The 56,204-nt window shown below is 63.1% G+C and carries 55 protein-coding genes and 1 pseudogene (1 of these 56 running past the window's edge); 16 read left to right on the forward strand and 40 right to left on the reverse strand.

Annotation, left to right across the window (positions count from 1 at the left end):
* Positions 1-334, forward strand: a pseudogene (locus GGQ66_RS16750) (transposase); the annotation flags it as partial.
* Positions 335-348: 14 nt separating this feature from the next.
* Here GGQ66_RS16750 and GGQ66_RS16755 read toward each other — a convergent pair.
* Complete coding sequence (locus GGQ66_RS16755) at positions 349-1,566, reverse strand: NAD(P)/FAD-dependent oxidoreductase (RefSeq protein ID WP_183793889.1); 1,218 nt, start codon at positions 1,564-1,566, stop codon at positions 349-351.
* A gap of 124 nt (positions 1,567-1,690) precedes the next feature.
* On the opposite strand from GGQ66_RS16755, the gene GGQ66_RS16760 reads away from it, so the two are divergent.
* Entirely contained in the window at positions 1,691-2,188 is a 498-nt protein-coding gene (locus GGQ66_RS16760; RefSeq protein WP_183793890.1) for an SRPBCC domain-containing protein, read from the forward strand.
* Between the two features lie 61 nt (positions 2,189-2,249).
* Here the strand turns inward: GGQ66_RS16760 and GGQ66_RS16765 are convergent, their stop codons facing one another.
* Complete coding sequence (locus tag GGQ66_RS16765; RefSeq protein ID WP_183793891.1) at positions 2,250-2,693, reverse strand: glyoxalase superfamily protein; 444 nt, start codon at positions 2,691-2,693, stop codon at positions 2,250-2,252.
* Between the two features lie 326 nt (positions 2,694-3,019).
* Between GGQ66_RS16765 and GGQ66_RS16770 the strand changes: the two genes are divergently transcribed.
* Positions 3,020-3,367, forward strand: a complete 348-nt coding sequence (locus GGQ66_RS16770; RefSeq protein WP_183793892.1) for a hypothetical protein — start codon at positions 3,020-3,022, stop codon at positions 3,365-3,367.
* A gap of 151 nt (positions 3,368-3,518) precedes the next feature.
* Entirely contained in the window at positions 3,519-4,628 is a 1,110-nt protein-coding gene (locus tag GGQ66_RS16775; protein ID WP_183793893.1) for a pyridoxal phosphate-dependent aminotransferase, read from the forward strand.
* Between the two features lie 193 nt (positions 4,629-4,821).
* Here the strand turns inward: GGQ66_RS16775 and GGQ66_RS16780 are convergent, their stop codons facing one another.
* Positions 4,822-5,088: an SEL1-like repeat protein gene (locus tag GGQ66_RS16780; RefSeq protein ID WP_183793894.1), complete on the reverse strand. Its 267-nt coding sequence runs from the start codon at positions 5,086-5,088 to the stop codon at positions 4,822-4,824.
* 530 nt (positions 5,089-5,618) lie between these two features.
* Between GGQ66_RS16780 and GGQ66_RS16785 the strand changes: the two genes are divergently transcribed.
* From GGQ66_RS16785 to GGQ66_RS16800, 4 genes are all read left to right on the forward strand, one after another.
* Positions 5,619-5,954: a DUF2147 domain-containing protein gene (locus tag GGQ66_RS16785; RefSeq protein WP_183793895.1), complete on the forward strand. Its 336-nt coding sequence runs from the start codon at positions 5,619-5,621 to the stop codon at positions 5,952-5,954.
* Positions 5,955-6,065: 111 nt separating this feature from the next.
* Positions 6,066-6,236 (forward strand): hypothetical protein, encoded by a 171-nt coding sequence (locus tag GGQ66_RS16790; RefSeq protein ID WP_183793896.1) that lies wholly within the window; start codon positions 6,066-6,068, stop codon positions 6,234-6,236.
* 86 nt (positions 6,237-6,322) lie between these two features.
* Positions 6,323-7,825 (forward strand): AMP nucleosidase, encoded by a 1,503-nt coding sequence (locus tag GGQ66_RS16795; protein WP_183793897.1) that lies wholly within the window; start codon positions 6,323-6,325, stop codon positions 7,823-7,825.
* A 55-nt stretch (positions 7,826-7,880) separates the two neighbouring features.
* Positions 7,881-8,339 carry a hypothetical protein gene (locus tag GGQ66_RS16800; protein WP_183793898.1) on the forward strand — a complete coding sequence of 153 codons (459 nt, stop codon included), beginning with the start codon at positions 7,881-7,883 and terminating at the stop codon, positions 8,337-8,339.
* On the opposite strand, the gene GGQ66_RS16805 is transcribed toward GGQ66_RS16800, so the two are convergent.
* Positions 8,330-8,803, reverse strand: a complete 474-nt coding sequence (locus GGQ66_RS16805; RefSeq protein WP_183793899.1) for an OsmC family protein — start codon at positions 8,801-8,803, stop codon at positions 8,330-8,332. The genes GGQ66_RS16800 and GGQ66_RS16805 overlap by 10 nt on opposite strands.
* Positions 8,796-10,157, reverse strand: a complete 1,362-nt coding sequence (locus GGQ66_RS16810; RefSeq protein WP_237358963.1) for an aspartate aminotransferase family protein — start codon at positions 10,155-10,157, stop codon at positions 8,796-8,798. Before GGQ66_RS16810 ends, GGQ66_RS16805 begins: the two co-directional genes overlap by 8 nt.
* A 133-nt stretch (positions 10,158-10,290) precedes the next feature.
* Here GGQ66_RS16810 and GGQ66_RS16815 point away from each other — a divergent pair, with 133 nt between their 5' ends.
* Positions 10,291-11,652 carry a glutamine synthetase family protein gene (locus GGQ66_RS16815; RefSeq protein WP_183793901.1) on the forward strand — a complete coding sequence of 454 codons (1,362 nt, stop codon included), beginning with the start codon at positions 10,291-10,293 and terminating at the stop codon, positions 11,650-11,652.
* A gap of 77 nt (positions 11,653-11,729) precedes the next feature.
* On the opposite strand, the gene GGQ66_RS16820 is transcribed toward GGQ66_RS16815, so the two are convergent.
* From GGQ66_RS16820 to GGQ66_RS16830, 3 genes are all read right to left on the reverse strand, one after another.
* Entirely contained in the window at positions 11,730-12,839 is a 1,110-nt protein-coding gene (locus GGQ66_RS16820) for a calcium-binding protein (protein ID WP_183793902.1), read from the reverse strand.
* A 119-nt stretch (positions 12,840-12,958) separates the two neighbouring features.
* Positions 12,959-13,867, reverse strand: coding sequence for a diacylglycerol kinase family protein (locus tag GGQ66_RS16825; protein WP_183793903.1), 909 nt, complete (start codon positions 13,865-13,867; stop codon positions 12,959-12,961).
* A gap of 70 nt (positions 13,868-13,937) precedes the next feature.
* The gene (locus GGQ66_RS16830) at positions 13,938-14,471 is read right to left on the reverse strand and encodes a GNAT family N-acetyltransferase (RefSeq protein WP_183793904.1); all 534 of its coding nucleotides are present in this window, start codon (positions 14,469-14,471) and stop codon (positions 13,938-13,940) included.
* Positions 14,472-14,570: 99 nt separating this feature from the next.
* Between GGQ66_RS16830 and GGQ66_RS16835 the strand changes: the two genes are divergently transcribed.
* Together GGQ66_RS16835 and GGQ66_RS16840 are read left to right on the forward strand one after the other, a co-directional pair.
* Positions 14,571-15,449, forward strand: coding sequence for a LysR family transcriptional regulator (locus GGQ66_RS16835; RefSeq protein WP_370686379.1), 879 nt, complete (start codon positions 14,571-14,573; stop codon positions 15,447-15,449).
* Positions 15,450-15,693: 244 nt separating this feature from the next.
* Complete coding sequence (locus GGQ66_RS16840; RefSeq protein ID WP_210287310.1) at positions 15,694-16,902, forward strand: MFS transporter; 1,209 nt, start codon at positions 15,694-15,696, stop codon at positions 16,900-16,902.
* Between the two features lie 70 nt (positions 16,903-16,972).
* Here the strand turns inward: GGQ66_RS16840 and GGQ66_RS16845 are convergent, their stop codons facing one another.
* A complete protein-coding gene (locus GGQ66_RS16845; protein WP_183793906.1) occupies positions 16,973-17,401 on the reverse strand; it encodes a VOC family protein in 429 nt (142 codons plus the stop codon).
* Between the two features lie 100 nt (positions 17,402-17,501).
* The gene (locus GGQ66_RS16850) at positions 17,502-19,172 is read right to left on the reverse strand and encodes an electron transfer flavoprotein-ubiquinone oxidoreductase (protein ID WP_370686371.1); all 1,671 of its coding nucleotides are present in this window, start codon (positions 19,170-19,172) and stop codon (positions 17,502-17,504) included.
* 222 nt (positions 19,173-19,394) lie between these two features.
* Here GGQ66_RS16850 and GGQ66_RS16855 point away from each other — a divergent pair, with 222 nt between their 5' ends.
* The 3 genes from GGQ66_RS16855 (at position 19,395) to GGQ66_RS16865 (ending at position 22,547) form a co-directional block, all read left to right on the forward strand.
* Positions 19,395-20,183: an SDR family oxidoreductase gene (locus GGQ66_RS16855; RefSeq protein WP_183793907.1), complete on the forward strand. Its 789-nt coding sequence runs from the start codon at positions 19,395-19,397 to the stop codon at positions 20,181-20,183.
* 165 nt (positions 20,184-20,348) lie between these two features.
* On the forward strand, positions 20,349-21,650 hold the full coding sequence (locus tag GGQ66_RS16860; RefSeq protein ID WP_183793908.1) for an Hsp70 family protein: 1,302 nt from the start codon (positions 20,349-20,351) through the stop codon (positions 21,648-21,650).
* A gap of 45 nt (positions 21,651-21,695) precedes the next feature.
* Positions 21,696-22,547, forward strand: coding sequence for a uracil-DNA glycosylase (locus tag GGQ66_RS16865; RefSeq protein ID WP_183793909.1), 852 nt, complete (start codon positions 21,696-21,698; stop codon positions 22,545-22,547).
* A 12-nt stretch (positions 22,548-22,559) separates the two neighbouring features.
* Here the strand turns inward: GGQ66_RS16865 and GGQ66_RS16870 are convergent, their stop codons facing one another.
* On the reverse strand, positions 22,560-23,501 hold the full coding sequence (locus GGQ66_RS16870) for a DMT family transporter (RefSeq protein ID WP_183793910.1): 942 nt from the start codon (positions 23,499-23,501) through the stop codon (positions 22,560-22,562).
* Between the two features lie 284 nt (positions 23,502-23,785).
* On the opposite strand from GGQ66_RS16870, the gene pepN reads away from it, so the two are divergent.
* Positions 23,786-26,434: an aminopeptidase N gene (gene pepN, locus GGQ66_RS16875; protein ID WP_183793911.1), complete on the forward strand. Its 2,649-nt coding sequence runs from the start codon at positions 23,786-23,788 to the stop codon at positions 26,432-26,434.
* Positions 26,435-26,489: 55 nt separating this feature from the next.
* Here pepN and GGQ66_RS16880 read toward each other — a convergent pair whose 3' ends face one another.
* Positions 26,490-27,368 (reverse strand): DUF4344 domain-containing metallopeptidase, encoded by an 879-nt coding sequence (locus tag GGQ66_RS16880; protein ID WP_183793912.1) that lies wholly within the window; start codon positions 27,366-27,368, stop codon positions 26,490-26,492.
* 230 nt (positions 27,369-27,598) lie between these two features.
* Here GGQ66_RS16880 and GGQ66_RS16885 point away from each other — a divergent pair, with 230 nt between their 5' ends.
* Positions 27,599-29,926 carry a PAS domain-containing sensor histidine kinase gene (locus GGQ66_RS16885; protein WP_183793913.1) on the forward strand — a complete coding sequence of 776 codons (2,328 nt, stop codon included), beginning with the start codon at positions 27,599-27,601 and terminating at the stop codon, positions 29,924-29,926.
* A gap of 18 nt (positions 29,927-29,944) precedes the next feature.
* Here GGQ66_RS16885 and GGQ66_RS16890 read toward each other — a convergent pair whose 3' ends face one another.
* The 28 genes from GGQ66_RS16890 to GGQ66_RS17025 form a co-directional block, all read right to left on the reverse strand.
* Complete coding sequence (locus GGQ66_RS16890) at positions 29,945-32,884, reverse strand: bifunctional [glutamine synthetase] adenylyltransferase/[glutamine synthetase]-adenylyl-L-tyrosine phosphorylase (protein WP_370686380.1); 2,940 nt, start codon at positions 32,882-32,884, stop codon at positions 29,945-29,947.
* Between the two features lie 90 nt (positions 32,885-32,974).
* The gene (locus GGQ66_RS16895) at positions 32,975-34,372 is read right to left on the reverse strand and encodes a sensor histidine kinase (RefSeq protein WP_370686372.1); all 1,398 of its coding nucleotides are present in this window, start codon (positions 34,370-34,372) and stop codon (positions 32,975-32,977) included.
* 26 nt (positions 34,373-34,398) lie between these two features.
* Entirely contained in the window at positions 34,399-35,154 is a 756-nt protein-coding gene (locus tag GGQ66_RS16900; protein ID WP_183793914.1) for a response regulator transcription factor, read from the reverse strand.
* Between the two features lie 59 nt (positions 35,155-35,213).
* Entirely contained in the window at positions 35,214-36,782 is a 1,569-nt protein-coding gene (locus GGQ66_RS16905) for a Do family serine endopeptidase (protein WP_183794016.1), read from the reverse strand.
* Between the two features lie 129 nt (positions 36,783-36,911).
* A complete protein-coding gene (locus tag GGQ66_RS16910; protein ID WP_183793915.1) occupies positions 36,912-37,385 on the reverse strand; it encodes a cytochrome c-type biogenesis protein in 474 nt (157 codons plus the stop codon).
* Positions 37,382-39,373 carry a heme lyase CcmF/NrfE family subunit gene (locus tag GGQ66_RS16915; protein ID WP_183793916.1) on the reverse strand — a complete coding sequence of 664 codons (1,992 nt, stop codon included), beginning with the start codon at positions 39,371-39,373 and terminating at the stop codon, positions 37,382-37,384. The genes GGQ66_RS16910 and GGQ66_RS16915 overlap by 4 nt, the downstream gene beginning before the upstream one ends.
* Positions 39,370-39,822: a cytochrome c maturation protein CcmE gene (gene ccmE / locus GGQ66_RS16920; RefSeq protein WP_183793917.1), complete on the reverse strand. Its 453-nt coding sequence runs from the start codon at positions 39,820-39,822 to the stop codon at positions 39,370-39,372. Before ccmE ends, GGQ66_RS16915 begins: the two co-directional genes overlap by 4 nt.
* A complete protein-coding gene (gene ccmI / locus GGQ66_RS16925) occupies positions 39,819-40,958 on the reverse strand; it encodes a c-type cytochrome biogenesis protein CcmI (RefSeq protein WP_183793918.1) in 1,140 nt (379 codons plus the stop codon). The genes ccmE and ccmI overlap by 4 nt, the downstream gene beginning before the upstream one ends.
* Before the next feature lie 161 nt (positions 40,959-41,119).
* On the reverse strand, positions 41,120-41,548 hold the full coding sequence (locus tag GGQ66_RS16930; protein WP_183793919.1) for an RT0821/Lpp0805 family surface protein: 429 nt from the start codon (positions 41,546-41,548) through the stop codon (positions 41,120-41,122).
* A 91-nt stretch (positions 41,549-41,639) separates the two neighbouring features.
* The gene (locus GGQ66_RS16935; RefSeq protein ID WP_183793920.1) at positions 41,640-43,055 is read right to left on the reverse strand and encodes an ATP-binding protein; all 1,416 of its coding nucleotides are present in this window, start codon (positions 43,053-43,055) and stop codon (positions 41,640-41,642) included.
* Positions 43,056-43,098: 43 nt separating this feature from the next.
* Complete coding sequence (locus GGQ66_RS16940) at positions 43,099-43,758, reverse strand: response regulator transcription factor (protein ID WP_183793921.1); 660 nt, start codon at positions 43,756-43,758, stop codon at positions 43,099-43,101.
* 116 nt (positions 43,759-43,874) lie between these two features.
* Positions 43,875-44,132: a hypothetical protein gene (locus GGQ66_RS16945; protein WP_183793922.1), complete on the reverse strand. Its 258-nt coding sequence runs from the start codon at positions 44,130-44,132 to the stop codon at positions 43,875-43,877.
* 104 nt (positions 44,133-44,236) lie between these two features.
* The gene (locus GGQ66_RS16950; RefSeq protein WP_210287308.1) at positions 44,237-44,440 is read right to left on the reverse strand and encodes a hypothetical protein; all 204 of its coding nucleotides are present in this window, start codon (positions 44,438-44,440) and stop codon (positions 44,237-44,239) included.
* 22 nt (positions 44,441-44,462) lie between these two features.
* Positions 44,463-48,287, reverse strand: a complete 3,825-nt coding sequence (locus GGQ66_RS16955; protein WP_183793924.1) for a baseplate multidomain protein megatron — start codon at positions 48,285-48,287, stop codon at positions 44,463-44,465.
* A 4-nt stretch (positions 48,288-48,291) separates the two neighbouring features.
* Positions 48,292-48,723 (reverse strand): NlpC/P60 family protein, encoded by a 432-nt coding sequence (locus GGQ66_RS16960; RefSeq protein WP_183793925.1) that lies wholly within the window; start codon positions 48,721-48,723, stop codon positions 48,292-48,294.
* On the reverse strand, positions 48,720-49,598 hold the full coding sequence (locus GGQ66_RS16965; protein WP_183793926.1) for a phage/gene transfer agent baseplate hub protein: 879 nt from the start codon (positions 49,596-49,598) through the stop codon (positions 48,720-48,722). Before GGQ66_RS16965 ends, GGQ66_RS16960 begins: the two co-directional genes overlap by 4 nt.
* Positions 49,595-50,236 carry a DUF2460 domain-containing protein gene (locus GGQ66_RS16970; RefSeq protein ID WP_183793927.1) on the reverse strand — a complete coding sequence of 214 codons (642 nt, stop codon included), beginning with the start codon at positions 50,234-50,236 and terminating at the stop codon, positions 49,595-49,597. Before GGQ66_RS16970 ends, GGQ66_RS16965 begins: the two co-directional genes overlap by 4 nt.
* A gap of 33 nt (positions 50,237-50,269) precedes the next feature.
* Positions 50,270-50,842 carry a phage tail tape measure protein gene (locus tag GGQ66_RS16975; RefSeq protein ID WP_183793928.1) on the reverse strand — a complete coding sequence of 191 codons (573 nt, stop codon included), beginning with the start codon at positions 50,840-50,842 and terminating at the stop codon, positions 50,270-50,272.
* Between the two features lie 2 nt (positions 50,843-50,844).
* The gene (locus tag GGQ66_RS16980) at positions 50,845-51,057 is read right to left on the reverse strand and encodes a rcc01693 family protein (protein ID WP_183793929.1); all 213 of its coding nucleotides are present in this window, start codon (positions 51,055-51,057) and stop codon (positions 50,845-50,847) included.
* The gene (locus GGQ66_RS16985) at positions 51,054-51,398 is read right to left on the reverse strand and encodes a gene transfer agent family protein (RefSeq protein WP_183793930.1); all 345 of its coding nucleotides are present in this window, start codon (positions 51,396-51,398) and stop codon (positions 51,054-51,056) included. The genes GGQ66_RS16980 and GGQ66_RS16985 overlap by 4 nt, the downstream gene beginning before the upstream one ends.
* Positions 51,398-51,805: a phage major tail protein, TP901-1 family gene (locus tag GGQ66_RS16990; RefSeq protein ID WP_183793931.1), complete on the reverse strand. Its 408-nt coding sequence runs from the start codon at positions 51,803-51,805 to the stop codon at positions 51,398-51,400. The genes GGQ66_RS16985 and GGQ66_RS16990 overlap by 1 nt, the downstream gene beginning before the upstream one ends.
* A 38-nt stretch (positions 51,806-51,843) precedes the next feature.
* On the reverse strand, positions 51,844-52,242 hold the full coding sequence (locus tag GGQ66_RS16995) for a DUF3168 domain-containing protein (protein WP_183793932.1): 399 nt from the start codon (positions 52,240-52,242) through the stop codon (positions 51,844-51,846).
* Complete coding sequence (locus tag GGQ66_RS17000) at positions 52,239-52,574, reverse strand: phage head closure protein (protein ID WP_183793933.1); 336 nt, start codon at positions 52,572-52,574, stop codon at positions 52,239-52,241. Before GGQ66_RS17000 ends, GGQ66_RS16995 begins: the two co-directional genes overlap by 4 nt.
* On the reverse strand, positions 52,574-53,143 hold the full coding sequence (locus GGQ66_RS17005; RefSeq protein WP_183793934.1) for a head-tail connector protein: 570 nt from the start codon (positions 53,141-53,143) through the stop codon (positions 52,574-52,576). The genes GGQ66_RS17000 and GGQ66_RS17005 overlap by 1 nt, the downstream gene beginning before the upstream one ends.
* Positions 53,144-53,251: 108 nt before the next feature.
* Positions 53,252-54,499 (reverse strand): phage major capsid protein, encoded by a 1,248-nt coding sequence (locus GGQ66_RS17010; protein WP_237358964.1) that lies wholly within the window; start codon positions 54,497-54,499, stop codon positions 53,252-53,254.
* A 5-nt stretch (positions 54,500-54,504) separates the two neighbouring features.
* Entirely contained in the window at positions 54,505-55,077 is a 573-nt protein-coding gene (locus GGQ66_RS17015; RefSeq protein ID WP_183793936.1) for an HK97 family phage prohead protease, read from the reverse strand.
* Between the two features lie 25 nt (positions 55,078-55,102).
* Positions 55,103-55,423 (reverse strand): DUF6107 family protein, encoded by a 321-nt coding sequence (locus GGQ66_RS17020; RefSeq protein ID WP_183793937.1) that lies wholly within the window; start codon positions 55,421-55,423, stop codon positions 55,103-55,105.
* A 228-nt stretch (positions 55,424-55,651) separates the two neighbouring features.
* Positions 55,652-56,204 carry the final stretch of a phage portal protein gene (locus tag GGQ66_RS17025; RefSeq protein WP_183793938.1) on the reverse strand. 617 nt of this gene lie beyond the right edge of the window, so 553 of the gene's 1,170 nt are visible here — the last part of the coding sequence; the start codon falls outside the window, past its right edge — the gene reads right to left on this strand; it ends in the stop codon at positions 55,652-55,654.

The raw sequence follows: 56,204 nt of genomic DNA on the forward strand, positions 1-56,204 counted from the left end.
GGCTTCTACGCTTCTCATCGAGATGCCGGAGCTCGGCGAACTTGATGAGAAAGCGGCAGCCGCACTGTGCGGGCTTGCGCCTATGAGCCGCCAGTAAGGGCGATGGACCGGACGCGCCTTCATCGCCGGCGGAAGGGCCGTCGTCCGCCAGGCACTCTACATGCCGGCTCTCGTTGCCTGTCGCTTCAACCCGGACCTCAAGGCAAACTACGACCGGCTCAAAGCCGCGGGAAAACCACCAAAGGTCGCCATCACTGCCATCATGCGAAAACTCATCGTTCTCGCTAACGCACTGCTGAAAAACAATCGCAAATGGACCCCAAAACCAGCTTGATCAAAACGGATACTCTAGGCGAGAAGCTGCTTCAGGTCGAAATTCGAATCGGCCAGCGATTCCTTTGGCGGGTTGATGCCGTTTTCCAGCATCTTCTTACCCGAGACATAAGCCTTGGCATCGTTGATGGCGTCGACGGCGATGAGATCGCCGGCGCGGAAATACCAGATGGAGAGCGCACCAGGGCGGCTGCCGGGGCGCACCAGCGTTTCGCTGTAGCCGGCATTGTAACCGGCGATCTGGAGCTTGACGTCGTACTGATCGGACCAGAACCACGGCTGCGGCACATAGGGCCTGGGTTCGCCAGCCAGCACGGCGGCAATCGCTTCCGCCTGATCGACGGCGTTCTGAACCGATTCGAGACGAATCGGCTGCCCGCGGTAAGGGAAAACCGCGCAATCGCCAGCTGCAAAGATCGAATCATCGCTCGTGCGGCCAAGTTCATCGACGATGATACCGCCGGCTACGTCGAGACCCGCATCCTTTGCCAGCGAATCATTGGCAGTCACACCGATGCCCACCACGACGAAATCCGCCCTGACACGCGAACCGTCGGTGAGATCGGCGGCGACAACGTGGCCATTTTCGCCGATGAGGTTCACAAGACCGGTCTTTTCGCGGATGGATACACCGTGCTCTTCGTGAATGGCGCGCATGGCATCGGCGGTTTCTGCGGCGGCGACGCGGCGGAGAATGCGTTCGGCGGCTTCGATGAGCACGACCTCAAGCCCGAGCTTGCGGGCGACGGCCGCCGCTTCAAGGCCGATATAACCGCCACCGACCACCAGCAGATGGCGACCCGGGCGCATTTCCCCGGCCAGACGATCGGCATCGGCCTTGTTGCGCACTTCGAAAACACCCTCAAGCGTGCCGCCGATTTCCACCGGCAGTTTGCGTGGCGTGGCGCCCGTTGCCAGAACCAGCACGTCGTAATCCAGCGTCGAGCCGTCGCTCAGCGTCACTGTCTTTACCGCGCGATCAATCTTGACGACGCGTGTCGACAGGCGGAGATCCATACCGTTTTCGTTGAACCAGGCATCGGGGCGGTAGGTCAGGCGCTCGAAGCTCATTTCGCCGAGCAGGTATTTCTTGGAAAGCGGCGGGCGCTGGTAAGGCGGCACGGGCTCATCGCCAATCATGGTGATCGGGCGCTCATCCTTCAGCGCTCTCAGCTTCGCGGCCAATGCAAATGCCGCCTGCCCCGCACCAACAATGACCAGCCTCTCCGTCATCTTCTTCTCCGCTTTTCCGCTGAATTTCAAGCGAGGCAGGCGTAAACCCGGTATGGGCAAGCGTCAACTGGACAGGTACCGGCAAAATGCGCAATCTTCTGCCCGAACGGGACTACGGGAATCGATGAGCGGCACCGGGCGCGAAACCATCCACGAAACCTTGAGTTTCGAGCATCACTACAGTGTTCACCCGTCACGGGTCTTTGCCGCCTGGGCAAACGATGAAAGTCGGGCGCGCTGGTGCGGACTTTCGCAGGACGGCCCGGCCCGGATGGATCGGATGGCCTTCCTTCCCGGAGGTTGCGATGTGATCGGCGGCGACACACAAAGCGACGCCCACATCAGCATAGAACGCCGCTTCATCGATATTCAGGAAAACCAGCGAATCGTCTTCATCGAGACCGTGATGGACAGGGACAAGCCGCTCGGCGCGACGCTCGTAACCGTCAGCCTGCGTGGCAGCGGCGGTTTCTGCATCGTGGCGCTGACCCTGCAGATCACGTCCTTTTGTGGCCCGGCCTTCATTGAAGCCTGCCGCGAGCAACACCGCTCGGCACTGCACCGCCTCGGTCTCGAATGCAAGCGGCCAGACCTCAAGATCGTGGCCGAGGGGCCGCGCTGAGAATCATACGCCTGTATAAGGCGTGATCCAGCCGGCCCCGGCGGGGCGGCTGGATCGGGTTTCAGGCCACAGGCTGAACGGTCATCTGCGGCCGCCCGTTCGAAGTGCGGCGGGGCGATACGCCCGTGGCATCAACCACCGCATTCACCCGGCTGCGGAAAGCGGAAAAGCTTTCGAAGGTGACGACATCGACCGGACGGTCGAACTGCACGGCGATACGATAAAGGCCGGCCGTCGGCAGCCTGGTCAGCGATACGATCCGGCCCTCATAGGGCTGGCCGAGATAGCTGCCGCGCACCTTCTGGTCGACGGCGAGCGAAAGCGCGTTTGTATCGTCGCGCCGGGCAAGGGCCGAAAGCGTGTTCCAGTCGCGTTCGCCGTGGCTCTTGGCTACGAGTTCAAGCGCGGTGGAATGAGCGATTTCAGCGCCCTGATCGGCCATGGCGCGGCGCAATCGCTTTGCCTGGGCCTTGAAATCGTCAATCGTCGTCAGGGCCATGGTCATGGCAATACTCCTCAACGTGAAGCATGACATTCGATGGGGGGCTCGCATTGCCTCCGTCCGCATGCGCTGATGGAGTTTGAAAGTGCAAAAGGAGGACTTCACCAAAGCTTGTCGCTCGCGAGCGGCCGGCGCCTCAACCACAGCGATAAATAATGAAAGATGAAGACCGTTTCAAGGCTCCAGTCCGGCACAAGCCTGCGCGACCACCTTTCCACCGACTGCGACCTATTTGCACATTTGGCTCGCATTTTAACGCACCGATTCACCTCTGTAGAAGGAAGCTGCGCTATTCTGGAACCATTCAAGACAAGGCACGGGAGGGTGCCATGCCGATACAGATAAGAGTGCAAGATAACGGCAAGGCGCCGCCAGAGGAACTTTACGAAAAGTTTACGATCGACCGACCCGGCAAGATTGTATTCGTTGGTCATCGCCTGAGCATTTCCAACTCGGTGCGCTGCGTGATCCGCCGGATCTCGCAGTATGGCGCGCAGCTTGAAGTGAGCCCGAAGGTGGAGCTGCCCTCGCATTTCTTCCTCGAGATTCTCGGCATTCGCGACGAAATCGGCTGCACGATGAGCAAACGCGAGGGTGAGATCGTCACCGTCGGCTTCAACATGCTGATCGACCCGGAATTCCTCCACCATGTGCGCAGGCTCAGCTTCGAAAGCTGAGCCTTTTCGCGAGCATGTCCTGCCCCATGGCAATCTTTCTGCGGAATATGTTTTCCGAAAGCCCGGCAACAGGTCGGGCGGGCCTTGCCACGGCAACACCTTTGCCTATTGTGGCGACCTTTCCGCCCCCCTTGCATTCCGGACACCAGATATGCCCGCCTTTTCCCGCTTCACACCGCTGATTGCCTCCCTTCCCTCGACCGTTCCCTTCGTCGGCCCCGAGGCCATCGAGCGGCAGACCGGTTCGCCCGTTCGTGCCCGCATCGGCGCCAATGAAAGCGGCTTCGGCCCTGCTCCTTCCGTCATCGAGGCCATCGGCAAGGCCGCGCTCGAAACGTGGAAATATGCCGACCCCGAAAACTTCGAGTTGAAGCAGGCCCTTGCCGCGCATCTCGGCTGCAAGCCTGAGAATATTGCCGTGGGCGAAGGCGTCGACGCCATTCTCGGCCTCATCGTGCGGATGGTGATCGAACCCGGCGCGCCGGTCGTCAATTCCTTCGGCGGCTATCCGACCTTCAATTACCATGTCGCCGGCTTCGGCGGGCGGCTGGTAACCGTTCCTTATGAAAGCGACCGGGAAAACCCGGCGGCGCTGCTGGAAGCGACAAAGCGCGAAAATGCGCCGCTCGTCTATTTCGCCAATCCCGACAATCCCATGGGAAGCTGGCGGAGTGCTGCGGAAGTCGAGGCTTTCGCAAAGGCCGTGCCGGAGGATTCGCTGCTCGTGCTGGACGAGGCCTATATAGAGTGTGCGCCGGAAGGCACGGCGCCTTCCATCGCCAGCCTCATCGACCGTCCGAATGTCATCCGCACCCGCACCTTCTCCAAGGCCTATGGTCTGGCGGGCGCGCGCGTCGGCTATGCCATCGGCGCACCGGAAACGATCAAGGCCTTCGACAAGATCCGCAACCATTTCGGCATGGCGCGCATTTCCGTCGCCGCTGCGCTCGCCGCATTGAAGGATCAGGCCTATCTCGCGTCTGTTCTTGGCAAGATCGAGGCTTCGCGCCAGCGAATCGGCACCATTGCGCGGGCGAATGGTTTCGAGCCGCGGCCTTCGGCCACCAACTTCGTGGCGGTCGATTGCGGGCGCGATGGCGATTACGCCCGCGCCATCGTTACCGGTCTCGGCGAAAAGGGTGTGTTCATCCGCATGCCGGGCGTGGCGCCTCTCAACCGCTGCATCCGCGTTTCCACCGGCACGGAAGCCGATATGGCTCTGCTGGAAGAAACCCTGCCGGACGTGCTGAAGGCACTCTGAAACGCGAAAGAACCGTGCCGGCCTTGTCTCTGCCGATCACGGTTCTTTTCAAGCGGGTGGCGTCTTCGCCGCCCGATCCCCTCGCAGGCCTTTACTCCCGATGAGTGGTGCTACGGCCCCGCCCTTCCTCTCAGCCCTTGCCGGGCCTTTCTTGAAGGCGGGACCGCGCACGCTCCCCTCACAAACTCATAAATCAGTGCATCGTCATCCATTCGCGGGCAGCGCGAAGTGCGGCAGCCAGATCGGCCTTGGTCATCGTGCGGGCCAGTTCAGCGCGCAGTTCGGCGGCGTGATCGGAACCCTTGATCGCGGCGATGTTGAGCCACTTGTGGGCAGCGACCAGATCGACCTCGCAGCCGCGGCCCGTCGCGTACATCAGGCCCATTTCGCAGAAGACATCGGCGAGTGCTTCGCCACCCATGGTGGCCATTCCAGCATTCTGAATATCAAAGCGTGCCATTGGTTTGATCCCTTAAACCCTGTTTCTATTCTCTTCGTCGGCCTGCCCCTTAGCGGGCTCATCCAGGCTGCCTTGCCGGTTTTCCGGTCTGTCCGGCGCCTTGGAAGCGGCAGGTTGTTTCCTGTCCGTTTGTTGAGTTCACTTTCTCAAAGACGATTCAAAATTGCGCTAAAATGCTTGATTAATGACGGGCAAACGAAATCCAAATGCTTGGTTAAATTGGGTTTTCATTAAGTATCGGAATGCCGTAACGCCAAGGAATTAGCCTCGAATTTTACGAAAGCTTCACGCTCGCGCCGCAACTCTTTTTTCACCATAGGAAAGCGACGCGCGTTTTTTCTTCCTCTGCTCACTCCCGTTTTTGATGCGCTCCGACCGTTTTTCGCTGCATATAAAAATTGACTTTTACGTGCACGGAATTTTTGGCAGGATGCGCATGCAGCCTGAAAAACGGCGGCACAGGGAATCAACGAGGGACGTCTTGCCGGGAGGAGCCGCCAGACGCCCTTCTTTCGGGAGGATAAGGACACATGAGACATATTCTGGCAGCGGCCCTTCTCATCGGCTTCGCCATGCCCGCCTTTGCCGGCGAGCCCATCGAGGGCAACTGGAAAACGGCGAGCGGCGAGACTGCGGCGATTGCCCCATGCAGCGGCGGCTTCTGCATCACGCTCAAGACCGGTGCCCATGCCGGCAAGCAGATCGGCAAGCTGGCCGGTTCCGGCACGGATTACAGCGGCTCGATCACCGACCCCAAGGAAGACAAGACCTATAGCGGCTCCGGCAGCGTTTCCGGAAATACGCTGAAGATGAAGGGTTGCGTTCTTTCCGTGTTCTGCAAATCGCAGAACTGGACACGGCTCTGACACCTTTCGGCCGTTAACCCTTGTGAATACCGGCTGAACCGTGGCGTCAGACATGGTTCAGCCGGGGCGTGTCAAAACAATGTCCGACAACAGACGAAAAGAGGGCACGCCATGACACAATCCGCACGCCGCCTGACGATCTTCACCCTGACCATGGCGATCTTCGCCCTTCTGTTTGCCGAGCTTGTCGCCCGCAACGGCATCGATAACCGCCGCGTGCATCTCGGCACGGACATTACCTGCCTGCACAAAGCCAGCCCGAGCTGCACCTACGCGCTGTAAACAGCACCTGTCTTCGGCATCGAAAAATTGAACACTGGCAGAAATGGCCCCGCTTGCCTGTCATCGTCTTCAATTTATAATGCCTCATGAACAAACGAATCCAGACTCATTCGCCACTCTCCTTCATCAGCCCCGAACCCGCGAAGCCGCAGGTTTTCGATGATCCGGTCAAGGCCGTCGATGCCTTGACGGAACTCTACGACCGCAACACGGCCTTTCTGAAAGCCGGCTTCGGCGAACTCGCCAAGGGCGGGACGGTGCACGGTCGCTTCCGCGCCTTCTACCCGCAGGTTGCCATTGAAACCACGAGCTTCGGCCTGGCCGATTCGCGTCTGTCCTACGGCCATGTCACCTCGCCGGGCATCTACACCACGACAATCACCCGCCCGAAGCTGTTTCGCCACTATCTCAAGACCCAGCTCGGGCTATTGATGAAGAATCACGGCGTGCCGGTCACCGTATCCGAATCGACCACGCCCATTCCGCTGCATTTTGCGTTCGGGGAAGGCGCCCATGTCGAGGCCTCCGCCTCAACGGCGCTTGCCGACGTGCCCCTGCGCGACCTGTTCGACACGCCGGACCTCAACACCACGGACGACCTCATCGCCAATGGCGAATACGATCAGGTGCCTGGCGAACCGGCGCCGCTCGCCCCGTTTACCGCGCAGCGCATCGACTATTCGCTGGCCCGGCTTTCACACTACACGGCGACGGCGGCGGAGCATTTCCAGAACTTCGTGCTCTTCACCAACTACCAGTTCTATATGGACGAATTCTGCGCCTGGGCTCGCCAGCAGATGGCCGAGGGCGGCAATGGCTACACCGCCTTCGTGGAGCCGGGCAATATCGTGACCGAAGCAGGCCAGACCGCCCCGACTGCTGCCCAACCGGTGCGAATGCCGCAGATGCCGGCCTATCACATCAAGAAAAAGGGTCACGGCGGCATCACCATGGTCAATATCGGCGTCGGCCCGTCCAACGCCAAGACGATTACCGACCACATCGCCGTTCTGCGCCCGCATGCCTGGCTGATGCTCGGCCATTGCGCCGGCCTGCGCAACAGCCAGCGGCTTGGCGATTACGTGCTTGCCCACGCCTATGTGCGCGAGGACCATGTTCTCGATGACGACCTGCCGGTATGGATCCCGATCCCCGCGCTTTCGGAAGTCCAGCTCGCGCTGGAAGGAGCCGTCGCGGAAGTGACCGGGCTTTCCGGCTTCGAGCTGAAGCGCATCATGCGTACCGGCACCGTCGCCACCATCGACAACCGCAACTGGGAACTGCGCGACCAGCGCGGTCCGGTGAAACGGCTCTCCCAGTCCCGCGCCATCGCGCTCGACATGGAATCGGCCACCATCGCCGCCAACGGCTTCCGCTTCCGCGTACCCTACGGCACGCTGCTGTGCGTCTCCGACAAGCCGCTGCACGGTGAACTGAAACTGCCGGGCATGGCGACCGCCTTCTATCGCACGCAGGTCAGCCAGCACCTGCAAATCGGCATCCGCGCCATCCAGATGATGGCCGACATGCCGATCGAAGCGCTGCATTCCCGCAAGCTGAGAAGCTTCTACGAAACGGCGTTCCAGTAATCCCCGGGGTGGGCCGGCGCCAGATCAAGGCACCGGCCTTTCAGGATGCAAGACGATGTATGTGCTGAAACCCGGAATCAAAAAAGACCCTGCAAGGCGTTGGGCACTCCCGGACAGGATCTTCTTCGGTTTTGGCGCCTGCCACATTCTGGCCGGTACATTCCTGAGGAACCCGCCGCTGGAGGGTGTCTTTGCCGAACGGATCCTGCCGGCCGACGGTTACTCCGGCAACCACATCTATGTAACGAACGGAACGATCGCGTTCGACTGTCACGGCTTTTGCTGCCGTGACAAACTTCTGGCCCACCACAAGAAGGGATGGTCCTCACGACAACCCGGCTGGAACGCGACAATCGAGTCAGTCGACTTTGACCTGCTCGACACCTCCGCGCTCAACCATCGCAAGATGCTCGGCCCGGACCAATATCTGCATGATCCGGTTCCACGCGCGTCCCGCTTCATAGCCCGTCACGATGTGGACAGGGCTATGGCGATGGCTCTCACTCACGTTTGAACGATCACCCTGGCCTCACAGCCCACGGGAAAATTCACCGAGCAGGCGATGAAGCATTTTTCGTGGGCGTCGTGGTGAAGCGAGAGCGCCTTTTCCGGATCGCCGGCGGAAATCGTCACGACCGGTTTCAGCGTTACGCCGGTGAAGCGGCCACCGCCATCGACGTCCGTCACCATTACGCCTTCGGCATGATCCTCATAAGCTTCGACCACCACGCCGCTGACAGCGCAGAAATGCAGATACCAGAGCTTGTGGCAGGCCGACAGCGAGGCGACCAGCAGGTCTTCCGGATTCCAGCGCGCCGGATCGCCCCGGAAGGCCGGATCGGCGGAGCCGGGAATATCCGGCTTGCCGTCCTGCGCAATCACATGATCGCGGGCATAGGCACGATAGTTCGCCGTGCCCTGCCCCCTGTTGCCGGTCCAGACGACCTTCACGGCATAATGGTGCTCGTGCTCAGACATAATCCCCGCGCACCTTCCAAGCGGCATCGAGGCCGAGGCGTGTGACCTTGACCATGAAGTCCACCTCTTCCTCGGTGATGACGAGCGGTGGAGACGCGAGCATGCGATCGCCGGTGGCTCGCAGTACGAGCCCATTTTCAAGGCAGACATTGCGGACATAGGAACCGAAATCATCGGCCTTGGTGAAGCGCTGACGCGTCTTCTTTTCCGCGGCCATCTGGAGCGCGCCCATCAGGCCGACATTTTCGGCGGTGCCGACGAGATCGTGATCCTCGAGGCTCTTCCATGCCTTGGTGAAATAAGGGCCGATATCGTCGCGCACGCGCTCGACCAGCTTCTCATCCTCGATGATGCGCAGGTTTTCGAGAGCCGCCGCCGCCGAAACCGGATGGCCGGAATAGGTGAAGCCGTGGAAGAAATCGCCGACCTCGTTGATCATCACATCGGCCACGCGATCCGAGATCAGCACGGCGCCGATGGGCAGGTAACCGGACGAGAGGCCCTTGGCGACCGGGGCGAGATCAGGCTTGACCTTGAAATGCTGGTGACCGAACCACTGGCCCAGACGGCCGAAGCCGCAGATGACCTCATCGGCCACCAGCAGAATATCGTTTTCCGTGCAGATGCGCTGGATTTCGGGCCAGTAACTATCCGGTGGCACGATCACGCCACCGGCACCCTGGATCGGTTCGGCCACGAAGGCGGCGATCTTGTCGGCGCCGAGTTCGGCGATCTTGTCTTCCAGTTCCTTCGCAGCCTTGAGACCGAACTCATGCGGTGTCAGTTCACCACCCTCGGCATACCAGTAGGGCTGGCCGATATGGGCGATACCGGTGATTTCCGAACCCGCCTGCTGGTGCATGTGCTTCATGCCCCCGAGCGATGCGCCGGCAACGGTCGAGCCGTGATAGCCGTTGCGGCGGGCAATCACGATCTTCTTTTCCGGCTGCCCCTTGGCCTGCCAGTAGACGCGCGCCATGCGGAACCAGGTGTCGGTCGCTTCCGAGCCAGAATTGGTGAAAAAGACGTGGTTCAGGTGGCCCTCGGTATGGCTTGCGATCTTTTCGGCCAGCAGCGTAGCCGACGGCGTCGAGGTACCGAAGAAGGCGTTGTAATAGGCCAGTTCGTTCATCTGCCGCTGCACGGCATCGGCAATTTCCGGACGACCATAACCGATGTTGACGCACCACAGACCGGCGAACCCATCGAGATACTTCTTGCCGGTGGAATCGAAGATATGGCTCCCCTCGCCGCGCGTGATGATGCGCGTACCCTTGGCATTGAGCGCCTTCATATCGGAGAATGGATGGATGTGGTGGGCGGCGTCGATCGCGGCAAGATTGGAAATGGACATGATGATCTCTGGGGTAGGAACCTTGGGCCCGCCCTGATTGAAAGGCGGCGTTTTTTGCGTTACGAACATGGCCTTACGGCACGGATTTGGCAAGTGCGACCACTTCGCCACCGGCCCCCACCGGAAGCTTTTCATGACCGCTGACAAGACCCCGGCAGGCATCGACGCCGCCGATCCGACCGCCTGCTTCGAAATCCTCATTGCCGACATGAACGGACGGCTGCGCGGCAAGCGCCTGCCGCTCGATGCGGAAAAGAAGGTGTGGTCCGGCGCGGTGCGGCTTCCGGCCTCCACCCAGTCGCTCGACATCTGGGGCGACGATAACGACGATCTCACCGGCATTTCGCTGACGCTGGGCGATCCTGACGGGCAGATCCTGCCCGACGCCCGCACGCTGGCGCCGATGCCCTGGGCCGCGCCCGGCTCGAAGCAGGTGCTCGCTTCCATGCACACGCTTTCCGGCGAAGCGCATTTCTGCGATCCGCGCGGCATTCTGGCCGGGGTGCTGAAGCGTTTCGAGGCGCTCGGCCTGACGCCGGTCGTGGCGACGGAACTGGAATTCTACGTCTATGACGACAAGGACTGGCGCGACACTGGCAGGCCGATGCCACCCAAGGGTCTGACCTTCCGAGGCCAGCCGAACGGCTTCCAGCTTTACGATATGGATGCCGTCGACGCGCTGACGCCCTATCTCGACACGGTACGCGCCTATTGCGCTGCGCAGGGCCTGCCGGCCGATGCGACGACCGCAGAATTCGGCCCCGGTCAGTTTGAAATCAACCTGCTGCACCGCGCCGATGCGCTGGCCGCCGCCGATGATTGCCTGATGCTGAAGCGCATTGCCGCCAAGGCCGCCGAAAAGCACGGGCTGCGCTCCACATGCATGGCCAAGCCCTATACCGGCCAGGCCGGTTCGGGCCTGCATGTCCATGCGAGCATCATCGACAAAAACGGCAATAACGTGCTGGATGCCAAGGGGGGCGATCCGGTGAAGCTGAAGTCCGTGACCGCCGGCCTGCTGCAAACCATGCGCGCGGCCCAGCTCATCTTCGCGCCCTTTGCCAATTCCTACCGCCGTTTCCAGCCCGGCTCGTTTGCGCCCACCGATGTCGACTGGGGTTACGGCCATCGCGGCACCTCCGTCCGCATTCCGGAAAAGGACGGCCCGGCGGCCCGCGTGGAGCATCGCGTGGCAGGAGCGGACGCCAACCCCTACCTGCTGCTTGCCGCCATTCTCGGCGGCATGCTGAAGGGACTGGAAGCCACGCTCGATCCGGGCCCGGCGACCGAACCCGGCACGGAAGCGCCGCAGACGGAAAAGCTGACGCATGATTTCCTGACCGCTGTCGAAGCCTTTGCCGTGTCCACGGACATGGCCGACATTTTCGGTACGGCCTATGCCAAGCTCTTTGCCGACACCAAGCGCAAGGAAGCCCTGACCTTCATGCGCACGGTCTCCGATTTCGATTACGGCACCTATCTGCCGCGTCTTTAAGCGTGGCATGACGCGCATGAAAAAGCCCGGCGCTCCATGGGAGGCTGGGCTTTCTCTATGCCGGAAGTCGGTGCGGATCAGAGCAGGATATCGCTGCTGTAAAGCGCCGACACGTTCTTCACATTGATCTGGAAATCGGACACGCCGTCGCCGTTGACATCGCCGGACAATACCCCACCGCTGTAACGCAGTTCGCCGGCCGTACCGCTGAAAGCAGCCCCGCGGATAAACTCGAAGGCCTGATTGCCGGACCCGGTCGTGTCGGCATCGATGCTGCGAAGATCGATGTAGTCACCTGAGGCACGATTGAAATCGAAGATAGTGTCGCGGGCGGAACCCCGGGAATCGGCAATCGATGTGAACACGAAGTAATCCGCACCGGTGCCACCGTAGAGGTAATCGCTGCCTGCCCCTCCGTTCAGTGTGTCATTGCCAACACCACCCCAGAGGTCGTCGTCGCCGGAGCCGCCCCACAGCTTGTCATTGCCGGCGTCGCCGTAGAGATCGTCGTGGCCGGAATTGCCGTAAAGAAAATCGTTGCCATCGCCGCCATAAACCTTGTCGTTGCCGGCCATGCCGTCAACGAGATCCGATCCCTTGCCGCCCCACAGGCTGTTTGCCCCGGACGAACCGTAGATATCGTCGGCCGCACCCGTTCCTACCGCATCCTCGATGCTTACGAGCGTTTCGCGGACGGTGTTGCCATAGGTTTGCGCATAACCTGCACCGAGATCGATTTCCACGCCGTGACCGCGCAGGTCGGGATCCGTGTCCTGGGTCGCGTAGCTGATGACGTCGCGACCGGAACCGCCGTTGAAATAGTTGCGGAAGCCGACAGAGAAGAACTGATCGTCGCCCTGCTCGCCGTAATACTTGCTGCCATAGGTCGAGACGTCGATCTTGTCGTTGCCATAGCCGGCATAGACCACGTCATAGGACACCTTGGAAAAGCCAAACGCGATGTAGGTGTCGTTACCGTCGTAAAGGTCGATCTCGTTGCCGCCCTCGAACCAGTTCTTGACGTAGTCATTGCCCGTGCCGGCATCGACATAATTGCCGCCGCCATAGGCACCGACGAGGTTCAGATAGATCTTGTCATTTCCGCCATAGGAATAGATCGCGACATCGCTGTAGCTGTTCTGATAGATCGTGTCGTTGTAGGACGTACCGTAAATGTAGCGCGCCATGACAATCTCCTTGCGTGGACGGCAGGTATTTGAGCCATTCATTAAGCCATATGAAATGAACGCCACCCGAACGGTCGGTTAGGATGCGTTCATTTTTATGGCTTCCATCAAAAAATCGCTCACGCCGCCAGGCCGGCTGGAACCAGTACCTTCAACTCGCCGGCATGGATTTCCAGATGCACGTCGCGCGGCATGGGCACGAGTTCGCCATCGATGACACAGCGTGCCGTACGCGGGGCGCGGGGGAAATGCAGGTCCACTTCCGGCGTATCGGAGAAGGTGACGGCGGCGTTGTCCTTCAGGCGTCCGCGCAGAATATCGATGGCAAGGCGCATCACGCCTGCGGGCGGCAGGGCGTCGGCGATGTAGAAGCCGAGGTTACCGCCCGCCACATCTTCCGGCACAAGGAAAGGATTGACGCCGAAGGCGTTGTTGGACACGGACACCGCCGAGACATGGCGTTGGCCGCTCTCCCCCGCCAGCGTGAATTCCACATCGAAGGCAGGCGGGTTGAGGATGACGCCAAGGGCGGCGCGGGTGCTGGCCCTGATCTTGCCGAGCCGCGAGGCATAATCCATGCGATTGCGCAGGCGCACCATGCGCGCATGCAGCCCGGCCGAAAACTGGTGCACGAAAGGGCGACCGTTGGCGCTGGCAATGTCCACCGCCCGCACGTCACCCGTTGCCAGGGCCGCAAGGGCCGCAGCCGGATCAAGCGGCACATTCAGCGAGCGGGCAAACAGGTTCATGGTTCCCGCCGGAACAACGCCAAGCACGAGGTCGTGACGCCAGGCAAGGCCCGCCGCCGTCGAGATCGTGCCATCGCCACCGCCGGCGATAATGCCCTCAATGCCACCGGCCTCGGCAGCGGCACAGATCGCCGGCTCTATGTCCTCGCCGCCGACCACCGAAACGGTGATGTCATGGCCTGCGTCCTCGAACACCTCGATCGCCCGGGCGGTAAACGCGTCCATATCCGCGGTGCGGAACGTACCGCCCTCGCGGTTGAAAAATGCCTTGAACTTCATGAACCCCGCCGCCTGAACGCCTGCAAACCCTACTATAACGTTCCCGCGTTACAAAGGTTGCGGCTTTCCGTCAGCGCGGCGTTCGGTCACCTTCGCCCAGCGCTCGCTGCATCAGCACACTGTCGAGCCAGCGACCGTGCTTCCAGCCCACCGAACGCAGAACGCCGCTCAATTCAAAGCCAAGGCTGGCGTGCAGCGCGCGCGAGGCATGATTTTCGGAATCGCCTATGACGGCGATCATCTGGCGAAAGCCCCGCGCCTTGGCCTCCTCGATCAGCCGTGCCAACAGCGCCTTGCCGACGCCCTGCCCCTTGGCCGCCGGACTGACATAGATCGAGTTCTCCACCGTCGCGCCATAGGCCGGGCGCGGACGGTAGGCGCCGGCATAGGCATAGCCCAGAACCGTGCCGTCACGTTCTGCGACGATATAGGGATAGCCACCCCTGAGCAGCGTCGCGCGGCGGGCTGCCATCTCCGCCACGTCGGGTGCCGTCAGTTCGAAGGAGGCCGTACCGTTGGTCACGGCATCGGCATAGATGGCGGCAATGGCGGGTACATCCTCTTCGCGGCAATCGCGCAGGATGAGCGGTGTTTCATTCGACATGGAGCGACCTTTCGCAGACAAATTCTCGTTGCCTTCCTGAACCCGGCGGAACTAAAAAGAAATATTATCGCTTTTATGCAAACCATAAGGCAAGCCGTGATCAAGGGCCTCAGTTTCGATCAACTCCAGACCTTTGCCGACGTGATCGAACTCGGCAGCTTTTCCGCGACCGCCGACAGGGCCGGCGTGACGCAGCCGGCCATCAGCCTCCAGCTTCGCCAGCTCGAACGGCGGCTCGGCCTCAGGCTTGTCGAACGTGTCGGGCGGCGCATGCTGCCGACACCGGCGGGCAGCGACCTGTTGGTCCATGTGCGGCGTATCCAGGAGGAAATGAACCGGGCGCTGGAAGCACTCGCCCCGCATCAAAGCGGTGCGGTGGGCCGCATCCGTATCGGCACCGGGGCAACGGCCTGCATCTATCTGCTGCCGCCTGTTCTTCGCCGGCTGAAGGAAGACATGCCAGGGCTGGAAATCGCGGTGGAAACCGGCAACACGCCGGATCTGGTCCGGATGATCGAGGCAAACGAGCTTGATGCCGGTCTTCTCACCCTGCCCGTCACCCATCGCAGTTTCGAGACACTGCCGGTGACGGACGACGAGCTGGTGGCGCTGTTTCCCGCACGCGACGCGCCCGGCCTGCCCGCAATTCCGGCAGTTTTGCTGGCGCAAAAGCCACTCCTGTTCTATGAGGGCGGCGCGACACGGCGCATTGTCGAGCAATGGTTTGCCGATGCCGGCCTGACGCCCAAACCGGTGATGGAGCTTGGCAGTGTCGAGGCCATCAAGCGGCTTGTCGCTGCCGGGCTCGGCTGGGCCATCGTACCCGCGCTGGCGCTGACGGATGCGGACGCCGTGCCCGATCTCGGCCATTGCTCGCTCTCGCCGCGCCTGGTCCGCTCTCTCGGCCTCGTCATGCGTCGTGACAAGCGGCTGACGAAAGGGTTGCGCGCACTGGTCGCGGCCCTCACGCCGCGCTGAACAAAGCACTGGACGAAACTTGAGAATTGTCAGATAACCTGCCGACTGCTCAGGATCGCCGGTACCCGTAATCAATGCCCGGCTTCCGATCCGAGCCTATCCCGATCCTGCCGTCCTGGCGGCACATCCAGAATACCGACGATGCCTGCCGCGTCTTCCTCCCGGACCGAACGGACAGGCATTCGTTGAATGAACGGAGCGACCCGTGACCAAGATTGCCGTGGCCGATGAGGCCGAACTTGCCCTGCCGGCGGACGAGCCGTCGGCTGCCCTGCTTTCGCCTGCCGCCATCCTGCTCATCCAGCTTGCGCTTGCCGTGGGCGGTTTCGGCATCGGCACCGGCGAATTCGTCATCATGGGCCTGCTGCCCGATGTCGCCACCACCTATGGCGTGTCCATTCCGGCGGCGGGCTACGTCATCACGGCCTATGCGCTCGGCGTTGTCGTCGGCGCGCCGATCATCGCCGTGCTTTCGGCGCGGCTGAGACGCCGCACGCTGTTGCTCGGCCTCATGGCGGTGTTTGCCGTGGGCAACATCCTCTCCGCACTCGCCCCGGATTTCATCAGCTTCACCATCCTGCGTTTCCTCACCGGCCTGCCGCACGGCGCTTATTTCGGCGTCGCCGCGCTCGTGGCCGCCAATCTGGTGCCGGCGCACCGCCGTGCCCGCGCCGTCGGACGGGTCATGCTCGGCCTCACCATCGCAACTCTCGTGGGAACGCCGATTGCCACCTTCCTCGGCCAATTGCTGAGCTGGCGCGCAGCCTTCCTGCTGGTCGGCCTGATCGGCGCGGCGACGGTTGCTCTGTTGTGGTGGTTCCAACCGCGTGACGCCGTGCGCGAGGGCGCCAGCATTCGCCGCGAACTCGGCGCCTTCGGGCGCGTGCAGGTGTGGCTGGCGCTGGCCGTCGCCGCCTCCGGCTTCGGTGGCATGTTCGCCATTTTCAGCTACATCGCCAAGACCACGACGGATGTCGCAGGCCTTTCCGTCTCCATGGTGTCGGTGGTGCTGGCGCTGTTCGGCATCGGCATGAATGTCGGCAATATCGTCGGATCGCGGCTGGCCGATATTTCGCTCAAGGGCACGATCTTCGGCATGCTCGCCTTCAATGTCGTGGTCATGACCGGCTTTTCGCTGACCGCTTCAAACCCCTGGCTGCTGTGCCTTTGTGTGTTCTTCACCGGCTGCGGCTTCGCCGCCTGCCCCGCCGTGCAGACCCGGTTGATGGATGTGGCGGGCGATGCGCAGACGCTTGCCGCCGCCTCCACCCATTCTGCCTTCAACATCGCCAATGCGCTGGGCGCCTGGCTCGGCGGCCTCGTCATCACCTGGGGCTTCGGCTATGCAGCCACCGGCTATGTCGGCGCCGTCCTCTCGGTGATCGGGCTTGGCGTGTTTGCGCTTTCCGTGCTGCTGGAGGAGAAAGACGGAGGCAAGGCCAAGGCGCGTTGAGCCTCGCCTGAAGTATTTTGCTTCTGCCATTGTCCGACGCCGAAGCGAGTAGGCTTCGGCTGGAAATGCCCTAGAAATCGATCACGACCGAGGGGGCGCTTCGGCGTGCCTCGCCATGATAAACCGCTTCGATATTATTGCCGTCGGGATCGAGAACGAAAGCGGCGTAATAGCCGGGGTGGTAGGGGCGCTCGCCGGGTGCTCCGTTGTCGCGCCCGCCATGGGCAAGGGCGGCGTGATAGAAGGCATCGACCATGGCGCGGTCCGTCGCCTGAAACGCCAGATGGTGGCGCCCCGTCAGCACGCCAAGCGCTGCCGGGCTGTCGACCGAGGTGACGAAGAGTTCGTCAGCCCAGAAATAGCTTTCCTCCGCGCCACCGAGGGGAATGCCGAGCACATTCAGAACGGCTGTGTAGAAGTCCTGGCTGGCCTTTAGATCGCGCACGACCAGTTGCAGATGGTCAATAAGCCGGCCGCGATGCAGTTGCTGCGTTTCCATTATCGTCTCCCATGAATGCAAATCTTGCGACCTCGCCCACGGGAGAGTGCCGCCTCGCCATAGTTCCACGGGAGGCGGCAACGCTCAATACGTCAGTCCATCACATATTCGGATAGACCGGACCTTCGCCACCCTGCGGCGGCACCCAGTTGATGTTCTGGTTGGGGTCCTTGATGTCGCAGGTCTTGCAGTGGACGCAGTTCTGACCGTTGATGACATAGGTCATCTCGCCATCCTTCTCGACCCATTCATAGACACCTGCCGGACAATAGCGCGTCGAGGGACCGGCAAAGGTACCAAGTTCGGAGGCCTTCTGCAGCGTCAGATCCTTGACCTTGAGGTGAACCGGCTGGTCTTCCTCATGGTTGGTGTTCGACAGGAACACCGAGGACAGGCGGTCGAAGGTCAGCACGCCATCCGGCTTCGGATAGTCGATGGGCGTGTGCAGCGCGGCGGGTTCCAGACTTTCCGCATCAGTCTTGCCGTGGCTGACCGTGCCGAAGAAGGAGAAGCCGAACAGCGAGTTCGTCCACATATCGAGACCGCCGAGCGCGACGCCGATGGCAAGGCCGAACTTGGACCACAGTGGCTTGACGTTGCGAACCGGCTTGAGGTCGGCACCGATCGGGCCATCGCGCCATTCGTTTTCGATCTCGACGACCTCGTCGTGGCTGCGACCGGCGGCAATGGCCGCGGCGATCTTTTCAGCCGCAAGCTTGCCGGACAGAACCGCGTTGTGACTGCCCTTGATGCGCGGCACATTGACGAACCCGGCGGAACAGCCGATCAGCGCGCCGCCCGGGAAAGTCAGCTTCGGCACCGACTGGTAGCCACCTTCGGTAATGGCGCGGGCGCCGTAGGAAATGCGCTTGGCGCCTTCGAAAGTGCCCCGGATTTCCGGATGCGTCTTGAAGCGCTGGAACTCCTCGAAGGGGAAGAGGTAGGGGTTCTTGTAGTTCAGGTGCACCACGAAGCCGACGGCCACGAGGTTGTCTTCCAGATGATAGAGGAAGGAACCGCCACCGGTCTGCATATCGAGCGGCCAGCCGAAGGAGTGGCGCACCAGACCCTGCTTGTGGTTCTCCGGCTTAACCTGCCAGAGTTCCTTGATGCCGATGCCGAACTTCTGCGGCTCGCGGCCTTCGGAAAGACTGTACTTGGCGATGAGCTGCTTTGCGAGCGAACCACGCACACCTTCACCGATCAGCACATACTTGCCGAGAAGCGCCATGCCCGGCGTGAAGTTCGGGCCGGGTTCGCCGTTCTTCTCGATGCCCATGTCCCCGGTGATGACGCCGGTGACAGCACCCTTGTCATCATACATCAGTTCGGCGGCGGCAAAGCCGGGATAGATCTCGACACCGAGTTCTTCCGCCTTCGTCGCCAGCCAGCGACAGACGTTGCCAAGAGAGACGATATAGTTGCCGTGATTGTTGAGAAGCGGCGGCATGAAGGCGTTCGGCAAACGGATCGCCTTTTCCTTGGTCAGGAAGAGGAAATGGTCATCCGTGACCTCGGTCTTGAAGGGGTGCGCCTCATCGGAACGCCAGTCGGGCAGCAGCGCGTCGATACCGATGGGATCGACGACGGCGCCTGACAGGATATGTGCGCCGACTTCCGAGCCCTTTTCCAGAACGACGACGGAAAGCTCCGGGTTGACCTGTTTCAGGCGGATCGCAGCGGAAAGACCGGCCGGCCCCGCACCCACGATCACCACGTCGAATTCCATGCTCTCGCGTTCGATCTCTTCCATCGCCACGGTCCTTTCCATCCACGGTTGCCTTGGCAAGCTGCCAAAATCCCACACTCTCTATTCCTGAAGAGAAGCAGAAAGTCGAGAACCAGAGTTGTCCGCGAATGTGGATTTTTTCTATAAGGGTCATGAGGAACGGTAATAGCAGCCGCGCGCCGACCCCGGAGAAGGTGTCCGGAATGGTGTGGGCACATGCCATGCCCTCATGGCAGCAGAGAATTCAAACCAGGAGGAACTCCCATGGATTTCAATATTTCCGGCAAGCGAGCGCTGGTGCTGGCGTCCTCGCGCGGGCTTGGCGCAGGCATTGCCGCCGCACTGGCAGCGGAAGGCGTCAATGTGCTGCTGACCGGCCGCAGCGGCGACAAGCTGGCGGCCAATTGCGATGCGATCAACGCACGCGGCAAGGGCAAGGCTGACTGGGTGTGGAGCGATCTCGCCGACCCCGATTTCGTCTCCACCATACAGGAGGCGGTGAAGGACAAACTCGGCGGCCTCGACATTCTCGTCAACAACACCGGCGGGCCGGTTCCGGGTTCCACCGAGGACATGAAGGCGGAGCGGCTGGAAACCTATTTCCAGTCGATGGTGGTCAGCGTCATCGCGCTTACCAATGCCTTCCTGCCCGCGCTGAAGGAACAGGGCTGGGGCCGCATTGTCACCGTCGCCTCCTCCGGCGTCATCGAGCCGATCCCGAACCTTGCGCTTTCCAACACGCTGCGGGCGGCACTGGTGGGCTGGAACAAGACGCTGGCCACCGAAATCGCCAGCACCGGCGTGACCGCGAACATGGTCCTGCCCGGGCGCATCCTGACGGATCGTATCGAGGAACTGGACGGCGCCAATGCCAAGCGGCTCGGCGCAAGCGTTGAAGACATCCGCGCCGCCTCGATCAAGGCCATTCCGGCCGGGCGTCTTGGCACGGTCGAGGAGTTCGCCGCCGCCGCCGCCTTCCTCTGCTCGCAACAGGCCAGCTACATCACCGGCACCCTGCTTCGTGTCGACGGCGGCGCAGCAAAGTCGCTCTGATTTCCGCCCCGGGAAATGGGCAAACGCTTCGGTGCAGGGGTTGCAATCCCCTGTCCGCCATGCCATTCACCCCCTCCCTGTCAACGGGCGCTCCTGCGGCGCCCGTTTTGCGTTGCGGCAATGCCGCTCCGCTTCATGCACAATTTCAAGAATGGAGATGAGGCGATGGCGCGCGCGCTCGGACTGGATTTCGGCACGACCAACACAGTGATCGCGATGGCGGACAGTGATCGCCAGACGCATTCCATGCATTTCAACAGCAGTGCCGGCGAAACCGACAGCATGCGCACGGCGCTGTCCTTCATGAAGGACCCCGATCTCGGCGCTTCCGCCCTCAAGGTCGAGGCCGGTCAGGCTGCGATCCGCCAGTTCATCGACAATCCCGGCGATTGTCGCTTCCTGCAATCGATCAAGACCTTCGCGGCAAGTGCGCTCTTTCAGGGCACGCTGGTCTTTGCCCGCCGGCATGAGTTCGAGGATCTGATGGAAGTGTTCATCCGCCGCCTGAAGGCCTATGCGGGCGACCACTGGCCGGAAGACCTCGGCACGCTCGTCGCGGGCCGTCCCGTGCGCTTTGCCGGCGCCAACCCGAACGAGGCGCTGGCGCTGGAGCGCTACGACAAGGCGCTGACGCGTCTCGGCTTCTCCGACATTCACTATGTCTACGAGCCGGTCGCGGCCGCCTATTACTTCGCCCGCACGCTGAAAAGCGATGCGAACGTATTGGTCGCCGACTTCGGCGGCGGCACCACCGACTATTCGCTCATCCGTTTCGAAACCAATGGCGGCGTACTATCGGCAACCCCCATCGGCCATTCCGGCGTGGGCGTCGCCGGTGACCATTTCGACTTCCGCATGATCGACAACATCGTGTCACCGGAAATCGGCAAGGGTTCGCAGTTCAAGAGCTTCGGGAAGGTGCTGGACGTGCCTTCGGGTTATTACGTGAACTTCGGCCGCTGGAACCAGCTTTCGATCTTCAAGACCAGCCGCGAGTTCACCGACCTGAAATCACTGGTACGCCAGGCGCTGGAGCCGGAAAAGCTCGAACTCTTCATCGATCTGGTGGAGCATGACGAAGGCTATCCGCTCTATCAGGCGATTTCCGCCACCAAGATGGCGCTGTCTTCGGCGGAAGAGGCAGAGTTCAATTTCGCGCCGCTGGGGTCCGCCGGTCGCCGCACCGTGCGCCGCGCGGATTTCGAAACCTGGATCGCCGACGATCTCGCCAAGATCGAGGGCGCGCTGGACGAGGTGCTGGAAAAGACCAACACACCGGCATCGGCCATCGACAAGGTGTTCCTGACCGGCGGCACCTCCTTCGTGCCCGCCGTGCGCTCCATCTTCACGCGGCGGTTCGATGAAGGCCGCATCGAAACCGGCGGTGAGTTGCTCTCCATCGCCCATGGTCTGGCGCTGATCGGCGAAAGCGGCGAAATCGAACGGTGGACCGCCGAGCGCCCCTGACGCTTTGGCCTTTTGCTCCGGGCCTTTCCCCGATAGGATAGGTTCATGATCGAAGCCTCTCACCTTGATGCGCCGGAACTGGCCGCGCTTCTGCATTTCTATGCGGATGCGGGGGTAGAGTGGCTTGTCGAGGATGAGGCGGTTGACAGTTTCGCCGCCTTCGCCGAAGCGCGCGCGGCGCAGCAGGCGGCTTCCCCTGCCCGGCAAGCTCCGGCAAGAACCGAGCGTCCCGCCGCCGCTACGCAGGCGCCGGCGGCACCCGCCATCCAGAGCGGTAATGTCACGGTGCCGAATGTCGAGGCCGTGGCGATGGCGCGCGAGGTGGCGGCACAGGCACGCTCGCTGGAAGACCTGCGCGAACGCCTCATTGCCTTCAACGGCTGCAATCTGCGCCACTCGGCGCTTTCAACCATCTTCGCCAGCGGCGGCACCGACTCCGGCCTGATGGTTATCGGCCCCCTGCCCGAACAGGATGACGAGCGCGAAGGCATCGCCTTTTCCGGCCCGCCCGGCCTGCTGCTGGAGCGGATGATCGGCGCCATCGGCCTGAAGCGCGAGGCGGTGCTGGCGACCACGCTCATTCCCTGGCGCACGCCCGGCAATCGCGCGCCGCTGCCGCATGAGGTCGACATCTGCCGTCCCTTCATCGAGCGGCAGGTGGAACTGGCGAACCCGCGGGCGCTGCTTTTGCTAGGCAATCTCACCGCCCGCACTTTCTTCGGGGCGAATGGCAATATTCATCAGTTGCGCGGCCACTGGCGGGATCTGACCTTCGGCGAGCTGGTCGTGCCGGCGCTGGCAAGCCTGCACCCTTCGGAATTGATGAAAGCGCCGCGCGCCAAGCCGCAGGCCTGGGCCGACCTTCTGTCGCTTGCCGGCAGGATGGGCATGATCTGACGCGTATTGCGGTCAGGCCGGATGCGTCGGGTTCGCCTTGCGGGCCGCGCGCCGTTCCAGCCCGAGTTGGTGTTCCCGATAGATAATGAAGATGCCCGCCCCGACGACGATCATCGTTCCCATCAGCATGGATGCGGTCGGGGTATCGTTGAACAGGACATAGGCAATGCCGATGCCCAGCAGGATCGACGTATATTCGAACGGTGCGATAGCCGAGACGTCGGCGTGTCGATAGCTTTCCGTCAGAAGGATCTGCGCCACGCCGCCGGAGAAACCGGCCAGCGCCAGCAGGCCCGTCACGCCTAGCGGAAGGGCCGGCCAGCCGAAGGGCACGGTGACCAGCGAGAGAACCGCCGCGGTGATCGAGAAGTAGAGCACGATAGTCGGCGTCTTTTCCGTAGCGACAAGCTGGCGGACCTGGATCATCGCCAACGCAGCGAGCGCCGCCGACAACAGAACTGCGATGGCTCCAACCGCCTGTTCCGAAGCGAAACCGCCGGTGCGAAACAGGCTGAGATTGGGCCAGGAGATGATCAGAACGCCAACGAGCCCGACAACGACCGCCGTCCAGCGATAAGCGCGCACCGTCTCCTTGAGAATGACGGCCGCGAAGACGACCGCAAGCAGCGGCGAGGCATAGCCCATAGCGATGGCATCCGGCATCGGCAGGTGCAGCAGACCATAAAAGCCGAGCCCCATGGCAAGAATGCCGAGAAAGCCACGCTTGAGATGACCGATGGGATTGGCCGTATAGAACGCTCCGCGCAATTGGTGGCGCACGGCGAGATAGGCGATGATCGGCACCAGCGCGAAGGCAGAGCGATAAAACGTCACCTGCCCCGGCATCACCTCCGTCCCCGCCAACTTGATAAAGGTTTGCATGCAGACAAAAAGGCAGACGGAAGCGATCTTCAGCAGAATGCCCCGGATCGGGCTGGCAGGCATGGGGGGCATGAGAATTCCCGGCTGGAGCGGATGGCGCTGGCTGCGACATTGGTACGATCCAACAATAACTGAAATATGGCAAGCAAAGGTTCAATTCTCCTGATGAATCAATGAAACCTTCTTGTGAAAGCAATAAACTGTCGGTGACCACGCTTCTTCTATCATGAAAATTTTAGCAATCCTTCAGGATTTCGTGCCACATTCCAAACCTGTAGGTGCGGGTACAGGCCTGAGGAGGGCTCGCCCGTGTCCGGTGAACCCGCACGCCACCAGCAGGATTTTCAGGAATTACCATGCGCACAGACACGGGTCAGGTCATTCGCCTGGCAGATTACAGCCCGGCCGATTTCGTTCTCGAACGTACCGATCTGACATTCGAACTAGACCCGCGTTCGACAAAGGTGGAGGCCAGACTGATCTTCCACCGCCGTCCAGGCGTCGCGGCAGATGCGCCGCTGGTGCTCGATGGCGACGAGCTTTCGCTCTCCGGTCTCCTGATCGACCAGGCAGAGGCCGAAGCGAGCCGCTACACCGTTACACCCGACCGGCTGGAAATCCGCGACCTGCCCGAGGAATCGCCCTTCGAAATCACGGTCGTCACCATCATTGACCCCGAAAGCAATACGCAACTGATGGGGCTTTACCGCACCAACGGCGTCTATTGCACCCAGTGCGAGGCCGAAGGTTTCCGCCGCATTACCTATTTCCCGGATCGTCCGGACGTACTGTCGCCGTTCACGATCACCATCATCGCCGAAAAGGCCGGAAACCCGCTGCTTCTGTCCAACGGCAACTTCCTCGGTGGCGGTAATTACGATGAAGGCCGCCACTTCGCCGCCTGGTTCGATCCGCACCCGAAACCGTCCTATCTCTTCGCGCTGGTCGCCGGCGATCTCGGCGTGGTCGAAGATACCTTCACCACCGCGAGCGGCAACGAAGTCGCGCTGAAGATCTACGTCGAACATGGCAACGAGCCGCGCGCGGCCTATGCCATGGACGCGCTCAAACGCTCGATGAAGTGGGACGAAGAGCGCTTCGGCCGCGAATACGACCTCAACATCTTCCAGATCGTCGCCGTCTCCGACTTCAACATGGGGGCGATGGAAAACAAGGGGCTCAACGTCTTCAACGACAAGTATGTCCTGGCCGATCCGGAAACCGCGACCGATGCCGACTACGCCAATATCGAGGCGATCATCGCGCATGAATATTTCCACAACTGGACCGGCAACCGCATCACCTGCCGTGACTGGTTCCAGCTTTGCCTGAAGGAAGGTCTGACGGTTTACCGCGACCACGAGTTTTCCGCCGATCAGCGTTCGCGCGCCGTCAAGCGCATCGCCGAGGTACGCCATCTGAAGGCCGAGCAGTTCGCCGAGGATTCCGGCCCGCTCGCCCACCCGGTTCGCCCGGAAACCTATCGCGAAATCAATAACTTCTACACGACGACCGTCTATGAGAAGGGTTCGGAAGTCACGCGGATGATCGCGACGCTTCTGGGTGACGACGGCTTCCGCAAGGGCATGGACCTCTATTTCGAGCGTCATGACGGCGAAGCGGCAACGGTCGAGGATTTCGTCAAGAGCTTCGAGGACGCAACCGGTCGTGATCTCTCGCAGTTCAAACTGTGGTACAGTCAGGCCGGCACGCCGCTCGTTACTGTTTCCACGGCTTATGACGCGGCGGCCCGAACCTTCACCCTTTCGCTCGAACAGATGGTGCCGGCAACACCCGGCCAGTCGGCCAAGCAGCCGATGCACATTCCATTGAAATTCGCGCTGATTGGCGAGAATGGCGGCGAAATCGCCCCCACAGCCGTTTCCGGTGGCGAAGTGAGCGGTGACGTGCTGCATCTGACCGAGCGCAGCCAGACCTTCACCTTTACAGAAGTGCCGGACCGCCCGGTCCTGTCGCTCAATCGCGGCTTCTCCGCGCCGATAAACCTGTCCTTCGACCAGAGCGGTGCCGATCTCGCCCATATCGCCCGCCATGACAGCGATCTCTTCGCCCGCTGGCAGGCGCTTTCGGATCTGGCGCTGCCGGTGCTGAACAAGGCCGCCAATGACGCCCGCGACGGCAAAGTGGTTTCGGTTGATCCGGCGCTCGTCTCCGCCCTCATCGAGACGTTGGCCAACGACAAGCTGGAGCCAGCCTTCCGCGCGCAGGCCCTTTCGCTGGCAAGCGAGGCCGATATTGCCCGTGAACTCGGCGGAAACAATAACCCGGACGCCATCCACGCCGGGCGCAACGCCGTTCTGAAGGCCGTGGCCGAAAAGGGCTTTTCCACGTTCGAACGGCTTTATAAGGAACTGGCACCCAAGGGTGTCTTCGCGCCCGATGCGGCGGGTGCCGGCAGGCGAGCTCTGCGCAATGTCGCGCTGACCTATCTCGCCCATGCCGAGGAAAGCCCGGCGCGTGCTGCGGAAGCCTTTGCCGAAGCCGACAACATGACGGAACTGGCGCATGCGCTGACCGTTCTCGCCCATCGCTTCCCCGAGGCCGACGAAACACTGGCCGCCCTTGCGGCCTTTGCCACCCGCTTCGACACCAATCCGCTGGTACTCGACAAGTGGTTCTCCATTCAGGCGACCATTCCGGGCGAGGCCGCACTGGCCCGTGTCGAAGCCCTGATGAAGGACCCGCGCTTCAACGCCCAGAACCCCAACAGGGTGCGGGCGCTGGTCGGCACCTTCGCCTTCGCCAACCCCACCGGCTTCAACCGTGTTGATGGCGCCGGCTACCGGCTTCTGGCCGACCAGATCCTTGCCATCGACCCGCGCAATCCGCAGCTTGCCGCACGGCTTCTGACGGCCATGCGCTCCTGGCGTTCGCTGGAGCCGGTGCGCGCCGAAGCGGCCAAGGCAGCCCTTGGCAAGATCACCGGCGCCAAGCAGCTTTCCGCCGATGTCGCCGACATCGTCGAGCGCATGCTGAAGGCTTGAACGACAAAGGGGGCTTCGGCCCCCTTCTTCATTTCAGACGATCTGCAGACGGGTTCTATTCCTCGTCCTCATCCTCGTCGGGATTGTCGATATACCATTGCGCGTCAAGCTGGGCGCTCTGTTGGAGATCCTCGTAACACAACGTCATTTCGCGGGCGTCGCTGTCCCAATAGGCATTGGGTTCACCGCAGGCGCGGGCCGTGAGCTTGATGCCGTCCTTCAGTTTGAACACACCGGTAAAGGCAGCGGCCACCGTTTCCAGCACCTCGTTTTCCTCTGCCATCTCACGGAAATAGGCAAGCCTGCGGTCATTCGTCGGCTGATAGCGAATGGTGAAATCGATCGTGTCGTTCTTGTCGGCCTCGTGCGGGGCAAGGACCCTGCCCCAGCTTGCCACGAGTTCCTGATATTCGCCCTTGCACTGTTCGCGGCGATAGGACGGAAACTCGATGGACTCGGCGAACTCCTTGAAACGCTTCTCATCCTTGCCAAGCATGAGGCACACGACGTTATAGGCCCGCTGTTCGCTAAGACCGTGGGAATCCCAGACGGCGAGGTCCTCTTCCCGGCTTTCTTCGAGGCCAGCCGTAAGAAACCAGACATTGGCGAAATCCTCGACAATGCTGTTGAGATCCTCATCCTCGCCCTCGAGCAGAAGCATGACGGCAAGTGAATCCGCTGCATCTTCCTCGCGCCCCAGCACCGGCAACGAAAATTCGGAAATCAGCATGTGGCCGGCTTCATGGAAGACTGTCGCGATGGCGTTATTCAGTGCGAACTGGTCGGCTTCGTCGGCCTGTTCCTTCGTGATCTTCTTGTAGATTGGCGGACGGCGGGTTTCCGCCGCCGCTGCATTGCCGCCGGCAAGCAGCGACGCACCCACCAGCCCTATCAAACCCGCAAGACCTGCCCGCAGCACCGACAAATCGCTCACCCTGTTTCCCCGTTACCCCTTTAAGCCGAGGTCACACTAACCGGTGGCGATTAAACTTTTCCTTCGGATTCCCGTCACTTGCGGGCGCCGCAGAAAAATTATCGATTCGAATGAGGCACTTAAGATTTTGTTCACCAAACCCGTATGGACAACACGAATCGCCTTTGATTCATTAGGCTAGATTCGGGCGGGCGGTGCTTCGAATATCACGAGGGTTCAAAGGCGGGACAATGGCGGACGTGCGGCGGGCAACCGCAGCCGATGGATGGCTGCGTGTCAAATTTCCAGGCATCGACCGGTGGGCGATGGACCTGCGTGGCTTGTCGCTGCCGCTGGACGAGGCCGCGGTCAACAGTCATCCACGGGCAGAAGTGATCCTCAAGCGGGCCATTCCCGTTCTGATCGTCGCGTTTCTCAGTGTCGTCGCGCTGGCGCGCGTCTTCGGCATTCTTTCCGAACATGACCGCCTGGAAGCGGCGTCCCGGCAATCGGTGGCCCTGACTGCGTCTGCTGCGGAAGCCGCCTTTGCGGGCGACGGAAAACTGTTTCAGTCGGGTGATCGCGCCTCTGTGGAGGCGCGTCTGGCAACCTATCTGCCTGAAAACCGGTTGAGCGAAGGCAGCCTCGTGCTGGCCATCGGTCCGAACGGAACCGTGTTCGCCAGTACCCCCGCTGGCCGCGTCTTTGTTGGAGGCCCCGTCGCCAGCCTGCTGCCGGAAGTCGCCGTTTCGCAAAGCCAGTCCGGTGTCATGCGCACCCGCATCTCCGGCGTCGAACATTACGCTATCATCAGCCCCGTCGGGGCCGAAGGTGGCCTCCTTCTGACGGCCCGCTCACTGGCACCGATCGAAGCCTTCTGGCGCAGCGAAGTCGCGCTGGATGGTACGTTGTTCGCGGGCATCTCCTCCATCCTGCTCGTCATCCTCTATGCCTATTACACGCAGGTGAAGCGGGCGCGGGAAGCCGACGAGGTGTTCCTTGAATCGAACATGCGTGTGGAAACGGCCCTTTCACGCGGGCGCTGCGGATTGTGGGATTTCGATCTCGCCAATCGCCGGCTGGTCTGGTCGCATTCCATGTATGAAATGCTCGGTCTCCAGCCCTCCGACCGGGTACTTTCCTTCGCCGATGCGGCGCGGTTGATGCATCCCGGCGATGGCAATCTCTATGCGCTGGCGCGCTCCATCCGCCGCGGCAAGGACCGGCAGATCGATCAGGTGTTTCGCATGCGCCATGCCACCGGTCACTACGTGTGGATGCGAGCACGCGCGCAGATCATCCATTCCCAGAATGGACGTACCCATGTCATCGGCATCGCCATGGATGTGACGGAGCAGCACCGCCTGGCGCAGCGCTATGCCGAGGCCGACCAGCGACTGGCGGATGCCATCGAGTGTACATCCGAAGCCTTCGTGCTGTGGGACAAGAACGACCGTCTGGTGATGTGCAACGCGCATTTCCAGCAGGCTTACGGTCTTCCGGACAGTGTGCTGGTTCCGGGCACCGAGCGCTCCGCCGTGCAGGCCGCCTCGACGCGACCCATCATCGAACGCCGCGTGGCGGGGCCCGACCGCAGCGATTCCTCGCGCACTACCGAAGTGCAGTTGGCCGACGAGCGCTGGCTGCAGATCAATGAACGCCGCACCCGCGATGGCGGCCGGGTTTCGGTCGGGACCGACATTACGCTGCTCAAACGCCATCAGGAGCGCCTGCGCGAATCCGAACGCCGCCTGATCGCCACCATCAGCGACCTCTCGGCCTCGCAGGCCAAGCTTGAGAAGCAGAAGGAAGAGCTTTCCGTCGCCAACACCAATTACCTCGCGGAAAAGGACCGTGCCGAGGCGGCGAACCGTGCGAAATCGGAGTTCCTCGCCAATATGAGCCATGAGCTACGCACGCCGCTCAACGCCATTCTCGGTTTCTCGGAAATCCTGCTGAACCAGATGTTCGGCCCGGTGGGGTCGGCGAAATATTCGGAATATGCCCGCGATATTCACGACAGCGGCATTCACCTGCTCAACGTCATCAACGACATTCTCGACATGTCGAAGATCGAGGCCGGTCACATGAAGATCCGTCGGGAGACGATCGATCTCTCGCCGCTGATCGACGAAACGCTGCGGCTGACTGCCGTTGCAGCCGAAGAAAAGCAGATCCGCGTCGAACAGCGCATTGCCGAGGGCCTGTCGATGGTCGCGGACCGGCGCGCCATGAAGCAGATCCTCCTCAACCTTCTTTCGAACTCGGTGAAATTCACGGATCGCGGCGGACGGATCGCCCTTCGCTCCCGCAAGGGTGACGGCGTCATGCGCCTCACGATCGCGGATACCGGCATCGGCATTCCCGCCAAGGCGCTGAGCAAGATTGGTCAGCCTTTTGAACAGGTGCAGAGCCAGTATGCCAAGAGCTATGGCGGCTCAGGCCTTGGGCTTGCCATATCGCGGTCGCTGGTGATGCTGCACGAGGGCACGATGAAGATCCGTTCGCGCGAAGGGCGGGGAACCGTCGTTACGATCTCGATCCCCTGCCCCGAAGGGGAATGCAGCGAGACGGCGTAACGACGGCATCAGGCCGGCCTATTTCACCGTCGCCTGGAAAATGCGGCGGACAGCCTTCGACATCCGGGCGAGATCGGCCTCCAGCAATTTCAGCGTCGGCACATCCGCCGCCGTGCAGATAAGGTCGACCAGCCCCGCCGGCGCATCCTTCGGCTCGAACGGACCATCGATGCAAAGCCGGATGATCTGGGACAGCTCGCCGTAAAGCGCCAGCGCTCCAAGGCAGGTTTCCATTTCATCGGCCCCCAGCCGCCCCTCGCCGAGAGACTTCAGTGCTTCGGCGGTGCTCGCCCCTCGACCCGCAGCCCGGTCGCCGGTCAGTGCCAGATATTGAGCGATGAACTCGATATCGATCAGACCGCCGGGAATGAGCTTGAAATCCCAGATGTCGCGCGGCGGCTTTTCCTTGTCGATCAGGCTGCGCATCTCGGCAACGTCCGCGGTCACCTTCGCCCGGTCACGCGGTGTGGCGAGAATCTCGGCGATCACCGCTTCGGCTTGCCGCTTCAGGTCTTCATCGCCGCAAACGATGCGCGCGCGCGTCAGCGCCATATGCTCCCAGGTCCAGGCTTCCTCGCGCTGGTACTTGGTGAAGGCGTTGATGCGGGTGGCGACCGGCCCCTTGTTGCCGGAGGGGCGAAGCCGCATGTCGACCTCGTAGAGAATGCCCTCCGCCGTCGGCGCCGAAAGCGCCGCAATCAGCCGCTGGGTGATGCGGGTGAAATAACGTACGGCGTCGAGCGGCTTCGGCCCCGTCGATTCCGCCGCCGCATCGTCGTAATCGTAAAGAAGAATGAGATCGACGTCGGAGCCGGCCGTCAGTTCGAAGCTGCCGAGTTTGCCCATGCCGACCACGGCGACACGACCGCCGGGAAAATCGCCATGGCTCTCGCGCATTTCCTTCACCACGGCATCGAAGGCCGCGCCGATCACGAGATCGGCAAGATGGGTGAAGGCACGCGCCGCGATCCCACCGCCGATCGAACCGGTCAGCAGGCGAATGCCGATGAGGAAGCGTTGTTCGGCGGCGAAGATGCGCAGGCGGTCCAGCACCTCCTCATAATGCGGTGCCCCGCCGAGAAAGGCCGTCAGTCGTCCGGCCAGATAGTCACGTGTCGGCAGCTCCGCCATGAGGCCGGGATCGAGCATGCCGTCGAACACATGCGGGCGCTTGGCAATGGTATCGGCCAGACGCGGCGCCGCCGACATGATGTTCACCAGAAGCGCCAGCAGGGCGGGATTGTTGCCAAGCAACGAGAAAAGCTGAATGCCGGCGGGCAGACCGGCCAAGAAACTGTCGAAACGCAGCAGCGCATCATCCGCCTGCCGGCTTTCGCCGAATACCCGCAGCAGTTCCGGTGTGAGTTCCGTCAGCCGTTCGCGTGCCTCCACCGAGCGTGTGGCGCGGTAACGGCCGTTGTGCCAGGTGCGTATGACGCGCGACATATCCTCCGGCCGCTTGAAACCGAGACGCTTCAGGGTTTCGAGCGTGCCTGGATCGTCCTTCTGGCCGGTGAAGACCAGATTGCCCTCGCCAGCAGAAAGCTTGCTTTCCTGCTCGAAGAGATTGGCGTAACGGGTTTCGACCGTTCTGAGCGTTTCTTCCAGCTTTCTCGAAAAGCCCGCCGTATCGGCAAAACCAAGCATATAGGCAATACGCTTCAACTCGCTTTCCGTATCCGGCAGGATATGGGTCTGCTCGTCGCGCACCATCTGGATGCGGTGTTCCACATCGCGCAGGAACCAGTAGCAGCGAGTGAGTTCGTCGCGGGTTTCGGTATCGATCCAGCCGGCTTTGGCAAGCTCGGCGAGCGCCGCCTCGGTTGGTCGCACGCGCAGCGGCGGCATGCGTCCGCCGGCGATCAGTTGCTGGGTCTGGGCAAAGAACTCGATCTCGCGAATGCCGCCGCGCCCGAGCTTCACATTGTGGCCCTTCACGGCAATCGAGCCATGGCCCTTGTGCGCATGGATCTGCCGCTTGATCGAATGAATGTCGGCAATCGCCGCATAATCGAGATATTTGCGGAAGATGAAGGGGGTCAGTTCCCGCAGGAAATGTTCGCCCGCCGTAAGATCGCCGGCGATGGGCCGTGCCTTGATGAAGGCGGCGCGTTCCCAGTTCTGGCCTCGGCCTTCGTAATAGAGCAGCGCGGCTTCCACCGGAATGGCAAGTGGCGTCGAGCCGGGATCGGGACGCAGACGCAGATCGGAACGGAAGACATAGCCATCACCGGTGCGGTCCTGCATGATGCGAACGAGGCGACGCATCATGCGGCCCAGCACTTCCGTGCCGTCGTCAGGGTCGGGCAGAATGCCAGCCAGCGGCTCGAAAAAGACGACAATATCGATATCGGAGGAATAGTTCAGCTCATAGGCGCCGAGCTTGCCCATGCCGAGAACGACCATGCCCGATCCCTCGGAGGGCGCCGCCGGGTTCTTCAGGGTCACCTTGCCGGCATCATGCCCGGTCAACAGAAGATGGTCGATGGCTGCCGCCACGGTGGCATCCGCCAGAAGGCTGAGCGACCGGGTCGTCTCCCGCGCGCCGAAAATACGGGCGAGATCGGCCAGCGCCACCGCATAGGAAACGCGCCGCTTGGCAATGCGCAAGCGCGACATGACCTCGCTTTCGGAAGGCGCCGCGCCGCTTTCGGCCGGACGCCAGCTTTCGCGCGCCTGTCGGATGCCGTCTTCCACAAGCGTCTCTATCGGGGAAGAGAGGGCAAGCGCCAGAGCCTTGGGATCGACGGCGGTCACATCGCGCAGATAGGGCGAAAGCGTCAGCGCGGCGATGACGAAGGCACGCAACGGGCCGTCTTCGGCCATCAACGCCGCTACCTCCGGTTCGCGCTGGGCTGCTTCCTTCAGCACAGAGGTTACATTGCGCGTTTCCGCCTGACTCATCGGTCTGATGACGCCTTCGCGCACATCCCGAAGCCATTTGCCCGTGATTCTCACCTGACCCGTCACATTTTCCTCCCGTATGCGGCATCCGGAAGGTGATTCCCTCTCTTTTGCCGTTTTACGCGAAGCAATCTAGGCGATTGTTCAGGGAAACACCATGCGGACCGTCAAGCCGGGTGTGGCTGCGGTCGGGTCGGTCGCCTTCAGTTCCAGCTTGCCACCGTGGAGTTCCATCACAGCAGCCACCAGCGAAAGGCCAAGGCCGGTGCCTGGCTTCGAACGGCTTTCATCGAGACGCACGAAGCGCTTGGTCACGTCGTCGCGGCGGTCTTCCGGCACGCCCGGTCCGTTGTCAGCCACCGAAAGCACGGTCCTCGCGCCCTCACGGGCCAGCGTTACGCGGATTTTCGCAGGGCCATCGCCGCATTCGGCATATTTGATGGCGTTGTCGAGCAGGTTGGTCAGCGCCTGCCCGATCAGTTCGCGGTTGCCCTTCACCCTGAGGTCGGGAGCTATATCGGCCTCGAGCGCCAGCCCCGCCTCGTCCGCCACCGGCTCGTAGAGTTCGGCGCTGTCGGCGGCGATGGCCGACACATCAACCTCCTGCATCTCGGCGGCAATCGAGCCGGCCTCGACGCGCGAGATCATCAGCAGGGCGTTGAAGGTGCGGATCAACTGGTCGGATTCGGCAATGATGCCTTCAAGCGCCACACGCCGTTCGTCGCCATCGCGTTCGGCAAGCGCATCGGCGGCCTTGTTGCGCAGGCGGGTCAGCGGTGTCTTCAGGTCATGGGCGATATTGTCGGAAACCTGCCGCAGCCCCTCATTCAGCTTCTCGATGCGGTCGAGCATGGCGTTGAGCGAGCCGGACAGACGGTCGAACTCGTCGCCGGAGCCCGTCACCGGCAGGCGTTCGGAGAGATCGCCGCCCATGATCTTCTTGGAGGCCGCCGACATCCGGTCGATGCGCTTCAGCGCATTGCGGCCGATGAAGAACCAGATGATGACCGCGCCGCCGCCCATGATCGCCAGCGCCACCATAAGCGCCCGGCGCACCAGCGCGCGGAACCGGTCGGGATCGCCGAGATCGCGACCGATGACGATGCGAAGCCCGTTATCGAGGAAGAAGACATGGCCCATGGCCAGATGCGGACGGGCATTCTCCGCGTCGTTATAGCGGTCGTAGCGGAAGGGGCGCTGCGTCCAGCCCTCCTTGTCCATGACCCCCGGCTGAATGTCGGCGACGTTGCCCGCAAGAATCTCGCCGGAGGGATTGGCGATGATGTAGAGACCGGCACCAGGCTGGCGGGAGCGCCGCTCCATGCTGCGCAGCAGGCCGTTCATGCCGTTGAGATTGTAGGCGCGCTGCACCTCCGCCATTTCCTGCTGCAACGCGTCGCGGGTCTGCTGGGTCAGCAGACGCTCGGACAGCGCCGTCACATAGAAGACGAGGAAGGAGGCGCAGAGCGCAAACAGCAGGATATAGACCGCCGAAAGGCGCACCGCCGTCGATTTGAAAAGAAGGCGAAGGTTGGTCGTCACGGTTGTTCCCGAGCAGAAAGGACGGTTCAACCGTCATCCTTGATCATGTAACCGGCACCGCGAATGGTCTTCAGCAACGGGCGGTCGAAATCCTTTTCTATCTTCGAGCGCAGTCGCGAAACGTGCACGTCGATGACATTCGTCTGCGGATCGAAATGGTAATCCCAGACATTTTCGAGCAGCATGGTGCGGGTTACCACCTGGCCCGCATTTTTCATCAGATATTCCAGCAGGCGATATTCGCGTGGCTGCAGCAGGATTTCCTTGCCGGCCCGGCGCACCTCGTGGGAAAGCCGGTCAAGCTCGAGATCGCCGACGCGATAGGCCATGTCCTGTTCCGGCGTACCCTTGCGGCGGGCCAGGACCTCGATGCGGGCCAGAAGCTCGCTGAAGGCATAGGGCTTCGGCAGATAATCGTCGCCACCGGCCCTTAGCCCCGTCACGCGGTCGTCCACCTGGCCGAGTGCGGAGAGGATCAGCACCGGCGTATTGATGCCGCGCTTGCGCAATTCACCGATCACCGACAGGCCGTCGCGGCGCGGCAGCATCCGGTCGATCACCATCGCGTCATAGGTGTTTTCCGTGCCCATGAACAGGCCGCTTTCACCGTCGCTTGCGTGATCGGCGGTAATACCGGCCTCCTTGAACGCCTTCACCATATAGGAGGCTGCGTCGAGATCGTCTTCTATAACCAGAATCTTCATGTGGGGGACAATAGCGTTGCCGGCGCTTGCCGTGCAACCGGGATCGTCCGGAACCGGATGCGTCGTCGTCTCCGTCATCGTCCTCTCCCTTGAAATGAATGTGCCGGGGCAAAGCCCCGGCACAGGTTGGTTCAGTCTCAGCCCTGGTTGATGGGCAGGGCCACGAAGCGGCTACCCTGATCGCTTTCGATCTGGAACAGCGCCTTGCCGCGACCGTCCTTGCGGGCGGCCTCGACCAGCTTGGCGGCCTCTTCGGCGCTCTTCACCGGCTGGTTATTGATCGCGCTGATCTTCTCACCGGACTTGAGACCGCGTGCTGCGGCTTCGGAGTCCGGATCGACATCGACGATATCGAGACCCTTGCCGTCCGAAGAGGGCACTACGCTCACACCGAGCTTGCCGATTTCCTGCTGGGCAGCAGCGGGAGCCTGCTCGCTGGAGCCTTCGTCACCGCTGGCGGCTGCGGTCTTGTCGACCGGCAGCTCACCAAGCTTCACCTTCAGCGTTTCGGCCTTGCCGCCGCGCCAGATGGCCACCTCAACCTCAGTGCCCGGCGAGTAGGAGGCGATCTTGCGGGCAAGATCACGGGCATCCTTCACCGTGTCGCCATTGACGGCGGTCACGATATCACCCTGCTTCATGCCGGCCTTTTCACCCGGCGAGTTCTCGGTCGGAGATACGACCAGCGCACCGGAGGCCTCGGCCAGACCAAGCGATTCGGCGATGTCCTTCGTCACAGGCTGGATCTGCACACCGAGCCAGCCGCGTTCGATCTTGCCGTTCTTGATCAGCGAAGCCACGACGTCCTTGGCCGTGTTGGCCGGAATGGCGAAGGCGATACCAACATTGCCGCCGCCGCCCGGAGAAAAGATAGCGGTGTTGATGCCGACCACTTCGCCTTCGAGGTTGAAGGTCGGGCCACCGGAATTGCCGCGGTTCACCGCCGCGTCCACCTGAATGAAGTCATCATAGGGACCGGCTCCGATATCGCGGCCACGGGCCGAAACGATACCCGCCGTCACCGTGCCGCCGAGACCGAACGGGTTGCCAACGGCAACCACCCAGTCACCGACGCGCACCTTGCTGTCATCAGCGAACTGCACATAGGTGAACTTGCGATTGGCATCGACCTTCAGAACCGCAAGGTCGGTGCGGCTGTCCTTGCCCACCAGCTTGGCGTCAAGCTCGGTGCCGTCGTTCAGCACGACAGTATACGCAGCACCATCGGCAACAACGTGGTTGTTGGTCACGAGGTAACCGTCTTCGGAGATGAAGAAGCCGGAGCCCTGGGAAGTCGGGCGCAGCGGACCCTTGCCATGCGGACGGTCGGCGCGGTCACGCGGGCGGTCCTTGCCGTCCGGGCCACCCATGCCGGGGCCGCCGAATTCACGGAAGAAACGCTTCAGCGGGTGATCTTCAGGCAGGCTGTCGAAGCCGCGACCGCCGAAGCCGAAGGAGGGGCCGCTGTCATCCGAGGCGGTCTGAACGTTGGACTGGACACGAACGGAAACGACGGCGGGAGAAACGGCATCGACCACATTGGCAAAGCTTGCGACCTGTGGCGCGTTGACCTTGACGGGCGCGGCCTGGGAGAGCGTGACGCCGGCCGGCAGACCGGACATCAGCATGACAGCGGCAAGCCCGGCAACAGCAGAGCTTTTCAGGATCGTCTTGGGCGAGAGAGAACCATTCTTGCGGGTGAGCATGGCGAACTTACCTTCTTTCTTCACTTGACTGCGGCCGCCCGTGGGCGGGAAGCGGTGGATGGTGAAGATATAGGTGGTGTCACCTTACTGCGAAGTGTCCGCGGGATGAATTATTCGTAAGGTTGGCAATCAGCTTTCGTCCGTCTTGTCCCGGTTCAGGAGACGATCCAGTTCGGCCTTTTCCGTATCGCTCAGCGGCACCGCACCCGCTACCGACGGACGCCGGCGCGCAAAGATGATGAGAACGCCCAGACCAATCACGAACAGGGCCGCCGGCGCTCCCCACAGAACAAGGGTCCTCGCACTCAGACGCGGTTTCAGCAGAACGAATTCGCCATAACGCGAAACGACGTAGTTGATGACCTGCTCATCCGTGTCGCCCTTGACGATCCGTTCACGCACCAGAATGCGCAGATCGCGGGCCAGTTCTGCATTGGAGTCGTCAATCGACTGATTCTGGCAAACCATGCAGCGCAGGTTGGCGGAAAGCCCGCGTGCGCGCGCCTCCAAAGCGGGATCGGACAGCACCTCGTCCGGATTGACTGCCAGTACCGGCGAGGCCGTCAACAGCAGACACAGGGCAAGAAAGAGCGCGCGGGTCATTCGGCAGCCTCCGCGGCATATGCCTTTACCGGCTTGGCGCGTCGGGCCGGCGCGCCGACGCGCAGACGCCGATCGCTCAACGAAACGAACCCGCCCGCCATCATTACCAGCGCGCCGCCCCAGATCAGCAGCACATAGGGTTTCCACCAGATGCGTACGACAATGCCGCCGTTCGACATGGGATCACCCAGCGAGATGTAAAGCTGGCTCGTTCCGAAAGTCACGATACCGGCTTCGGTCGTCGGCATGCGCCGTGCGGTGTAGAGACGCTTGGACGACCATGTATCGGCCACCTGCACGCCGTCGCGGCTGATGGAGAAATGGCCCTGCTCTTCGGTAAAGTTCGGACCCTTCGTCGCTCGCATGCCGTCAAACTTGACCGCGAAGCCGCCCGCCTGAACAGTCTGGCCTTGCGTCATTTCCACGACGTTTTCCGTTTCGAAGGTCGTGACCGCGACGATGCCAAGCACGGTGATGCCAAGCCCCGCATGGCCAAGCGCCGTGCCGAAGGCCGAACGCGGCAGGCCCGTCAGCCGCTTCCAGCCAGTGGAGACGGAAACCTTGCCAAAGCCCGCGCGGTACCAGAGGTCGGCAAGCGCGCCGAAGACCAGAAAGAACCCGGCGGCAAGCCCCAGCACCGCCAGAACCGGACCGCCATTCTTCGCATAGAAGAAGACAAGCCCCGCCACCAGAGCAAGGCCGGCAGCGACATAAAGTCGTTGCAGCGCGCCCAGAAGGTCACCCCGTTTCCAGGCCAGAAGCGGCCCGAAGGGCACGGCAATCAACAGCGGCACCATCAGGAGGCCGAAGGTCAGGTTGAAGAACGGCGCACCGACGGAAATCTTCTCGCCGGTCAACGTTTCCAGCACCAGCGGATAAAGCGTGCCGATCAGCACCGATCCCATCGACACCGTCAGGATGAGGTTATTGAGGACAAGCGACCCCTCCCGCGAGATCGGCGCGAACAGGCCACCGGCCTTGAGCAACGGCGCGCGCCATGCAAACAGCGCGAAGGCGCCGCCGATGAACAGCATCAGGATGCCGAGAATAAACACGCCGCGGGTCGGATCGGTCGTGAAGCTGTGCACCGAGGTCAGCACGCCCGAGCGCACGAGGAAGGTGCCGAGCAGCGACAGCGAGAAGGTGACGATGGACAGAAGAACTGTCCAGATCTTCAGCGCCTCGCGTTTCTCCATCACCAGCGCCGAGTGCAGAAGCGCCGTTCCCGCCAGCCACGGCATCAGCGAAGCGTTTTCCACCGGGTCCCAGAACCACCAGCCGCCCCAGCCGAGTTCGTAATAGGCCCAGTAGGATCCCATGGCGATACCCGCCGTCAGGAATGTCCAGGCAGCGAGTGTCCACGGGCGCACCCAGCGCGCCCAGGCCGCATCCAGCCGTCCGTCGAGCAGGGCCGCGATGGCAAAGGAGAAGCTGACCGAAAAGCCGACATAGCCGAGATAGAGCAGCGGCGGATGAATGGCGAGGCCGACATCCTGCAGGATCGGATTGAGGTCTTCGCCCTCCGCCGGAACGGGACTGAGACGGATGAAGGGATTGGAGGTGAGGAGAATGAACAGCGCGAAGGCCACCCCCATCCAGGATTGGACGGCCAGCGCATTGGCCTTCAACGATTCCGGTAGGTTACGGCCGAACAGGGCAACCAGCGCCGAAAAGAAGGTCAGGATAAGCAGCCAGAGCATCATCGAGCCTTCGTGATTGCCCCAGACCGCCGAGAAGCGGAAAATCGCCGGCATGGCTGAATGCGAGTTTTCCCAGACGTTCTTGACGGAGAAATCCGAGGCCTCGTAGGCCCAGACCAGCGACAGAAAGGACAGCAGCACCAGCACGAAAAGGGCGTAAGCGCCGGTTGTCGCCAGTTCCATCATGCCGGCATCGTTGCGCCTTGCACCGATCACCGGCAACACCGAATTGATCAGCGCCACCGCAAGAGCCAGAACCAGCGCATAGTGACCGATTTCAACGATCATGGCTTGCCCTCCTCGGTGTGCTGCCAGAGACCCTGTTCCTTCAGGCGGTCGGCCACTTCCTTCGGCATGTAGTTCTCGTCGTGTTTGGCGAGAACGGTGTCGGCCGTGAACTGCGGCCCGCCTTCGGCAAACCGTCCTTCGGTCACCACGCCCTGCCCTTCGCGGAAGAGATCGGGCAGAATGCCGGTGTAGGAAACCGGAATTTCGGTGTTGCCGTCCGTTACCTTGAACGACACCGTCGAACCCTCGCCACGTACCACCGAACCCTCGGCCACCAGACCGCCGAGACGGATGCGCGTACCGGGCGTCAGGTTCGCCTTGGCGATGTCGCCCGGCATGTAGAAGTAGGCGACCGACTGGCCAAACGCGAACATGATGAGCAGAACGGCGGCGAGAATGAAGCTCATTCCCCCTGCGATTACGGCCAGGCGCTTCTGCTTGCGTGTCATTTCATCGCTCCTTCCACATCGAGGCCCGCCTGCTTGGCCATCGCCACGAGTTGCCTTCCCTCCGTCCCATCGGCGGGGAAGGTCGTCAATGCGACCTTCAGCGCGGCCACGGCCTTGTCCTTTTCGCCCAGAACCGCATAGGAGCGAACCAGTCGCATCCAGCCTTCGAAATTGTTCGGGTCTTCCTTCAGCCTGGCGTCGAGGCTGGCGACCATGCCGCGGATCATTTCCTGCCGGTCGCCGGATGTCATACCTTCGGCAGCCTTCACATCCGCTTCGGTCGGGTTGCCCGGCGCGCTCGCGACAGGCGGCCCGTCGCTGCTGTTCTTGGCAATGTGTTCGCGCAGAAGCGGCAGCCACGGCGCATCCGCCGGTGAATCCTTTTCAAGCGCTTCAAATGCAGCCTTCGCCTCGTCGCGGCGCCCCGCCTGCTCCATGGCCAGCGCCAGATAGAAGCGCGGGCGCGGGCTTTTCGGCTCACGACGCGCGGCCTCCTCGAAGGCAAGGCGCGCGTCTTCGGTCACGATACCCTGATTGCCGGCCATGATCGTTTCGCCGAGCCCCGTCGCACGCTCGGCGTTTACGCCCAGAAAGCGGATCGCATTCCGGTAGGCAAGTTCCGCATCCCCCAGTCGCCCGCCGCGGTAATAGATCGGCGCGAGAATGTCCCAGCCTTTGCCGTCGTTCGGATTTTCGGCCAGATGCCGCTCGGCTTTGGCCACGAGGAGGTCGAGATTGTTGCCGGGATTTTCCAGACGTGCTGCCAGCGGCTGGTCCGGCGTACCCGGACTGCCGGTCAGCAAGTAAAGACAGAGCCCCGTCGCGGGCAAGACAACGATGACAATCCCTGCCGCAATCTTGCGCAGGGTCGCACCGGAGGCGCGGCGGCCGTCAGCGGCACCTGTTGCCGAAACGGCAATCAGGCGGCGGCCGATCTCGGCACGGGCATTGTCCGCCTCGACCTCACCGATCAGCCCCCCGGCCAGATCACGGTCGATTTCCCTCAACTGGTCTTTATAGACGGCGGCTTCACCCGTGCGTGCGGCATCGCCTTCCCGCCCCGGTCGCATCAGCGGCTTAAGCAGAAACACGGCGACGGCGGCGGTCAAAATAGCGACGATGATCCAGAACAGCATGAAGGCCCATTACGTTAGCCGGTGGCGTATTCCAACTGCCAAACCGGAGATGACGCGAAATTGAGGCGTTAGGCCGCAGGCCCAAGCAGCCTCCCCGACCCTATGCCGGGGACTTCCGTTTCACCATCTGTATGCGGGGTCAAACTGGCTCTGGCCTTGACTTATGTCAACGGCGTCCAGGTTCCGTCCGGGTTGCGACAAGCTGCCCCACGAACGGTTGCCTGCTTGCCGGAAGCCTCCAGAGAGTGTCTGTACTGCCGGCAGTTCTGAGCGCCGACCTGATAGGGCGCGGCGGCAACGACGCTGCCTTTGGCGCCACGACCTTCCCACACCACGGGCTGGCCGCCGGGTGCGGCTTCCAGCGCCTGATATTCGGCCTCCAGCGCACGCTGGCCGTCGCTGCCGCTCAGCGTCAGTCCGCTGCGCGCCACAATGCCGCCCTGAAGCGCGCTCAGAAAAGCGGAAGAGCCTGACGCGCGACCACCGGTAAGCATCCCGCTGCCCGTCGTGCTACCCCGCGTAACACAACCGGTGGCAACAACCGCAACGAGGCATGGCAGCAGGATGACACGAGCAAGCGAAGAGGCCATCTTAAAATCCGTATGACGAAAAAGACCGCGCCTCACGTCGTGTGCGGTGCGATGTAACTGTTTTTCACGTTTTCTCACGTTTTTCCAGCCGTCACGCAGGTTCTTTCACCACAGCGGGTAGAAGAAGAAGCGCCTTCAACCCACCGCTCTCCCCGCGCGAAAGCGTCAGCGAGCCATGATACTCGCCGGAAATCTCGCGCACGATCGAAAGGCCGAGCCCCGTTCCGGGCTTGCTTTCATCCAGCCGCGCGCCGCGTTTCAGCGCTTTCTGCGCCTGTTCCGAATCGAGGCCCGGCCCGTCATCCTCGACGGAGAGTTCGATCCACAGGCGCTTGCCCGGCTCTTCGGGGCGCTCCGCCTCGATAGCAATCGCCTTCACGATGACGTGTTCCTGTGCATAACGGGCGGCATTCTCCAGAAGATTGCCCACCACTTCCTCAACATCCTGCTGCTCCATTGCGAGTGTCAGGCCCGGCCCGGCGATCGAAAGTTCAAATACCGTGTCGGGGTTAAGCCGGCGCATCACGCGCACGAGCCGTTCCAGCACATGCTCCACTTCCGTGCGGGCCAGAACCGATTCGCGTTGCGCGGCGATACGGGCACGGTGCAGGTAGGATTGCACCTGCGCCTGCATCGCCTCGGCTTGCGCGCGCACCACATCCCCCTGCTGCTTTTCGATGAGATTCGATTCGTTGAGCAGCACCGCAATCGGCGTCTTCAGCGAATGGGCAAGATTGCCGACCTGCATACGCGCGCGCTCGACAAGGCGGCGGTTGCTGTCGATCAGCGCGTTCATCTCATTGGCCAAAGGCTGGATTTCCCGCGGAAAATCGCCTTCCAGACGCTCCGCCTCGCCATTGCGCACCTTGCCAAGGGCGGCACGGGCGCGGTCGAGCGGCTTCAGACCATAGAGAATGGCAAGACCGTTGAGCAGAAGGCTGCCAAAACCGAAAACGGCGAGCGCCACGTGCAGGCTGCGGGAAAAATCGGCGATCTGTTCCTCGACCACGGCGAGATTGCCGGTCACGCGGAAGCGGGCGGCCCGGCCGTCGCCATCGAGAACGACTTCGGTCTCCGCCACCTGCACCCGGTTGCCGCTGCCGTCGGACAGCGCATAGAAGCGCTCGTAGCGCCTGTCGAAGGGAACTTCCAGCAGGCTCGGCACCGGCAGGCCGGAAACCCCGATGGATGAGGATACAAGCGCCGGCGTCTGGAAATTGCCAAGCGGCTCCACCACCCAGTACCAGCCGCTTCCGGGCTGAGAAAAGCGCAGATCACCGAGCTGCGGCGTGCCGGAAATGGCCTGCTGGTCATTGATGGAGATGGCGTTGATGACGTTGTAAAGCTGGGCGCGCAGGATGTCGTTAAAGCCGCGCTCGGTCGATTCTCGATAAAGCTTTGAAATAGCAAACGAAATTCCGACAAGCGCCAGCGCAGACCACAGCGTCGCCAGCAAAAGCACGCGCACGGTCAGCGAGGGCGTCCGGCTTTTCACCTCGCCCGTCATTGTGCCGCCTGCCCCGTGTCCATGCCAGCGAATGCGGCCATCGTTACTGTTCCTGCATGCGATAACCCAGCCCGCGCACCGTTTCGATCAAGTCAACGCCGAGCTTCTTGCGCAGGCGTCCGACGAACACCTCGATCGTGTTGGAATCACGGTCGAAATCCTGATCGTACATATGTTCGACCAGTTCAGTGCGGGAAACCACCTGCCCCATGTGGTGCATGAGGTAGGAAAGCAGCCGGAATTCATGCGAGGTCAGTTTCAGCGCCACACCGTTGACGGTCGCCTTGGAGCTTTTCGTATCAAGGCGCACCGGACCGCAGACGATTTCGGAGGAAGCATGACCGGCCGCGCGGCGAATGAGCGCGCGAATGCGGGCCATCACTTCCTCGACATGGAAGGGTTTGGTCACGTAGTCGTCTGCGCCGGCATCGATGCCCGCCACCTTGTCGCTCCAGCGGTCGCGGGCGGTCAAGATCAGAACCGGCATCGCCTTTCCGGCGGAACGCCACTTTTCCACCACGGTAATGCCGTCCATTACCGGCAGGCCGATATCGAGGATCACGGCGTCGTAAGGCTCGGTATCGCCGAGATAGTGGCCCTCTTCGCCATCATAGGCCTGATCGACGACATAGCCTGATTCCTTCAGAGCATCGGCGAGCTGCCGGTTGAGGTTTACATCATCCTCGACGACCAGAATGCGCATTTCGTCCCCTTCGCAAGGCCCGTCACCGTTTCGGCTTTTCGGGCTCCCTCTTCTTGCTTGTCTTTTTCGGCTTGCCGCGTTTTGCGCCTGCGGCCCGGCGTCCGGCCCCCGCCGCGCTACATCGGCAGCTTCATCGTTACCTTGCGCGGGCGCTCATTGCCGTTGCCCTGCACGAGAACGGTAATGATGCAGCTCTGCCCGTCCGAGGCGGGTTGCGCGGAAAGAAGCTCGCCGCCCGTCTGCGCCACGGCCTTGCTGGCTGCGGCGCGGCAATCGCCGGCCACCAGATACACTTCAGCGCGCGGCAAACCGTCTGCAGAAGAGAAGCCGGAAAGGCCCGCCGCCAAAGCCGCGATGATCAGGGGAGACGCCATAACTCGATTTCCATCGTGAATTACTATGACACAGTATGTAACCCACTACGGCTGAATGGCAAATGAATGGCAGCGCGGCGCATTTTTTGCACCGCAAAAGCCGTTCACTTTTGCGAAATCGGCAACTTTGCGGTCAGCCGCCCGTAAAGCGCCAGCAAGCCGCCGATGGCCGTGGCGATGGTCGCCGCCGCATCCGTCAGTTGCGCCGCTTCCGCCTCACCGAACTCGTAGCCGGCCGCTCGCAGCAATGCCGATAGGATCACCACCAGCGCACCCCAGACCGTCTTTGATTGGTACCAGTTCTTCATTGCAATCACCCTTTCTTGATCGTCACATCACGGGAATGGTGGCCTCGAACGGAACCCCGAGGCCCACCAGCCGCCCCTTCTGGCGTATCCGCACCCTCAGCGCCGCCTGCGCATCGCCGAAATCGACGGCCTCCTGCGCCGCCGTATAGGTCGCCGTCGTCGTCGCCGTTTCCATGTGCCTTCGAAGCGCGCCGCCGCTGCTCAGTATCTCGACGCGAAAGCCGAGACTTTCCTCGTCCAGTGGAATGTCCGTCGCCAGCCAGCTATCGGCATCGATCCGGCCGCGCCGAACCCAGGTCAGGAGGATGTCGCCACCGGCCTGCCGCCGTGCCCGCCCATGCACCGGCGAAAGCGGGGTCTGCGCCCGAAGCCCTCCGGCAAAGACGACGGGACCGGCCATGCCGCCGGCAGCGCCGACCGCTTCGGCAATCCAGTTCAGGGAAAGCCCGGCCTCGCCGGCGGCAAGCCCGAGCGGGCGCACCGCCTCGTCCAGCAGCACGACGGCATTGCCCGCAGCCGCACCCGCCGCCATGGCGTCCTCGGTTCCCGCCAGCCCGCGCAACAGACCGGTCAGCCGCCAGTGTCCGGCGGCAATCTCGTCCGCCGTCGCAAAGGCCAGAACCTCCCACTCACCATTGTTCGAAAGCACTGCCATGCGGTTGGCGCCGTTCAGCACGTCCCGTTCGTCCACGGAGAAAAGCGCGCCGTAACTGAGCCGCACGGTCAGGGCCCGGGCGCGGTCGAAACGCCCGCTTGCTCCCGGCAAAAGCGCCTCAACCAGATCGCCCGTTCGGGCCGGTCGCTCGAGCCGCATGCGCAACCCATAAGCTTCAGCGCCGGCTGCGGAGGAAATCGCCATCCGTCGCCATGGCCGTGCCAGCGCCGCCACCCTGGCAAAGGAGGCGGCATCACCATCTTCATAGATCGGCAGGTCCATGAAACGCAGCAGCGGCGCGAAGCCGCTCGCCACCATCGAGCCCGAAACCGGTCCGGTCACAGGCGTCGAAGCCACAGTCGCCCCACCCGGAGCAATTTCCAGCGCCTCGAAACGTCGCAAGATACCTTCCTCGATCCGTGCCACCTGAAACCGGCCCGCAGGTCCCCGCTCCAGACGCACCGCGTCGCCCACCGTCAGGGCGACGTCCTGCGGCGGCAGCGCAAACGTCACCGTTCGGCGCCCCAGATGGGCGGCGCGCAACCGCGCCTCGCTCGCCGCCAACGCCGTGTCACGGTTCAGCGCCGCCGGCAGGCTGTCGTTCAGAAGCCGCGCGCTGCTCCCCGCCACACGGCGGGACCGCACGCTCGCCGTCTCATAGGCATTGTCGGCATCGCTGAAGGTCAGGATCGTGCCCGCCGGAACGTCGCTGTCATGGTCGCGCGTCTCCCGCCACAGGGGTTCATCCTTTTCCTCGGCCAGCACGGTGATCGTCGTCGGATCAAGGCTTGCCGCACCCCGCGAGCGGAACACCAGCGTTCCACCCTCTTCCCGCATGTCGATCTGGAACGTCGCCATCAGCGGCTCGATGAGGTCGCGCGCCGAAGCAACATCACCCTGCACATAGCCGCCAAGATCACCGGAAACACCACTCACGTCGAAATCATCGATACCGTGGTCGGAGAGAATGGCGGCGAGCGCATCGGCCAGCGTCGCCGTACCCAGCCGCCCGTTCAGCCAGTGGCCGGTGCGCCAGTTCTCGCCGTCCGACCATATGCCCGTTTCCGCCGGAAAAGCCGGGTAAGGCCGCGCGTCCCAGGCCCAGAGGAAAATATTCTTTGGCTCAACCGGTCCGTTCATCCGCCAATGGCCGAAATGTGCCTCCAGAAACCGCCGCTGCTGGCTGTCGGCCCGCGCGCCGCCGGAAAAATAGGGCACTTCACTTTCCGCCGATTTCGGATCGACAAACACGTTCGGCTCGTTCGCGGCCTTGTCGATGGCCGGGCAACCGAGTTCGGTGAACCAGATCGGCTTCGACCCCGGCACCCACGCCGTTGGCGTCGATTGCTCCACACCACCGATCCGGTTGAAATGCCGGTTGTCCCGCCAGTTTACCAGATCCTTGTAGCGAAACACCCAGTCCTTGCCCGCAAGCCCGTCGGTGATCGGCGTGCGGACCCGGTCTGCGCGGTCCGCTGCGCTTGCATAGAACCAGTCGAACCCCTCGCCCGCCGTCACCTGCGTCCGCATGGCCACGGTATCATCGCAGAGCCGGAATCCGTCCGGGTTCGCCCCGGCCAGATCCTCGTCCCGCCAGTCGGAGAGCGGCATGTAATTGTCGATCCCCACCGCGTCGATGTCAGGATGCGCCCACAGCGGATCGAGGTGGAAGATCACATCACCCGACCCATCGTCCGGGTGATGCCCGAAATATTCGCTCCAATCGGCGGCATAGGTCAGCGCTGTTCCCGGCCCGACCAGACCGCGCACGTCCTCTGCCAGCCGCATCAGCGCATCGACAAAGGGAAAGCCGCCCGTCGCATCGCGCAACGTCGTCAGCCTGCGCATTTCCGAACCGATGATGAAGCCGTCCACCCCACCCGCGAGCGCCGCAAGCCTGGCATAATGCAGCAGCAGCCGGCGGTAGCCCGCGTCGCTCCCGGCATAGACAGAAAGCCCGCCCTGCACGGTGAAATCGGATGGCGTAACGGCTCCGCAAAAGGCCGTGATCTCCGCAGTCACGGCTGCGGTGCCATCCTCGCTTCCCGGCGAGAGACCGATCCGCCCGCGCCAGGGATAGGCCGCCTGCCGCACCCCGCCATAGGGGTCCGGCAGGTCGTTGTCGGCGGCAATATCCATCATCACGAAGGGATAGAGCAGAACCTTCAGCCCACGCGCCTTGAGATCGGCAATGGCCTGCAGCACGCTGCGATCGGAGGGCGTCGATCCATAGGCCGGGCCGCCATTGTTCCGACTGATGAGATGCGCCGCCGCCCGGTTCATCCCCGCCACCTGCCACGGCAGGCTTTCACCCTCCCGTGTCCCCTGCTCCACGCCCGGCACGATCCGGCAGTGGCCGGCCCGCAGGTCGGTCCCGAACCAGGTCACGACCAGCGCCACGCTTTCGAGGTTCGGGCACATCGCCTGCAACTCATCGAGCGAGGCCTGCCAGTCAGTCGGAGCGGCCATTGCGTGCCGGTTCAGGATGGCAAGCGCCCCATCGCCCGTCCGCTCGCGCATCTGTTCCGTCGCATAGCCCGCCTCGGTCGCACCGGGAATGACGACGACCGAGCGTATCTCCTTCTCCAGCGTCCCCACCGGACGGAGCACCTCGAATTGCAGCACGGGAATGCGGTTGCCGAACCCGTCGAGCGGCAGATGCTCGAAGACGACATAGGCGAGCCCGCGATAGGCCGGGGTATTGCCCTCACCCTGTTTCGCCTCGATCAACGGATCGGGTTGCTGCGTTTCGGTTCCGCGATGAAAGCGCATCTCGATACCGGTCAGGTCGAGTTCACGTCCGTCAGCCCATACGCGCCGGATCGCCGCCACCGGCCCCTCGCAGAGACCGACCGCCAGATTGGCGTAATAGCGGTAATTCTGCACGCGGCTGCCGCCGGCCTTGCCGCCGGTGCGGGTGGCATTGACCTCTTCCTCGAAACGCGTTGCCCAGATCAGCGTGCCGCCGATGCGGAGCGTGCCGTAAACGCGCGGGATCGCCGCCCCCTCGTCGGCCCCCGCCAGCCGCGCGGTCGAAAGCCGGCTGCCGCGTACCGTCGTCGTGCCGCCGATCAGGCTCGTATCGACAAGATTGCCAGCCAGTGCACCCGCCGCCCGGCCAAGGGCCGCCCCCACTGGCCCGAAAATGCCGCCGATGGCGGCACCCGCCGCCTGAAACAGAAGGGTCGCCATGGCCTTACCTTTCCGGAAAACGGTGAATAGCGGCGATGCGCCGCGCCCAGCCCGGCGTCAGCGGCGAACGCACCACCGCCGCCTGCTCATAGGCGTGAATGAAGGTGTCGGGGCCGGCCAGAATGCCGGCATGCTTGGCGGCAAAACCCTGCCGCCAGCGAAACAGCAGAAGATCGCCCGGCAGCGCCGCATCAAACGGCACAGCCGGCCCGAAATGCCGCTCCGCTGCTTGCATCAGCCGTTCCTCACCGGAACGTTCGGCCCAGTCGGGCGCATAGGGCGGCACCAGTTCGGGTTCCGCGCCATAAATCTCGCGCCAGATACCCCGCACCAGGCCGAGACAGTCGCAGCCGACGCCTTCGCGCGCGCCCTGATGCCGGTAGGGCGTGCCGATCCAGCGCGCGGCGATGGTCAGAACCTCCTCGCGCACGCTCATTCGAACAGCACCCCGCCATCGTGCACGGTCTCGCCATCGGCGTAGGAATAGGCGAAGTCCGCCCCCGGCATGTGCGGAAAGCCGCGAAAATTGGCGCTGTTGGCGAATTTGGCGCGGCAGGTGGCGAAGCTGCCGTCACAGCCCGCCGTCACCATCACGCCATCGCCGACCGCTGGCAACGCGGCCAGCGGCAGCCACAGCCTGAGCGCCGCGCCGTCCTGCCCGTCAATTTCGGCAATGGTCCCGGCGAGCACACCATCGGTAAACGTCAACCGCCCGTGCCGAAAGAAACCCGCCGCAAAGCCGGAAAGCCCGTTCACCCGCAACCGGCTTTCATCCGTCACCGCCGTGACCATGCCGGTGGCGCGAAACGTGCCGCCCGCCACCGAAACGCCGCAACGTGCATCGCCGAGCGTCGCATCGCAACGACGCGCATAGACCCGGCCCTGCGGCTGGGACAGCCGGTGCGCAAGTGCCCGCAATTCGGCGCGGAATTCGCCGCCCGCCCGCGTCACCTCGCCCACATCCTCCACCTTCAGCAGCAGGTTTTGCGAAGGCGCGGTCCAGTTGACGAGGAAAAGCTCCACCCGCGCGCCATCATAGAGACCGGCGGCAAGATCGGCCTCACGGATCGCCTCGCTGGAAAAGCCGCCCGCCACCTCGCTGGTGGCGGCGGAAAGCCCGGCCTCCTCCTCGCGTTCGCTGGCGGCAAAGCCGCTGGCAGCGAGAAAGTCGGTGCCAGCGAAGGTCAGCCTGCGGTCGTGATCGGTAAAGCCCATCACCGCGCCGTCGCGCCGGGTCAGTCGCCAGCAGTGGCACAGCGTCGTCACCCCGCTGGCGAGATGCGCGGCCAGCGGTGCGGGTATCGTCCTCATGGCAATATCTCCATCAGCGGAATGGCGGGAATGCGCCCGGCCCGGAAGGCCGAGAGGTTGACGTCGATCCGCTCGGTGTCGAAACGCACCGGCACGTCGAAGGAAAAGCCCGCCGTCACCGCCGCCCCGGTAGGCGGCACATGCCCAGCGGCAAAGGTCACGATCCCGGTTTCACTGTCGCAGGCAAATGCGGTGGCCGCCTTCTCCGTGCCGGCCACCGCTACCCGAACCGAACCGGCGACAGGCTTCAGGATCGTTCGCTCATAGGCGGCTTCGGAATCGCCATAGCGTTTCACGAGCTGGAAGGTCGTCGCCGCGCCATCGCCGGTGCCGATGCGTTGGTCGAGCGGCGAGATCGTTCCCTCCGGCGGCGCGGACGCATTGTCGAGCGGGTCGCGGAAGCGGAAGCCGTAAAGCTGGCCCTGCCGCGCCTCGAAGAATTCCAGCACCTCGTAGAGATCGGCCACCGAGCGCACGCCCGACCCGGCGTCATAGGCGCGGCGCGAATGCGCCCAGCGGCTGTTGCGCGTCTCCCGCCCGTTGGAAAGGTTAACGATTTCGGTGCGCCGCACCGGCCCACCAGAAACGCCGAGCGCCAGCCGCAGCGGAAACCGCACCTCATGAAACCCCGTCGCCATCACATCGTCCTTTTCTCGTCAGCCGCGTCCGGCTCACAATTGCCGCCGTCCGCGCCCGGCGGTACGCGCCAGCATGGCGGCAATCTGCCCTTCGGTTTTCTGGAAGCTCTGCGCGTCCTGCGCGGTCACGTTGAACACGATCTGCGTGCCGCCTCCCGCCCCTGCCGCCACGCCGAGCGAGCCGTCCGCGCCGCGTTTCAGCGGCAGGATCGCCTCCGCCCCTGCCTCACCCATCAGGCCCATGTCGCCGCCCATCGGAAAATAGGAGGGAGCCGAAACGACACCGCCATCGGCAAAGGGCACGACCCGCCCCGGCACGCCGCCGTCGGCAAAGGCAAACAGCGAGCCAAGCCCGGAAGCCGCACTGGAAACCCCGTTCGACACCAGTGTTTCCAGCGGCTTCAGCCCGGCGCTCAGCGCGATGGAGGAAAGCCGGTTGCCCAGCGTCTGCAACACGCCGTCCAGCCCCTTGCCGTCGATAGTCGCCCCCTTCAGCGCCGCCGTCAGCGCCAAGCCGAAGGCGCGCGAGCGCCCCTCCAGATCGGAAATCGTGTCGCCCAGCGCGTTCACCCCGCCCTCGGCGGTCAAATAGTCGTCATCGGTCATGGTCAACCCTTTCGATCAGGGAATTCGCGCATCAGCGCATCGAGATCACCGCGCGCGGGCGCTGCCCCGCGCGGCTTGAGCCCGCCCGTGGCAGCAAAGAATTCACGCGGCGTCATGGCCCAGAAGACTGCCGGCGGCAGCCGCAGCAGGCAAAGCCCGGCATGCAGCGCCTCACCCCAGGGAAAGGGTCCTGGCGCGCCCGCTGCGGCGCTCAAGGGTTTGTTGCGGCCGCCTCCCCCTCGGCAGCGAAAGCCGCCGTCAGCAGGTCGGAGACGATCCGCCCCGCCCCGGCCACACCGCCGTCAATGTCGAGCGCCGCCACCTCCTCGTCGGAAAAGACATTGCCGCCGCCGCGCAGTCCCGCGCCGATGATGCGGATGAGATCGCGCGCCTTCAGCCGGCCATTAGCAAAGCGCGCGCCCAGACTGGCGAGGTCGTCCACCGCAAAGGCCGTTTCCAGCTCGGCCAGCGCCCCCAGCGTCAGGCACAGAATGCGCCGCTCGCCGCCCAGAATCGCCTCCACCTCGCCGCGCCGGCGGTTCGCCCGCCCGGCCATCACAGCGCCCCGAAGTAAAGCGCGCCGGCGGATTCGAGTGCGGCCTCGAACTGCACCTCGCCATTGTGCTGGCCGGAATATTCGAGCGCGGACAACTGGAACGGGCCGGTCACCGTGCCGAAATCGGGAATGACGATCTGGCAGGAGAGAATTTCACCCGCAAAGAACGCCGAACGCAGCCGCGCATCGGAAGCCGCATCCTTGAAGATGCCGGTGCCGGAAAGCCCGGCGCGCTGCACGCCCGCCCCGCCCAGCAGTTCCCGCCAGCGCCCGGCGCTCTCGGCATCGGTCACATCCACCGTCTCGGCATTGAACGACAGGCGCTTAGAGCGCAGCCCCGCGACGGTCACATAGACCGTGCCGTCATGGATTTTCAAAAGCAAATCCTTGCCTTTCTGGGCACTCATGGATTGATCCTTTCAGAAATGAACATGGGGAGACCCCCTCACTCCGTCACGGCGCGAAACGAAAGTTCGGCGGCAAACCGCCCGGTCTTCGGCTCCCGCCTTGTCCGGGTCCTCAGGTGAAAGAGGCTCACGAGCGTTGCGCCCTCCAGCGCCAGCGCCGCGTCGTCGAGCAGGGTGCGAAGCCGGCCGGCGATCGCCTCCGCTTCGCGCCGCCCCTCGGCGTCCGACCATACGGTCAGCGAAAACAGATGCTCCGCCCCCGCTTCGGTCGCGGTCGAGGCATCGCGGGTGTCCATCTCGCCCAGCGCCACCAGCGGCAGCGGCGTGCGGTCGGCCAGCCGGTCGAGCATCACCCGCCCGCCGGTCATGGCGACGAGATCGCCATCGCCGAAAAGCCGGGCATGGATCGCCTTCAACAGGGCATTGGCCGCGCTCATGCACCGTCCTCCTCGCAATGGCAGACCAGATAGCGCTGCGTCTCGTCGGGATCTTGGACGGCGCGGATCGCGAAAACCCGCGCGCCCCTCACGAAGCGCATTCCGGCCTGCACCCCGTCGCGCCGGGCGATCCAGATGCGGTGCGTCAGGATCACCTCACGCTGGGAAGCGTCTTCCGTCAGCGCATGGTTCATCGGCTCGATACGGGCCCAGAGCGCGGCGACGGTCTCGAACGAAACCGCCGCCCCGCCCTGGCCGTCCGGGGAGGAGACCGGACGCTGAAGATCGAGCCGCGCGGTCATCTGGCCGGGATCGAAGAACACGAGCGGCATCAGAGCCTCCTGAGGCGGAAGGGCGCGATCAGCCGGTCATAGCCGTCGGGCACTCCCGCCGGCTGGTTTTCCGCGGCCACGGCCCCGCGAAAGGCAAACATCAGCGCCACATGCATCAGCATGGCCCGCTTCAGCGCATCCGGCACGTCCACGCCGCTTGCCCCGAAGCCCGCAACGAAATCGATCTCGATCCCGTTCAGCGCCGCCCCCGGCGCCAGCTTTTGCGGCAACCACAAACGGGCAGGCCGGGCCTCCCCGTCCAGCCGGCATCCGGTGATCGGTACGGAGGCGGGATCCCCCGCCTCGTCATACACGGTGACTGCCGAAACCGCCTTCACCGGCCCGTGGCACAGGGTCAGAACCCCCTCTCCGGGCCAATCGTCGCGGTAAAGCCGCAGCGTCCGCTCGATAAGGCTCAAGCCCGTTTCAGCCTCCAGATGCGCGCGGGCCGCCGCGATCAGCGACGAGAGCAGCGCATCCTCCTCCGCGCCGTCGAGCCTGAGATGCGCCTTCACTTCGGAAAGCGTCAGCGGCTCCGCGGCGGGCGGAGTAATGGTCGCATAGGTCATGGAAAACTCCTGAAAGCCCTCATCCGGCCGCGTCGTCCTTCTCCCCAACCGGGGAGAAGGCACAAGGTCACAGCCGCAGGGACGGGCGGCACTATCCCCGGCCCGGTGTCAGGCCGAGAACTTCACCAGCTTGATCGCCTCGAAGTTCTGCACCCCGCCGCCGACCCGGCGGGTGGTGTAGAACAGCACGTAGGGCTTGGCGGAATAGGGATCGCGCAGGATGCGCAGGCCAACGCGGTCGACCACCAGATAGCCGGCGCGGAAATCGCCGAAGGCGATGGCGTGGGCGTCCGCCGCGATGTCCGGCATCTCCTCGGCTTCGGCCACCGGGAAACCCATCAGCGAGGCGGGCTGGCCGGGGCCGGCCGGCGGCATCCACAGATAGTTGCCGTCGGCATCCTTGAACTTGCGGATGACGCTCTGGGTCTTGCGGTTCATCACGAAGGAGGCGTTCTGGCGATGACCGGCCTTCAGCGCATAGATCGTGTCGATCAGCGTGTCGGAGGGGCCGGAGGTCTTGAAACCGCCCGCCTGCCCGGTCGAGATCGTGCCGAGCGACCCCCAGCTCCAGCTCGCATCCGCCACCTTGGCCTCGGTCAGGAAGCCCTTCGGCGCGGTCACGCCGTCACCGGTAATGAAGGCGGCCCCCTCCTGCTCGGCAAACACCGTCTCCACCTCGCCGGCAATCCAGCTTTCGATGTCGACGGCGGCATCGTCCAGCAACGCCTGCGTCGCCGCCGGCATGGCGTAGAGCTCCATGGTCGGGAAGGAAAGCTCGGCAAGCTGCGGGGTGTTGGTCTGCGGACGCGCCGCCGTCTCGCCCACCCAGCCGGCGGTCAGGCCGGACGGTGCGAACGGCTTCTTCAGGACCGCGCCGGAAACCTGACGCACGGTCGCCAGCGAGCGGATCGGGGAAATCGCCGCCAGACGCCGGCCCACCTCCGCATCCGTTTCCGGCGGGGCGAGATAGCCGCCATCCCCACCCGTCGCGCCGGAATAGGCCTTGGCCTCCACGTCGCGCAGGTTCGCCTCGTCGCCCCGGCGCACATAGCTGTCGAAGGCCACCTTGTGTTCGGAAGGTTCCGCCGCGCCACCTCCCGAGCCCAGCGCCGGGCGCGCCTTTTTCAGCACGAGCTGGTCGAGCAGCTTCTTCTGCTCGTCCACGGCGCGGTTGATGCGCTCCATCTTCTCCACGGTCAGCGCATCGGGGGGAAGCTTGCGCTCCATCTCCGACAGGCGCTGGTCGTTCACTTCGCGGAAGGCCTCGAAGGCCTCCATGAACTCGTCGAAGGCGGACGCCACCGTCTCCGGCACGGCCTTGATTTCGGGGGCGGTTTTCTCAGTGTCGATGGTCATCGGCATCATCCCTTGAAGGTTGTCATGATCATGGTGCGGGCCGCCCGCTTCAAAGAGCGGACGAGTTCCGTTTCCTTGTCGCGGAAAAACCGCGCATTCTTCACGTTCGAGACCCTGGCCGACGGCAGCATCGGAAAGGTCACGACCGAGATTTCCCAGAGGTCGGCTTCGAGAATGCGGCGCACGCCCGTGGCCGCGTCGCGTTTGGCGCGCACGGTGCGGAAGCCGATGGAGAGGCCATCCAGAGCGCCGGTCTTCATCAGCGCGTGTACCTCGCGGGCGCGGGCCACGCCCGGCGAAAGCCGCCCTTCGACATAGAGCCCCTTCATGTCCTCGCGGATCACCGTCCACGCGCCGATCGGCTCGTTGGGGTCGTGCTGGTAGAGCATCCGCACCCCCGCCGCGCCGCGCCCGGCAAGGCTTGCGGCAAAAGCGCCGCGCTCGATGCGGTCCTTGGCGAGGTCCACCTCGCCGAACAGGCTGGCATAACCGGAAAAGCTTCCGTCGCCGGAAAGCGTGGAGAGCGAAAGGCTCGCGAATTTGCGCGTGAAAGGGTTTGCCCGCCTTGCTGCGTGCATCGGCATGTCTCCAGTGTTCGAGAAATCAGAAGCCCTTCGGCCCGCCGTAGCGGCTGGCGAAGCGCACCAGCGCGCCCAGCACCCACCAGGCGGAAAGGCTGGCCGCCGCCGATCCGGTCAGCAGCAGTTCGTGGGCGGAAAGCGCGTCGGCCAGCCCCGCCTGCCGGGCAATCCACAGCCCGGCCGAAGGACCGAAGATCAGGCCGCAGGCAAGCCCGGTCGCAAAGCGCGTCGCCGCCTCCCGCCGGCTTTTCGGCAGAAGATAGACGAGAGAGACCGCGGCCCCCGCCACCGCGCCGGCAAGGCGCAGTACGGTCAGGCCGGGCTCCGGTACGAAGTCCGTCATGGGTAAGGTTCCGTTAAGGCTGTGGCTGGTAGGAAGCCGCTCCGCCCGGCGAGGGTGCGGCTCACGCGGCACTTTAAAAGGGCGGGAAAGATGAGTCGGCAGAATCGCTTGGCGACATTTCCTCACAAACGGATTCCGCGTCTTCACGCGCCTGCTCACCATGTTCCCATTTCGATTCAAGGGAACGGGAAAGCGATTCCACCCCTCTCCCCTACTCCTTGAAATAGCTCAGTTATCCGGCGCGTAACCCACGGCTTCGCGCTTTTCGGCATCGCTCAGGAAGGTCGCGGCCTGAAGGCGGCCCCACAGTTCCGAGCGCTCGGCGGCAAGACCGGAAACCTGATCGAGATCCGGCTCCAGCCTCAGCGCCTCGCCGTAGGCTTCCGAAAGCCAGGGCGAAAGCGCGGCCATCACCCGGCCTATCAGCGGCAGAACGGTCAGCCGCCAGAAGGCGCGGTTTGCCTCCTGATAGTTGGCGTAAGTATTGTCGCCCGGCACGCCGATCAGCATCGGCGGCACACCGAGCGCCAGCGCAATGTCGCGCGCCGCACCGTTCTTCGCCTCGATGAAATCCATGTCGCGCGGCGAAAGCGCCATCGCCTTCCAGTCGAGCCCGCCTTCCAGAAGCAGCGGCCGCCCGGCCCGCACGGCGCCGGAATAACCCTCCTCCAGTTCCTGCTTCAACCGGTCGTACTGGGCGGGCGAAAGATTGCCGCCTTCCTTCGGCTGATAGACCAACGCGCCGGATGGCCGTGCGGAGTTGTCGAGCAGCGCCTTGTTC

Source organism: Allorhizobium borbori (genome assembly GCF_014196535.1).
Lineage (GTDB): Bacteria > Pseudomonadota > Alphaproteobacteria > Rhizobiales > Rhizobiaceae > Ectorhizobium > Ectorhizobium borbori.

Bases quoted from the DNA above. Each gene is read 5' to 3' on its own strand.
- GGQ66_RS16950 (WP_210287308.1), bottom strand. From the start codon at position 44,440: ATGAAGAACTGGTACCAATCAAAGACGGTCTGGGGTGCGCTGGTGGTG.
- GGQ66_RS16850 (WP_370686371.1), bottom strand. From the start codon at position 19,172: ATGGAAAGGACCGTGGCGATGGAAGAGATCGAACGCGAGAGCATGGAA.
- GGQ66_RS16755 (WP_183793889.1), bottom strand. From the start codon at position 1,566: ATGACGGAGAGGCTGGTCATTGTTGGTGCGGGGCAGGCGGCATTTGCA.
- GGQ66_RS16780 (WP_183793894.1), bottom strand. From the start codon at position 5,088: ATGGCACGCTTTGATATTCAGAATGCTGGAATGGCCACCATGGGTGGC.
- GGQ66_RS17005 (WP_183793934.1), bottom strand. From the start codon at position 53,143: ATGACCTATGCGACCATTACTCCGCCCGCCGCGGAGCCGCTGACGCTT.
- GGQ66_RS16845 (WP_183793906.1), bottom strand. From the start codon at position 17,401: ATGGAAACGCAGCAACTGCATCGCGGCCGGCTTATTGACCATCTGCAA.
- GGQ66_RS16910 (WP_183793915.1), bottom strand. From the start codon at position 37,385: ATGACCCGCGCGCTCTTTCTTGCCCTGTGTCTGCTGTTGACGGCCTCG.
- pepN (WP_183793911.1), top strand. From the start codon at position 23,786: ATGCGCACAGACACGGGTCAGGTCATTCGCCTGGCAGATTACAGCCCG.
- GGQ66_RS16870 (WP_183793910.1), bottom strand. From the start codon at position 23,501: ATGCCCCCCATGCCTGCCAGCCCGATCCGGGGCATTCTGCTGAAGATC.
- ccmE (WP_183793917.1), bottom strand. From the start codon at position 39,822: ATGACACGCAAGCAGAAGCGCCTGGCCGTAATCGCAGGGGGAATGAGC.
- GGQ66_RS16795 (WP_183793897.1), top strand. From the start codon at position 6,323: ATGAACAAACGAATCCAGACTCATTCGCCACTCTCCTTCATCAGCCCC.
- GGQ66_RS16945 (WP_183793922.1), bottom strand. From the start codon at position 44,132: ATGGCGTCTCCCCTGATCATCGCGGCTTTGGCGGCGGGCCTTTCCGGC.
- GGQ66_RS16975 (WP_183793928.1), bottom strand. From the start codon at position 50,842: ATGACCGATGACGACTATTTGACCGCCGAGGGCGGGGTGAACGCGCTG.
- GGQ66_RS16955 (WP_183793924.1), bottom strand. From the start codon at position 48,287: ATGGCGACCCTTCTGTTTCAGGCGGCGGGTGCCGCCATCGGCGGCATT.
- GGQ66_RS16940 (WP_183793921.1), bottom strand. From the start codon at position 43,758: ATGCGCATTCTGGTCGTCGAGGATGATGTAAACCTCAACCGGCAGCTC.
- GGQ66_RS16855 (WP_183793907.1), top strand. From the start codon at position 19,395: ATGGATTTCAATATTTCCGGCAAGCGAGCGCTGGTGCTGGCGTCCTCG.
- GGQ66_RS16825 (WP_183793903.1), bottom strand. From the start codon at position 13,867: ATGAAGTTCAAGGCATTTTTCAACCGCGAGGGCGGTACGTTCCGCACC.
- GGQ66_RS16800 (WP_183793898.1), top strand. From the start codon at position 7,881: ATGTATGTGCTGAAACCCGGAATCAAAAAAGACCCTGCAAGGCGTTGG.
- ccmI (WP_183793918.1), bottom strand. From the start codon at position 40,958: ATGCTGTTCTGGATCATCGTCGCTATTTTGACCGCCGCCGTCGCCGTG.
- GGQ66_RS17000 (WP_183793933.1), bottom strand. From the start codon at position 52,574: ATGCCGCTCGTGTTCTTCGATCCCGGCCAGATGACCGCGCGGCTCGAT.
- GGQ66_RS16900 (WP_183793914.1), bottom strand. From the start codon at position 35,154: ATGACGGAGACGACGACGCATCCGGTTCCGGACGATCCCGGTTGCACG.
- GGQ66_RS17015 (WP_183793936.1), bottom strand. From the start codon at position 55,077: ATGCACGCAGCAAGGCGGGCAAACCCTTTCACGCGCAAATTCGCGAGC.
- GGQ66_RS16960 (WP_183793925.1), bottom strand. From the start codon at position 48,723: ATGAGCGTGCGCGAGGAGGTTCTGACCATCGCCGCGCGCTGGATCGGC.
- GGQ66_RS16805 (WP_183793899.1), bottom strand. From the start codon at position 8,803: ATGTCTGAGCACGAGCACCATTATGCCGTGAAGGTCGTCTGGACCGGC.
- GGQ66_RS17020 (WP_183793937.1), bottom strand. From the start codon at position 55,423: ATGACGGACTTCGTACCGGAGCCCGGCCTGACCGTACTGCGCCTTGCC.
- GGQ66_RS16770 (WP_183793892.1), top strand. From the start codon at position 3,020: ATGCCGATACAGATAAGAGTGCAAGATAACGGCAAGGCGCCGCCAGAG.
- GGQ66_RS16905 (WP_183794016.1), bottom strand. From the start codon at position 36,782: ATGCTCACCCGCAAGAATGGTTCTCTCTCGCCCAAGACGATCCTGAAA.
- GGQ66_RS16965 (WP_183793926.1), bottom strand. From the start codon at position 49,598: ATGAGGACGATACCCGCACCGCTGGCCGCGCATCTCGCCAGCGGGGTG.
- GGQ66_RS16830 (WP_183793904.1), bottom strand. From the start codon at position 14,471: ATGTCGAATGAAACACCGCTCATCCTGCGCGATTGCCGCGAAGAGGAT.
- GGQ66_RS16915 (WP_183793916.1), bottom strand. From the start codon at position 39,373: ATGATCGTTGAAATCGGTCACTATGCGCTGGTTCTGGCTCTTGCGGTG.
- GGQ66_RS16765 (WP_183793891.1), bottom strand. From the start codon at position 2,693: ATGACCATGGCCCTGACGACGATTGACGATTTCAAGGCCCAGGCAAAG.
- GGQ66_RS16985 (WP_183793930.1), bottom strand. From the start codon at position 51,398: ATGGCCGGGCGGGCGAACCGCCGGCGCGGCGAGGTGGAGGCGATTCTG.
- GGQ66_RS16970 (WP_183793927.1), bottom strand. From the start codon at position 50,236: ATGGCGACGGGGTTTCATGAGGTGCGGTTTCCGCTGCGGCTGGCGCTC.
- GGQ66_RS16865 (WP_183793909.1), top strand. From the start codon at position 21,696: ATGATCGAAGCCTCTCACCTTGATGCGCCGGAACTGGCCGCGCTTCTG.
- GGQ66_RS16820 (WP_183793902.1), bottom strand. From the start codon at position 12,839: ATGGCGCGCTACATTTACGGTACGTCCTACAACGACACGATCTATCAG.
- GGQ66_RS16885 (WP_183793913.1), top strand. From the start codon at position 27,599: ATGGCGGACGTGCGGCGGGCAACCGCAGCCGATGGATGGCTGCGTGTC.
- GGQ66_RS16930 (WP_183793919.1), bottom strand. From the start codon at position 41,548: ATGGCCTCTTCGCTTGCTCGTGTCATCCTGCTGCCATGCCTCGTTGCG.
- GGQ66_RS16935 (WP_183793920.1), bottom strand. From the start codon at position 43,055: ATGACGGGCGAGGTGAAAAGCCGGACGCCCTCGCTGACCGTGCGCGTG.
- GGQ66_RS16785 (WP_183793895.1), top strand. From the start codon at position 5,619: ATGAGACATATTCTGGCAGCGGCCCTTCTCATCGGCTTCGCCATGCCC.
- GGQ66_RS16790 (WP_183793896.1), top strand. From the start codon at position 6,066: ATGACACAATCCGCACGCCGCCTGACGATCTTCACCCTGACCATGGCG.
- GGQ66_RS16995 (WP_183793932.1), bottom strand. From the start codon at position 52,242: ATGAGCGCGGCCAATGCCCTGTTGAAGGCGATCCATGCCCGGCTTTTC.
- GGQ66_RS16990 (WP_183793931.1), bottom strand. From the start codon at position 51,805: ATGAGTGCCCAGAAAGGCAAGGATTTGCTTTTGAAAATCCATGACGGC.
- GGQ66_RS16815 (WP_183793901.1), top strand. From the start codon at position 10,291: ATGACCGCTGACAAGACCCCGGCAGGCATCGACGCCGCCGATCCGACC.
- GGQ66_RS16760 (WP_183793890.1), top strand. From the start codon at position 1,691: ATGAGCGGCACCGGGCGCGAAACCATCCACGAAACCTTGAGTTTCGAG.
- GGQ66_RS17010 (WP_237358964.1), bottom strand. From the start codon at position 54,499: ATGACCATCGACACTGAGAAAACCGCCCCCGAAATCAAGGCCGTGCCG.
- GGQ66_RS16810 (WP_237358963.1), bottom strand. From the start codon at position 10,157: ATGTCCATTTCCAATCTTGCCGCGATCGACGCCGCCCACCACATCCAT.
- GGQ66_RS16860 (WP_183793908.1), top strand. From the start codon at position 20,349: ATGGCGCGCGCGCTCGGACTGGATTTCGGCACGACCAACACAGTGATC.
- GGQ66_RS16775 (WP_183793893.1), top strand. From the start codon at position 3,519: ATGCCCGCCTTTTCCCGCTTCACACCGCTGATTGCCTCCCTTCCCTCG.